The sequence below is a fragment of the Blastococcus sp. SYSU D01042 genome, from assembly GCF_054050515.1.
The window spans coordinates 53,643-109,844 of record NZ_JBJGZM010000012.1; the positions used below are offsets into that span (position 1 = coordinate 53,643).

Annotated in this window: 55 protein-coding genes and 1 pseudogene (1 of these 56 cut by a window edge); 34 read left to right on the forward strand and 22 right to left on the reverse strand. The window is 74.4% G+C overall.

What is annotated here, in order from left to right; translation table 11 throughout:
* Positions 1 to 73: the final stretch of a DUF4192 domain-containing protein gene (locus ACI79H_RS18350; RefSeq protein ID WP_456555857.1), read on the forward strand. 1,049 nt of this gene lie to the left of the window's left edge; only the last 73 of its 1,122 coding nucleotides appear in the window; its start codon lies beyond the left edge, outside the window; it ends in the stop codon at positions 71 to 73.
* Positions 74 to 101: 28 nt separating this feature from the next.
* Here the strand turns inward: ACI79H_RS18350 and ACI79H_RS18355 are convergent, their stop codons facing one another.
* A complete protein-coding gene (locus ACI79H_RS18355; protein ID WP_456555858.1) occupies positions 102 to 2,168 on the reverse strand; it encodes a S9 family peptidase in 2,067 nt (688 codons plus the stop codon).
* A gap of 72 nt (positions 2,169 to 2,240) precedes the next feature.
* Positions 2,241 to 2,966 carry a metal-dependent transcriptional regulator gene (locus ACI79H_RS18360; RefSeq protein WP_456555859.1) on the reverse strand — a complete coding sequence of 242 codons (726 nt, stop codon included), beginning with the start codon at positions 2,964 to 2,966 and terminating at the stop codon, positions 2,241 to 2,243.
* A gap of 169 nt (positions 2,967 to 3,135) precedes the next feature.
* Here ACI79H_RS18360 and ACI79H_RS18365 point away from each other — a divergent pair, with 169 nt between their 5' ends.
* Entirely contained in the window at positions 3,136 to 4,317 is a 1,182-nt protein-coding gene (locus ACI79H_RS18365; protein ID WP_456555860.1) for an acetoin utilization protein AcuC, read from the forward strand.
* Complete coding sequence (locus ACI79H_RS18370; RefSeq protein ID WP_456555861.1) at positions 4,310 to 7,006, forward strand: bifunctional acetate--CoA ligase family protein/GNAT family N-acetyltransferase; 2,697 nt, start codon at positions 4,310 to 4,312, stop codon at positions 7,004 to 7,006. Before ACI79H_RS18365 ends, ACI79H_RS18370 begins: the two co-directional genes overlap by 8 nt.
* Positions 7,007 to 7,097: 91 nt before the next feature.
* On the opposite strand, the gene sigB is transcribed toward ACI79H_RS18370, so the two are convergent.
* Complete coding sequence (gene sigB, locus ACI79H_RS18375; RefSeq protein WP_456555862.1) at positions 7,098 to 8,090, reverse strand: RNA polymerase sigma factor SigB; 993 nt, start codon at positions 8,088 to 8,090, stop codon at positions 7,098 to 7,100.
* A 242-nt stretch (positions 8,091 to 8,332) separates the two neighbouring features.
* A complete protein-coding gene (dtd, locus tag ACI79H_RS18380) occupies positions 8,333 to 8,770 on the reverse strand; it encodes a D-aminoacyl-tRNA deacylase (RefSeq protein WP_456555863.1) in 438 nt (145 codons plus the stop codon).
* 63 nt (positions 8,771 to 8,833) lie between these two features.
* Here dtd and ACI79H_RS18385 point away from each other — a divergent pair, with 63 nt between their 5' ends.
* Positions 8,834 to 9,172, forward strand: a complete 339-nt coding sequence (locus ACI79H_RS18385; protein WP_456555864.1) for an STAS domain-containing protein — start codon at positions 8,834 to 8,836, stop codon at positions 9,170 to 9,172.
* A 156-nt stretch (positions 9,173 to 9,328) separates the two neighbouring features.
* On the opposite strand, the gene ACI79H_RS18390 is transcribed toward ACI79H_RS18385, so the two are convergent.
* Entirely contained in the window at positions 9,329 to 10,516 is a 1,188-nt protein-coding gene (locus tag ACI79H_RS18390; RefSeq protein ID WP_456555865.1) for an AI-2E family transporter, read from the reverse strand.
* Between the two features lie 123 nt (positions 10,517 to 10,639).
* Between ACI79H_RS18390 and ACI79H_RS18395 the strand changes: the two genes are divergently transcribed.
* Together ACI79H_RS18395 and ACI79H_RS18400 are read left to right on the forward strand one after the other, a co-directional pair.
* Complete coding sequence (locus tag ACI79H_RS18395; protein ID WP_456555866.1) at positions 10,640 to 10,795, forward strand: hypothetical protein; 156 nt, start codon at positions 10,640 to 10,642, stop codon at positions 10,793 to 10,795.
* Positions 10,796 to 10,851: 56 nt separating this feature from the next.
* Positions 10,852 to 11,007 (forward strand): annotated as a pseudogene (locus tag ACI79H_RS18400) (undecaprenyl phosphate translocase family protein); the annotation flags it as partial.
* Positions 11,008 to 11,121: 114 nt separating this feature from the next.
* On the opposite strand, the gene ACI79H_RS18405 reads toward ACI79H_RS18400, so the two are convergent.
* Entirely contained in the window at positions 11,122 to 12,060 is a 939-nt protein-coding gene (locus ACI79H_RS18405; protein WP_456555867.1) for a LysR family transcriptional regulator, read from the reverse strand.
* Between the two features lie 73 nt (positions 12,061 to 12,133).
* On the opposite strand from ACI79H_RS18405, the gene ACI79H_RS18410 reads away from it, so the two are divergent.
* The 3 genes from ACI79H_RS18410 to ACI79H_RS18420 all read left to right on the forward strand — a co-directional run bounded on the left by ACI79H_RS18410 (position 12,134) and on the right by ACI79H_RS18420 (position 18,672).
* A complete protein-coding gene (locus tag ACI79H_RS18410) occupies positions 12,134 to 13,111 on the forward strand; it encodes a DMT family transporter (protein WP_456555868.1) in 978 nt (325 codons plus the stop codon).
* Between the two features lie 248 nt (positions 13,112 to 13,359).
* The gene (locus ACI79H_RS18415) at positions 13,360 to 16,101 is read left to right on the forward strand and encodes an AAA family ATPase (protein ID WP_456555869.1); all 2,742 of its coding nucleotides are present in this window, start codon (positions 13,360 to 13,362) and stop codon (positions 16,099 to 16,101) included.
* 222 nt (positions 16,102 to 16,323) lie between these two features.
* Complete coding sequence (locus ACI79H_RS18420; protein WP_456555870.1) at positions 16,324 to 18,672, forward strand: arylsulfatase; 2,349 nt, start codon at positions 16,324 to 16,326, stop codon at positions 18,670 to 18,672.
* Positions 18,673 to 18,706: 34 nt separating this feature from the next.
* Here ACI79H_RS18420 and ACI79H_RS18425 read toward each other — a convergent pair whose 3' ends face one another.
* A complete protein-coding gene (locus ACI79H_RS18425) occupies positions 18,707 to 18,940 on the reverse strand; it encodes a hypothetical protein (RefSeq protein ID WP_456555871.1) in 234 nt (77 codons plus the stop codon).
* Positions 18,941 to 19,342: 402 nt separating this feature from the next.
* Between ACI79H_RS18425 and ACI79H_RS18430 the strand changes: the two genes are divergently transcribed.
* The 4 genes from ACI79H_RS18430 (at position 19,343) to ACI79H_RS18445 (ending at position 21,407) form a co-directional block, all read left to right on the forward strand.
* Entirely contained in the window at positions 19,343 to 19,897 is a 555-nt protein-coding gene (locus ACI79H_RS18430; RefSeq protein WP_456555872.1) for a hypothetical protein, read from the forward strand.
* Positions 19,894 to 20,076, forward strand: a complete 183-nt coding sequence (locus tag ACI79H_RS18435) for a hypothetical protein (protein ID WP_456555873.1) — start codon at positions 19,894 to 19,896, stop codon at positions 20,074 to 20,076. Before ACI79H_RS18430 ends, ACI79H_RS18435 begins: the two co-directional genes overlap by 4 nt.
* A 235-nt stretch (positions 20,077 to 20,311) precedes the next feature.
* Complete coding sequence (locus tag ACI79H_RS18440; RefSeq protein ID WP_456555874.1) at positions 20,312 to 20,737, forward strand: hypothetical protein; 426 nt, start codon at positions 20,312 to 20,314, stop codon at positions 20,735 to 20,737.
* An 85-nt stretch (positions 20,738 to 20,822) separates the two neighbouring features.
* Positions 20,823 to 21,407, forward strand: coding sequence for an HhH-GPD-type base excision DNA repair protein (locus ACI79H_RS18445; RefSeq protein WP_456555875.1), 585 nt, complete (start codon positions 20,823 to 20,825; stop codon positions 21,405 to 21,407).
* Positions 21,408 to 21,419: 12 nt separating this feature from the next.
* On the opposite strand, the gene ACI79H_RS18450 is transcribed toward ACI79H_RS18445, so the two are convergent.
* Positions 21,420 to 21,827, reverse strand: a complete 408-nt coding sequence (locus ACI79H_RS18450; protein ID WP_456555876.1) for a four-helix bundle copper-binding protein — start codon at positions 21,825 to 21,827, stop codon at positions 21,420 to 21,422.
* Between the two features lie 197 nt (positions 21,828 to 22,024).
* Here ACI79H_RS18450 and ACI79H_RS18455 point away from each other — a divergent pair, with 197 nt between their 5' ends.
* From ACI79H_RS18455 to ACI79H_RS18465, 3 genes are read left to right on the forward strand one after another with little or no spacing between them, the layout of a single operon-like run.
* Positions 22,025 to 24,472, forward strand: coding sequence for a molybdopterin oxidoreductase family protein (locus ACI79H_RS18455; RefSeq protein WP_456555877.1), 2,448 nt, complete (start codon positions 22,025 to 22,027; stop codon positions 24,470 to 24,472).
* Positions 24,469 to 24,951: a hypothetical protein gene (locus tag ACI79H_RS18460; RefSeq protein ID WP_456555878.1), complete on the forward strand. Its 483-nt coding sequence runs from the start codon at positions 24,469 to 24,471 to the stop codon at positions 24,949 to 24,951. The genes ACI79H_RS18455 and ACI79H_RS18460 overlap by 4 nt, the downstream gene beginning before the upstream one ends.
* Positions 24,951 to 25,616, forward strand: a complete 666-nt coding sequence (locus ACI79H_RS18465) for a GPR1/FUN34/YaaH family transporter (protein ID WP_456555879.1) — start codon at positions 24,951 to 24,953, stop codon at positions 25,614 to 25,616. Before ACI79H_RS18460 ends, ACI79H_RS18465 begins: the two co-directional genes overlap by 1 nt.
* Before the next feature lie 39 nt (positions 25,617 to 25,655).
* Here the strand turns inward: ACI79H_RS18465 and ACI79H_RS18470 are convergent, their stop codons facing one another.
* A complete protein-coding gene (locus ACI79H_RS18470; protein WP_456555880.1) occupies positions 25,656 to 26,558 on the reverse strand; it encodes a universal stress protein in 903 nt (300 codons plus the stop codon).
* A gap of 198 nt (positions 26,559 to 26,756) precedes the next feature.
* Here ACI79H_RS18470 and ACI79H_RS18475 point away from each other — a divergent pair, with 198 nt between their 5' ends.
* Entirely contained in the window at positions 26,757 to 27,089 is a 333-nt protein-coding gene (locus tag ACI79H_RS18475) for a DUF3099 domain-containing protein (protein WP_456555881.1), read from the forward strand.
* A 9-nt stretch (positions 27,090 to 27,098) separates the two neighbouring features.
* Here the strand turns inward: ACI79H_RS18475 and ACI79H_RS18480 are convergent, their stop codons facing one another.
* From ACI79H_RS18480 to ACI79H_RS18495, 4 genes are read right to left on the reverse strand one after another with little or no spacing between them, the layout of a single operon-like run.
* A complete protein-coding gene (locus ACI79H_RS18480) occupies positions 27,099 to 27,920 on the reverse strand; it encodes an ABC transporter ATP-binding protein (protein WP_456555882.1) in 822 nt (273 codons plus the stop codon).
* Complete coding sequence (locus tag ACI79H_RS18485) at positions 27,917 to 28,972, reverse strand: FecCD family ABC transporter permease (protein ID WP_456555883.1); 1,056 nt, start codon at positions 28,970 to 28,972, stop codon at positions 27,917 to 27,919. Before ACI79H_RS18485 ends, ACI79H_RS18480 begins: the two co-directional genes overlap by 4 nt.
* Positions 28,969 to 30,012, reverse strand: a complete 1,044-nt coding sequence (locus ACI79H_RS18490; RefSeq protein ID WP_456555884.1) for a FecCD family ABC transporter permease — start codon at positions 30,010 to 30,012, stop codon at positions 28,969 to 28,971. The genes ACI79H_RS18485 and ACI79H_RS18490 overlap by 4 nt, the downstream gene beginning before the upstream one ends.
* Positions 30,009 to 31,007: an iron-siderophore ABC transporter substrate-binding protein gene (locus ACI79H_RS18495; RefSeq protein WP_456555885.1), complete on the reverse strand. Its 999-nt coding sequence runs from the start codon at positions 31,005 to 31,007 to the stop codon at positions 30,009 to 30,011. Before ACI79H_RS18495 ends, ACI79H_RS18490 begins: the two co-directional genes overlap by 4 nt.
* A 306-nt stretch (positions 31,008 to 31,313) precedes the next feature.
* On the opposite strand from ACI79H_RS18495, the gene ACI79H_RS18500 reads away from it, so the two are divergent.
* Entirely contained in the window at positions 31,314 to 31,544 is a 231-nt protein-coding gene (locus tag ACI79H_RS18500) for a DUF3039 domain-containing protein (RefSeq protein WP_116450314.1), read from the forward strand.
* A 4-nt stretch (positions 31,545 to 31,548) separates the two neighbouring features.
* Here ACI79H_RS18500 and ACI79H_RS18505 read toward each other — a convergent pair whose 3' ends face one another.
* The 5 genes from ACI79H_RS18505 to ppgK all read right to left on the reverse strand — a co-directional run bounded on the left by ACI79H_RS18505 (position 31,549) and on the right by ppgK (position 38,025).
* On the reverse strand, positions 31,549 to 32,622 hold the full coding sequence (locus ACI79H_RS18505) for a YihY/virulence factor BrkB family protein (RefSeq protein WP_456555886.1): 1,074 nt from the start codon (positions 32,620 to 32,622) through the stop codon (positions 31,549 to 31,551).
* A gap of 80 nt (positions 32,623 to 32,702) precedes the next feature.
* Positions 32,703 to 34,931, reverse strand: coding sequence for a VanW family protein (locus ACI79H_RS18510; protein WP_456555887.1), 2,229 nt, complete (start codon positions 34,929 to 34,931; stop codon positions 32,703 to 32,705).
* Between the two features lie 142 nt (positions 34,932 to 35,073).
* Complete coding sequence (locus ACI79H_RS18515; RefSeq protein ID WP_456555888.1) at positions 35,074 to 35,298, reverse strand: DUF7455 domain-containing protein; 225 nt, start codon at positions 35,296 to 35,298, stop codon at positions 35,074 to 35,076.
* Positions 35,299 to 35,695: 397 nt separating this feature from the next.
* Positions 35,696 to 37,039 (reverse strand): RNA polymerase sigma factor, encoded by a 1,344-nt coding sequence (locus ACI79H_RS18520; protein WP_456555889.1) that lies wholly within the window; start codon positions 37,037 to 37,039, stop codon positions 35,696 to 35,698.
* Between the two features lie 242 nt (positions 37,040 to 37,281).
* Positions 37,282 to 38,025, reverse strand: coding sequence for a polyphosphate--glucose phosphotransferase (gene ppgK / locus ACI79H_RS18525; RefSeq protein ID WP_456555890.1), 744 nt, complete (start codon positions 38,023 to 38,025; stop codon positions 37,282 to 37,284).
* Between the two features lie 102 nt (positions 38,026 to 38,127).
* Between ppgK and ACI79H_RS18530 the strand changes: the two genes are divergently transcribed.
* The gene (locus ACI79H_RS18530; protein WP_456555891.1) at positions 38,128 to 38,949 is read left to right on the forward strand and encodes an inositol monophosphatase family protein; all 822 of its coding nucleotides are present in this window, start codon (positions 38,128 to 38,130) and stop codon (positions 38,947 to 38,949) included.
* Positions 38,950 to 38,961: 12 nt separating this feature from the next.
* Here ACI79H_RS18530 and ACI79H_RS18535 read toward each other — a convergent pair whose 3' ends face one another.
* Together ACI79H_RS18535 and ACI79H_RS18540 are read right to left on the reverse strand one after the other, a co-directional pair.
* Positions 38,962 to 39,507, reverse strand: a complete 546-nt coding sequence (locus ACI79H_RS18535; protein WP_456555892.1) for a LytR C-terminal domain-containing protein — start codon at positions 39,505 to 39,507, stop codon at positions 38,962 to 38,964.
* 70 nt (positions 39,508 to 39,577) lie between these two features.
* Positions 39,578 to 40,624 carry a phosphotransferase family protein gene (locus ACI79H_RS18540; RefSeq protein WP_456555893.1) on the reverse strand — a complete coding sequence of 349 codons (1,047 nt, stop codon included), beginning with the start codon at positions 40,622 to 40,624 and terminating at the stop codon, positions 39,578 to 39,580.
* A gap of 309 nt (positions 40,625 to 40,933) precedes the next feature.
* Here ACI79H_RS18540 and ACI79H_RS18545 point away from each other — a divergent pair, with 309 nt between their 5' ends.
* The 6 genes from ACI79H_RS18545 (at position 40,934) to ACI79H_RS18570 (ending at position 44,681) form a co-directional block, all read left to right on the forward strand.
* The gene (locus tag ACI79H_RS18545; protein ID WP_091983763.1) at positions 40,934 to 41,233 is read left to right on the forward strand and encodes a DUF4193 domain-containing protein; all 300 of its coding nucleotides are present in this window, start codon (positions 40,934 to 40,936) and stop codon (positions 41,231 to 41,233) included.
* A gap of 82 nt (positions 41,234 to 41,315) precedes the next feature.
* The gene (locus ACI79H_RS18550) at positions 41,316 to 42,182 is read left to right on the forward strand and encodes a hypothetical protein (protein WP_456555894.1); all 867 of its coding nucleotides are present in this window, start codon (positions 41,316 to 41,318) and stop codon (positions 42,180 to 42,182) included.
* A 24-nt stretch (positions 42,183 to 42,206) separates the two neighbouring features.
* Entirely contained in the window at positions 42,207 to 42,689 is a 483-nt protein-coding gene (gene dut / locus ACI79H_RS18555; protein ID WP_456555895.1) for a dUTP diphosphatase, read from the forward strand.
* A 1-nt stretch (position 42,690) separates the two neighbouring features.
* Entirely contained in the window at positions 42,691 to 43,458 is a 768-nt protein-coding gene (locus ACI79H_RS18560; protein WP_456555896.1) for a DUF3710 domain-containing protein, read from the forward strand.
* Entirely contained in the window at positions 43,455 to 43,832 is a 378-nt protein-coding gene (locus ACI79H_RS18565) for an OB-fold nucleic acid binding domain-containing protein (protein ID WP_456555897.1), read from the forward strand. Before ACI79H_RS18560 ends, ACI79H_RS18565 begins: the two co-directional genes overlap by 4 nt.
* A complete protein-coding gene (locus ACI79H_RS18570) occupies positions 43,833 to 44,681 on the forward strand; it encodes a DUF3159 domain-containing protein (RefSeq protein ID WP_456555898.1) in 849 nt (282 codons plus the stop codon).
* Here the strand turns inward: ACI79H_RS18570 and ACI79H_RS18575 are convergent, their stop codons facing one another.
* Together ACI79H_RS18575 and ACI79H_RS18580 are read right to left on the reverse strand one after the other, a co-directional pair.
* Positions 44,682 to 45,365 carry a potassium channel family protein gene (locus tag ACI79H_RS18575; protein WP_456555899.1) on the reverse strand — a complete coding sequence of 228 codons (684 nt, stop codon included), beginning with the start codon at positions 45,363 to 45,365 and terminating at the stop codon, positions 44,682 to 44,684.
* Positions 45,365 to 46,033, reverse strand: a complete 669-nt coding sequence (locus ACI79H_RS18580) for a potassium channel family protein (RefSeq protein ID WP_456555900.1) — start codon at positions 46,031 to 46,033, stop codon at positions 45,365 to 45,367. The genes ACI79H_RS18575 and ACI79H_RS18580 overlap by 1 nt, the downstream gene beginning before the upstream one ends.
* 171 nt (positions 46,034 to 46,204) lie before the next feature.
* Between ACI79H_RS18580 and ACI79H_RS18585 the strand changes: the two genes are divergently transcribed.
* The 9 genes from ACI79H_RS18585 to ACI79H_RS18625 all read left to right on the forward strand — a co-directional run bounded on the left by ACI79H_RS18585 (position 46,205) and on the right by ACI79H_RS18625 (position 56,159).
* Positions 46,205 to 48,244, forward strand: coding sequence for an APC family permease (locus tag ACI79H_RS18585; RefSeq protein ID WP_456555901.1), 2,040 nt, complete (start codon positions 46,205 to 46,207; stop codon positions 48,242 to 48,244).
* Entirely contained in the window at positions 48,237 to 49,532 is a 1,296-nt protein-coding gene (locus ACI79H_RS18590; protein ID WP_456555902.1) for a class I SAM-dependent RNA methyltransferase, read from the forward strand. Before ACI79H_RS18585 ends, ACI79H_RS18590 begins: the two co-directional genes overlap by 8 nt.
* Before the next feature lie 19 nt (positions 49,533 to 49,551).
* Positions 49,552 to 49,761 (forward strand): hypothetical protein, encoded by a 210-nt coding sequence (locus tag ACI79H_RS18595; protein ID WP_456555903.1) that lies wholly within the window; start codon positions 49,552 to 49,554, stop codon positions 49,759 to 49,761.
* 54 nt (positions 49,762 to 49,815) lie between these two features.
* Positions 49,816 to 50,046 (forward strand): DUF4177 domain-containing protein, encoded by a 231-nt coding sequence (locus ACI79H_RS18600; RefSeq protein ID WP_456555904.1) that lies wholly within the window; start codon positions 49,816 to 49,818, stop codon positions 50,044 to 50,046.
* 135 nt (positions 50,047 to 50,181) lie between these two features.
* Positions 50,182 to 50,550, forward strand: coding sequence for a hypothetical protein (locus ACI79H_RS18605; protein ID WP_456555905.1), 369 nt, complete (start codon positions 50,182 to 50,184; stop codon positions 50,548 to 50,550).
* Positions 50,551 to 50,681: 131 nt separating this feature from the next.
* Complete coding sequence (gene dxs / locus ACI79H_RS18610; RefSeq protein ID WP_456555906.1) at positions 50,682 to 52,601, forward strand: 1-deoxy-D-xylulose-5-phosphate synthase; 1,920 nt, start codon at positions 50,682 to 50,684, stop codon at positions 52,599 to 52,601.
* Positions 52,602 to 52,917: 316 nt separating this feature from the next.
* The gene (locus tag ACI79H_RS18615) at positions 52,918 to 54,015 is read left to right on the forward strand and encodes a sugar ABC transporter substrate-binding protein (protein WP_456555907.1); all 1,098 of its coding nucleotides are present in this window, start codon (positions 52,918 to 52,920) and stop codon (positions 54,013 to 54,015) included.
* Between the two features lie 47 nt (positions 54,016 to 54,062).
* Positions 54,063 to 54,869 carry an ATP-binding cassette domain-containing protein gene (locus ACI79H_RS18620; protein ID WP_456555908.1) on the forward strand — a complete coding sequence of 269 codons (807 nt, stop codon included), beginning with the start codon at positions 54,063 to 54,065 and terminating at the stop codon, positions 54,867 to 54,869.
* Positions 54,870 to 54,872: 3 nt separating this feature from the next.
* Positions 54,873 to 56,159, forward strand: coding sequence for a sugar ABC transporter permease (locus ACI79H_RS18625; protein WP_456555909.1), 1,287 nt, complete (start codon positions 54,873 to 54,875; stop codon positions 56,157 to 56,159).
* Positions 56,160 to 56,202 lie beyond the last annotated feature (43 nt).

Sequence of the window (56,202 nt, forward strand, 5' to 3'; positions counted from 1 at the left end):
GGAGCTCCGCGCGCTGCTGGTCGAGGCGGGGCGGGCCGCGGGTGCGGGGCCGGCCGGTGCGCCGGCGCGCTGAGGCGCCGGCCGGCCCACGGCGGGGCCGCTCAGAGCAGGGCGGGCCGCTGCCAGGGCTCGTCGAGGACGTGCTCGGCGAGGAAGGCCAGCACCGTCTCGTACCAGACCGTCGAGTTCCCCGGCGTGAGCACCCAGTGGTTCTCGTCGGGGAAGTACAGGAACTTCGAGGGCACCCCGCGCTTCTGCAGGTCGTACCAGAGGTGCAGCGCCTCGCCGACCGGGACGCGGTAGTCGCGGTCGCCGTGGATGACCAGCACGGGGGTGCGGATGGCGTCGGCGTAGCGGTGCGGGGAGTTCTGCTCGTAGCGCCGCGGCTCCGCGAGCGGGTCGCCCCACTCCTTCTCCCAGTAGTAGGCGGCGTCGGTGGTGGAGGTGAACGAGTCGATGTGCCACAGCCCGGCGTGGGAGACGATCGCCCGGAAGCGGTCGGTCTGCGTCGCGATCCAGTTCGCCATGTACCCGCCGAACGAGCCGCCCATCGCCGCCGTGCGGGTCTGGTCGATGTCCGGGCGCTGCTCCGCGGCGTCCACCGCGGCCATGAGGTCGGTGTAGGGCGCCTCCCCCCACGAACCCCAGCCGCGGCGCACGAAGTCCTGGCCGAAGCCCTGCGAGAGCGCCGGGTTGGGCAGCAGCACGGCGTAGCCCCGGGCGGCCAGCACCCACGGGCACCAGCGCCACGACCACGAGTTCCAGCTCATCAGCGGTCCGCCGTGGATCCAGAGCACCAGCGGCGCGGGGGAGTCGGCGGACGCGCCCTCCGGCAGCACGAGCCACGACTGCACGCGCGTGCCGTCCGCGGCGGTCGCCTCCACCTCGTGCAGGGTGCCGGGCAGCTCGCCGACCGTGCCCGGGCTCGGCAGCGGCCGCGGCTCCTGGCCGGTGCCCTCCGGGTCCAGCCGCACCGGGACGGCGGGGGAGTCGTAGGCCGAGCGGAGCGCGTACAGCGCGCTGCCGTCGCGGGCGACCTGCAGGTGGCTGTAGGCGCCGTCGCCGGTGAGCCGCACCGGCGCGCTGCCGTCCACGGGCACGCGGAAGACGGCGTGCCGGCCGTCGTCGTCGGCCAGGAAGTAGACGGCCGTGCCGTCGGCGGAGAACTGCGGCGCGCTGGGCCAGCGGTCGAAGTCCGGCGTGAGGTCCCGCGCCGTGCCGGAGGCGACGTCGACGAGCAGCAGCGTGTAGTCCGGCGGCTCGGCGTAGCTGGACAGCGACTCCCGCACGCAGACCAGCGACGAGCCGTCGGGGGAGAAGGCGGCCCCGTAGACGTCGGCCAGCGGGTCGTCGACCAGCACCCGGGTGCCGCTGCCGTCGGTGGCCGTCACGACCATCCGGTTGCGGTGCCCGGCCGGACCGTCGGGGACCTCCTCGGAGCGGGCCAGGAGCCGCCCGTCGGGCGCCAGGGTGAACTCCTCGCCGGCACCGTGCGGCGGTGCCGCGTCGGGGGTCAGGTCGCGCAGCTCGGCGGGCCCGGCGGTCTCCTCGCCGGGCAGCCGGCCGGCCCAGAACAGATGAGGGGCGGCCGGCCCGAGGTCGGAGTCCCAGTGCCGCACCGGGTAGGCCTCGTGCAGCACCGCGGTCACGCCGGCGTCGGCCCGCGCCTTCCGGCGCTCCTCGTCCGCCTCGGCCTCGGCGCCGCCGGGCAGCGTCGCCGCGGCGACCACGACGTCGCCGGTGCCCGGAGCCACCGCGACGCCGGCGATCCCGCCGGGGCGGGAGAGCACGAGCCGGGCCTCGCCGCTCCCGGGCGGCAGGCTCCACAGCGCCGGCTTCGGCTCGCCCGCCTCCGCCGCGGTGGGGTCCGGGCGGGCGGAGGTGAACAGCAGCGAGCCGTCGGGGGCCCACGTCGGCGAGGACTCGCCCGGCGCGCTGCGGGTCAGCCGCCGCGCCGGGCGCTCCCCGGCGGGGTCGACCTCCCACAGGGCCGACTGCCACTTCTTCCCGGCCGGGTCCAGCGTCGCGACCGAGACCGCCAGCCGCGCGCCGTCCACGGACAGCGCGAGCGCGCCGATCCTCGGCAGCGCGGCGAAGTCGGCGAGCCGGGCGAACGGGCCGGCTGCGGCGTCGGGCGCCGGGGCGCCGGAGGGGTCGGACGAGCTCACCGGGGACCTGCTTCCACGAGGGGCGGACGTCGGGCCCACCGTAGTGAGCGCCGCGCCGGCCCGGCCCGCCGGTCAGAGCAGGGGAGCCGCCTCCAGCGGGCTGAGGTCCTCGTCCACGGCGCTGACGAACATGTGCCGGGCCACGTCCATCGGCAGCAGGTAGCCGTCCAGGCTGACCGAGCCCTCGACCAGGCGCGCCTGCATGGTGACGCCCGGGCGGACGCCGTGGTCGGCCAGCGCGCGCAGCGTCTCGGGGTGCTCCTGGAGCTGCTCGCTGATCCGCCGGACCACCACGGGCCGGCCCTCGGCGGTCGCCGTGGTGGAGAGCAGGGTCAGCGCGTCGAGCACCGCGGAGGTCTCGCCGCCCAGCGGCTCGTCCCCCCGCAGCGCCTCCAGGCCCGGGATCGGGTTGCCGAACGGCGAGACGCTCGGGTTGCCCAGGAGCGCGAGCAGCCGGCGCTCGACGGCCTCGCTCATGACGTGCTCCCAGCGGCACGCCTCCTCGTGCACGTCGGCGTAGTCCAGCCCGATGACGTCGACGAGCAGGCACTCGGCCAGCCGGTGCTTGCGCATCACCGCGGTGGCGAGCTGGCGCCCCTCGTCGGAGAGCTGCAGGTGCCGGTCGCCCTCGACCGTCAGCAGGCCGTCGCGCTCCATGCGGGCCACCGTCTGGCTCACCGTGGGTCCGCTCTGGTGGAGACGCTCCGCGATCCGCGCCCGCAGGGGGGTGATCCCCTCCTCCTCGAGCTCGAAGATGGTGCGGAGGTACATCTCCGTGGTGTCGATCAGGTCGTTCACGCCGTCTCCCTCCGGGTCGGCGGTGAGTCTACGGGCGGCACGCCACCGGGCCGGGTCGCGCGAGCCGTCCGCAGGGGGCGCGTTGCCTGGTCGCCGCCGGTAGCGTCGCCCACGTCGGCACCGGAGCCGGCGTGCGCCCGGCCGTGCGGCTCGGGCACGAGGAGGTGCGGTGAGCGACTCGGTCGCCGTCGTCTGGGACGAGGGCCTGCTCGGCTACACCATGGGTGGGGAGCACCCCATGCACCCGGTGCGGCTGGACCTGACCATGCGCCTGGCCGACAGCCTGGGCGTGCTGGACAGCGACCGGGTGCGGGTGCTCAAGCCCGAGCCGGCCGGCACCGACCTGCTGGAGCTGGTGCACGACGCGGAGTTCCTCGACGCGGTGCGCCGCGCGCCGGGGGACCCGAGCGTCGGCCACGGCCTCGGCACGTCGGACAACCCGATCTTCCCCGGCATGTACGACGCCGCCGCGCTGATCACCGGCGGCAGCGTGCTGGCCGCCCAGCAGGTGCACAGCGGCGCGGCCCAGCACGCGGTCAGCATCTCCGGGGGGCTGCACCACGCGATGCGCGACGCCGCCGCCGGCTTCTGCGTCTTCAACGACGTGGCCGTGGCGATCGCCTGGCTGCTCGGCCAGGGGTACGAGCGGATCGCCTACGTGGACCTGGACGTGCACCACGGGGACGGCGTGCAGGCCGCCTTCTACGACGACCCGCGGGTGCTCACCGTGAGCGTCCACCAGACCCCGCTGACGCTGTGGCCGGGCACCGGCTTCGCGGAGGAGACCGGCGACGAGGAGAAGGCCTCGGGCAGCGCCGTCAACCTCGCGCTGCCCAACGGCACCGACGACTCCGCCTGGCTGCGGGCCTTCAGCGCCGTGGTGCCCAGCGTGCTGCGGGCCTTCCAGCCGCAGATCATCGTGACCCAGTGCGGGTGCGACTCCCACCACGAGGACCCGATGGCCGACCTCGCGCTGACCGTCGACGGGCAGCGGGCCAGCTACCGGGCGATGCACGAGCTCGCCCACGAGCTCTGCGACGGGCGGTGGATCGCCCTGGGCGGCGGCGGCTACGGGCTGGTGCGCGCGGTGCCCCGGGCCTGGACGCACCTGCTGGCCGAGGCCGCCGGCGCGCCGCTGGACCCATCCACCGAGATCCCGCAGTCCTGGCGGGACGACGTCGCCACGCGGGGGCTGCGCGCCCGCCCGCCCACGCACATGACCGAGGGCGGCTACACCGGCTTCGCCCGCTGGGACGCCTTCACCGAGAACCGGGTGGACCGGGCCATCCTGCGCACCCGCCGGGCCAGCTTCCCGCTGTTCGGCCTCGACCCGGACGACCCCCGTGACTGAGCCGGCCACCCCGCAGGAGGAGGCGCCCCAGCCGCCGCCGGGCTGGGAGGCCGACATCGTCGCCGCCGACGGCGGGACGGTGCACCTGCGCCCGATCCGGCCGGAGGACGCCGACGGCCTGACCGGCCTCATGGACCGCAGCAGCGACCAGACCCGCTACTACCGGTTCTTCGGGCCGATGAAGCGGCTGTCGGCCAAGGAGCTGCACCGGTTCACCCACGTCGACCACGACGCCCGGGTCGCCTTCGTCGTCCTGCTGGGCGACCAGGTCATCGGGGTGGGGCGCTACGACCGCTACCCCGGCACCGACGACGCCGAGGTGGCCTTCCTCATCGAGGACGCCCACCAGCGCCGCGGGCTGGGCTCGGTGCTGCTCGAGCACCTGGCCGCCGCGGCCCGCGAGCGCGGGATCAAGCGGTTCGTCGCCGAGGTGCTCGCGCAGAACAGCTCGATGGTGCGGGTCTTCCAGGACGCCGGCTACAAGTCCCAGCGCTCCTACGAGGACGGCGTCGTCCACCTGACCTTCCCGATCGAGCAGACCGAGGACGCGCTCGCCGTCGCCTACGAGCGCGAGCAGCGCAGCGAGTCGCGGTCCATCGCCCGGCTGCTCACCCCGTCGTCGGTGGCGGTGGTGGGCGCCAGCAACGACGCGGACAAGATCGGCAACGCCCTGCTCCGGCACCTGCTCGACTACGGCTTCGCCGGGCCCGTGTACCCGGTGAACCCCTCGGCCCGGCACGTCCGCGGGGTGCCGGCGTACGCCGACATCGAGGCCATCCCCGACGACGTCGACCTCGCGGTCCTGGCCGTCCCGGCCGACGAGGTCGCCGGCGTCGTGGAGGCCTGCCGCCGCAAGCAGGTGCGCGGGCTGGTCGTCGTATCCGGCGGGTTCGGCGAGTCGGGGCCGGAGGGGCGCGAGGCCGAGCGGCTGCTGGTCGCCTCCGCCCGCGCCTCGGGCATGCGGGTCGTGGGCCCCAACTGCCTGGGCGTCGTGAACACCGCCCCCGGGGTGCGGCTGAACGCCTCGCTCGCGCCGATGGTACCCGGCCGCGGCCGGGTCGGGTTCTTCGCCCAGTCCGGGGCGCTCGGCGTGGCGCTGCTGGAGCGGGCGCGCAGCCGCGGCATCGGGCTGTCCACCTTCGTCTCCGCGGGCAACCGGGCCGACGTCAGCGGCAACGACCTGCTCCAGTACTGGGCCACCGACCCGGGCACCGAGGTGGTGCTGCTGCACCTGGAGAGCTTCGGCAACCCGCGCAAGTTCGCCCGTCTCGCGAGGACGGTCGGCCGGACCAAGCCCGTCGTCGCCGTGAAGAGCGGCCGGCACGTCGGCGTCGCCCCCGGGCTGGCCGGCACGTCGGTCGCCGTCCCCGAGCAGTCGGTCGCCGCGCTGTTCGCCTCGGCCGGGGTCATCCGGGTCGAGACGGTGGCCCAGCTCTTCGACGTCGGCACGCTCCTGGCCCACCAGCCGCTCCCGGCCGGCGACCGGGTCGCGATCGTCGGCAACTCCACCGCCATCGGGGTGCTCGTCGCCGACGCGGTGCTCGAGGAGGGCCTGCAGCTGGCGCACGACGAGCCGGTCGACATCGGCGTCAACGGCACGCCGGAGCAGTTCCGGGCCGCGCTGCAGCAGGCCGTGGACGACGAGGGCGTGGACGCGGTCGTCGCGGTGTTCCTGCCGCCGCTCATGGCCGGCTCGCACGAGTTCGGCCCGGCGCTGCGCGAGGTGGCGGTCGGCTCGGCCAAGCCGGTGGTGGCCAGCTTCCTGTCGACCGAGGGCGTGCCGCCGGAGCTCGCCGTCCTCGACGAGCACGGCATGCCGGCCCGCGGCTCGGTGCCCTCGTACAGCACCCCGGAGCGGGCGGTCATCGCCCTGGCCAAGGCCAGCGAGTACGCCCGCTGGCGGCGCCGGCCCGTGGGGGAGGTGCCCGACCTGCCCGACGTCGACGAGGAGGCCGCCCGCGCCGTGGTGCGCCGGGCCCTGGACGCGGCACCGGCCGGCCGCGAGCTCGACGACGACGAGCTGATCGCGCTCCTCGGCGCCTACGGCGTGCCGCTGCTGCGCACCCGCACGGTCAGCGACCCGGACGCCGCGGTCGCCGCCGCCGGGGAGATCGGCTACCCGGTCGTCCTCAAGTCGACGGCGCCCTGGCTGCGGCACCGCGCCGACCTCGGCGGCGTCCGGCTGGACCTGGTGGACGCCGACGACGTGCGCACCGCCTTCGCCGCCATCCCCTCGGGCGACCCGGTGATCGTGCAGGAGATGGCGGCCCCCGGCGTGGCGACGGTCGTGGAGATCGTCGACGACCCTTCGTTCGGCGCGCTGGTCAGCTTCGGTGTCGGGGGAGTGGCCACCGAGCTCCTCGGCGACCGTGCCTTCCGCACGCTGCCGCTCACCGACCTGGACGCCGCCGAGCTGGTGCGGGGGCCGCGGGCCTGGCCGCTGCTCGACGGTTGGCGCGGCTCCGAGCCGGTCGACACCGCCGCGCTGGAGGACCTGCTGCTGCGGGTGGCCCGGTTGGCCGACGACCTGCCCGAGGTGCTGCGGCTGACCCTGGAGCCGGTCATCGTCGGGCCGGCCAACCCGTGGCACGGCGGCCGCTCGCTCGTCGTCGCGGGCGGCGCCGCGCGCGTCGGTCCGCCGACGGCCCGTGTCGACCCCGGGCCGCGCCGGATGCGCAGCCCCGTCTGAACCTGCTCTTCCGCGGTAATGCTGTGTGCACTTCCGCGGAGAAGCAGGAGCGCCGGTCACCAGGGGGTGTCCCGCGCTCCTGGGTGCTTCGCTACGCCAGGTAGTCGCGGAGGGCGTCGGCGCGCTGCGGGTCGCGCAGCTTCGCCATCGTCTCCCGCTCGATCTGGCGGACCCGCTCGCGGGAGAGACCGAACTGCTTGCCGATCTGCTCCAGCGTGCGCGGCTGACCGCCGTCCAGGCCGAAGCGCAGGATCACGACGTCGCGCTCGCGGTCCTCGAGGGTCTCCAGGACGTTGCGCACGTCCCCCTTCATCATCTGGAAGGCGACGGCGTCCTCGGCGACGGCGGCGTCGGCGTCCTCGATGAAGTCACCGAGCCGCGACTCCTCGTCGGCACCGACGGTCTGGTCCAGGCTGACCAGGTCCCGGCTGTGCTCGAGCAGCTCGACCACGCGCTCCTCGGTCATGTCCAGCTCGAGCCCGATCTCCTCGGGGGTGGGCTCGCGCTCCAGCTCCTGGTGCATGCGGCGCCGGGTGCGGACCACCTTGTTCACCTGCTCGGCGAGGTGGACGGGCAGCCGGATCGTGCGCCCGGAGTCGGCCATGGCGCGGGTGATCGCCTGACGGATCCACCAGGTGGCGTAGGTCGAGAACTTGAACCCCTTGGTGTAGTCGAACTTCTCCACCGCGCGGATCAGCCCGACGTTCCCCTCCTGGATCAGGTCGAGGAAGGTCATCCCGTGGCCGGTGTAGCGCTTGGCCACCGAGACGACGAGCCGGAGGTTGGCCTCCAGCAGGTGCGCCTTGGCGGCCTTGCCGTCGACGGCGAGGATCTTGTAGTCCCGCTTCTTGGCCGCCGACAGGGTCGGCTTCTCGGCCAGGAGGCGCTCGGCGTAGAGGCCGGCCTCGATCCGCTTGGCGAGCTCGACCTCCTGCTCGGCGGTCAGCAGCGCGGTCTTGCCGATGGTGTTGAGGTACACGCGCACGAGGTCGGTCGAGACCAGACCCGTCGTGTCGGGCTCCCGGCGCGGCGTCCGCGAGCGCACCTCGAGGGTGTCGTTGGGGGAAGACTGCAGCAGCGTCACGGTGCTTCTTCGTCCTTGCCTTCGGTTCGGATGCATCCCGCCGGTCATCGGTGGCGCGGCGGCCCTGGCATCCGGGCGTCATGGGGTTCCGGGGTCTCCGGACCTGCCCCGTTGCTCTTCTGTCCGGTGTGGTACGTCGTGCACAACGGTCCGGACCGGGGTGCGTGTTCCACAGATCCCGGGTTCACAGGCAACCGACAGGGAGTGGTGTCGCTCACCCGTCCTACCCAGCCGACGGAGGGTCAGACCTCCAGGAGCAAGGTCATCGGGCCGTCGTTGACGGAGGAAACCTGCATCGGCGCCCCGAACTTCCCGGTGGCCACCGTGCACCCGCGTCGTCGCAGCTCGGAGACCACCTCGTCGACCAGCGGCTCGGCGAGCTCGCCGGGCGCGGCCTCCGACCAGGACGGGCGCCGGCCCCTGCGCGTGTCGCCGTAGAGGGTGAACTGGCTGACGACGAGCACCGGCAGGCCGAGGTCGGCGGCGGACACCGCACCGCCGTCGCCGGGGAAGACGCGCAGCTCGTGGATCTTCCGCGCCAGCAGCCGGGCCCGGTCGGCGTCGTCGGCATGACCGACCCCGACCAGTGACAGCAGGCCCGGGCCGATCTCGCCCACCACCGTCCCGTCCACGGCTACAGCGGCTGTAGCGACCCTGCTCACGACGGCGCGCACGGGCACATCCTCCCCAGGAGGCTGGCGGTCCTCGCGCCGGGAGCGGGATGATCGGGCGAGGAGGCGCACATGTCCGCGGATCCGGGGCGGAGGCCGCCCGCCGGGTCGATCACGATCGAGCCCGACGGCGATGATCGGCGGGTGCTGCGCCTGCACGGCGACGTGGACACCGCCGTCGCGACGCGGTTCACCGAGGCGCGGGGTCGCGAGCGGGTGGTCGTGGACGCCATCGACGCCGGTGGGGTGACCTTCATCAGCTCGTCCGGGCTCGCGCTCATGGTGCTCAGCATCGAGGCGTCCAGGAGCGCCGGCCGGCACCCGGTGCTGCGCTCGGCCTCCTCCCAGGTCGACCGGGCCCTGCGGCAGGCGGGTGTCGAGAGCGTCTTCCCGCGTCCGGACCAGGGGTAGACCCCGGCGCTCAGGGCTCCCGCGCCGACCCGGGAGGTGGGTCAGCCCCTCAGCTCGCGGGCCATCTGCCCCAGCGGGCGGTGCGCGTGGGCAGGGCCTCGACCGCGCCGACGCCCACCTCTCCGGTCCGGGGGCAGCGGGCGACGATCGAGAAGGTCATGGGTCCTCCCTGGCTCCGGCACCAGCAGCGCACGCGTCGTCGTCCCGCGGTGCACCGCGCGTCTCCGCGCGCCAGGCCTGGACCGCGGCCGCGACCACCCCGGCCACCGGCACCGCGATGAAGAGGCCGAGCAGTCCGAACGCCGAGGCGGCGCCGGTCGTGAGCAGCAGCACCACCAGCGGGTGGAAGTTGATGGCGCGCGACAGCAGCAGCGGCGCCAGCACGTTGCCCTCGATCTGCTGCACGACGACGACGACGAGCAGCGCCCACAGCGCCGAGCTCACCCCTCCCGTGACGCCGGCGACGGCGACCGCGACGGCGCCGGCGATGGTGGCGCCCACCAGCGGCACGTACCCGAGCAGGAAGGTCAGCGCCCCGATGGGGAGCGCGAGCGGGACGCCGAGGACCCACAGGCCGAAGCCGATGAGCACCCCGTCGACGAGACCCGTGGCGGTGGACGCGTAGAACCACGCACCGGCCGTGCGCATGCCCGCCCGGAAGGCCGCGGTCGTGGGCGCACGCCGCTCGTCGGGCAGCGCCCGCACGAACTGCTGCCACAGCCGGTCGCCGCTGGTGAGGGCGAACAGCGTGAAGAAGAGGCCGATCACCAGGACCGTCACCACGTTCCCGATCGCGCTCAACGCCTGCCCGGCGGCTCCGCCGAGGCCGCTGACGGCGCCGCCCACGGTCGACTCCAGCTGCTCGATCACCTGCTCGAGGCCCGCGTTGTCGAGGTCGTCGGCGCGGACCTGCGCCCAGTCCGCAACCGCGTCCACCGCATCGGTCCCGGCGTCGACGAGCCCCGGCCAGGCGCCGATGAGCTGCAGGACGAGGAAGACGAGGACGCTGACGAAGAACGCCAGGTAGGCGCACACGCACACGACGGCGGCCAGGACGGCGGGGAGCCCCCGCTCGCGCAGACGGCGGGCGATCGGCCACAGCATCGCCACCTGCGCCACGCCGAGCATCACCGCCGCGGCCACGAACCGGACCTGCAGCACCAGCCAGATCGCGCCCACGGCGGCCAGCCCGATGACCAGCAGCCGGCCGGCGATGGTCGCCTCGCGCTGGAGCGGACCACCGCCGACGTGCCCGGTCGGGCGGGGCCGGGCGACGCCCGGATCCGCCGGGACGGGTGCCGGTCCGGCCGCGTCCGCTGCGGAGGACGTCGCCCCTTCGGTCACGTGTGCCTTCTTCCCGGGTCCACCGCCGTCGGCACATGACGGTCCCATGACGGTTCCGCCGACCCGGTGGCACCCGGTGGGGGGCGGGTAGGGAGAGCTCGACGACCCACCGAGGAGGTACCCGTGATCGGCTTCATCGCCCTGCTGCTCGTCATCTGGCTCGCGCTCGCCGTCGTCGGCGCCGTGGTCGAAGGGTTGTTCTGGCTGCTCGTCGTCGGCGCGGTCTTGTTCGTCGCCACCGCCGCGTGGGGCTGGTTCCAGCGGAACACCCGGGTCTGAGGCCTCGAGGGCCGTCGCGCCGGGTCAGCGGTGGCACCGTCGCCCTCGCGCTCGGCGTGCCGGCTGCGGCCGTCGCCAGCTGCTCGCTGGTGCTGCCCGGGGTCTCCGGGTCCTCCCTCCCGCTCCCCGTCGGTCTGTACCAGCCCACCCTGGCTGCCGTGGACGACCGCGTCCTGGCCTACCTGGGTGCTCTCGCCCTCGGGGCGGCGCTCGGGCTCATGGTGGGGTTGCTGCGGGCGCTGTGGCCGTGGCAGGACGAGGACCGCGGGGTGCTCGCACCGGCGAGGGCGCGCGGCCGCTCGTTCCGCCGCCGCACGAGGTGCGTGTCAGGACCTGCGGGTCGGCAGCTCGCCGCCCAGACTGCGGCCGAGCTCCTCGACGGCGGTGACGACCGTGCGGAGCGCCGGACCGGGGCTGCCCTCGCGGGTCGCGACCATCAGCCGCCGCCGGACGGTCCCCTCCGCGACGTCCCGCACCGCGAGGGCCGGGTCCGCCGCGGGCAGCGTCAGGGCGGGCATCAGAGCGACCGCCCTGGCCACGCGGACGAGCTCGAGCTGGACGTCGGCGTCGTTGGAGCGGTGCCGCAGGTCCGGGTCGTACCCGCCGAGCGAGCGGCAGATGCCGACGAGGGCGGCGTGGTGACCGGTGCCCGTGGCGGAGCAGGTCCAGACCTCCGACCGCAGCGCCGCCAGCGGGACCGCGCCGCCCTCACCCGCGCAGGGATGCCCGGCCGGCAGCACCAGCCGCAGGGGTTCCTCCAGCAGCGGCGAGAACCGCAGCCCTGGGGGGCGCGGCCGGGGGTGGCCGTCGTACTCGTCGCTCACGACGAGGTCCAGCCGCCCCAGCCGCAGCTCCGGCAGCGCCTGCTCCAGCTCCAGCTCCGAGACCTCCACGCGGAGCGCCGGGGCGTCGGCCAGGAGCCGCGCGACGGCCGGCACCAGCACCCGGCGGGTGGCCGACTGCAGCCCGCCGACGCGCACGGTCCCGCGCACCTCGCCGCTCAGCGCGGCGAGGTCCGCCCGGGCCGCCTCGGCGGCCGCCAGCAGGACGGCGGCGTGCTCGGCCAGCACCTGCCCGGCATCGGTCAGCCGCACGCCGCGGCCCGCTTTCTCGATCAGCCGGGCACCGGTCTCCCGCTCGAGGACGGCGACCTGCTGGGAGACCGCCGACGGGCTGTACCCCAGCGCGTCGGCGACCGCGCCGAGCGTGCCCCGGGTGCGGAGCTCGCGGAGCAGCCGCAGCCGGCGCAGGTCGAGGTCGTCCATGAAGCAGAGCTAACCATTCCGATCCACGAATCGTCACTGGACGCGGACGGAGATCCACCGGACGCTGGCTGTCGTGGGAACCGCTCTGTGCCTGGCCTCGGCCGCGTGCTTCGGGGCCATGGCGGTCTTCGGCAAGTTCGCCTACGAGGAGGGCGTCAGCCCCGCGTCGCTCGTCCTGTTCCGCTTCGCCCTCGCGGCGGTGCTGATGCTGGCGCTGCTGTGGTTGAGGCCCTCGCTGCGCTCGCCGGAGCCGTCGTCGGCCGCCGTCCCGGCGTCGCGGCGGTTGCCCCGGCGCGTGCTGCTCACGGCCCTGGGTCTCGGCGCGATCGGCTACGCCACCCAGGCCTCGCTCTTCTTCGCCGCGCTGGAGCGCACCGACGCGTCGCTCGTGGCGTTGGTCTTCTACACCTACCCGGCGCTGGTCACGCTGGCCGCCGCGCTGCTCGGCCGCGAGCGGCTGACCCCGGCCCGCGTGGCGGCGCTCGGCGTCGCCTCGTGCGGGACGCTGCTGGTCCTCCTCGGCACGGGCGGGGTGCCGGTCGACGGGGTCGGTGTCGGCCTGGCGTTCGGCTGCGCGGTCACCTACACCGCCTACATCCTGGTCGCCGACGGCGTGGTCCACCGGGTGCCGCCGGTGGTGCTGTCGGCGCTGGTGATGGCCGGTGCCACGGTCGCCCTGGCCGCACGGGCCGTCGTGTCCGGCGGGGTGGACCTCGGGTTCGGCGCGGCCGGATGGCTCTGGATCGCCTGCATCGCCGTCGTCTCCACGGTGGTGGCGGTGCTGACGTTCTTCGCCGGCCTGCGGCGGGTCGGCCCCTCGACGGCGGCCATCCTGTCCACCGCCGAGCCGGTCGTCACCGCCGCGCTGGCGGCGGTGGCCCTCGGCGAGGTCCTGGCCCCCGTCCAGGTCGTCGGCGGGCTGCTCGTGCTGGCCTCCGTCGCCGTCCTGCAGCTCCGGCCCCGCCGGCGGGGGCGGGCTGCTGACCGGCCCGGGCGACCCGAGGACGGCGCGGACCGTGCGCGGGCGGAGGCGGTGCTGCCGACGGGGTGAGCGCACGGGGGCCCAGGGCGAGGTGCTCCGGCGACGAGCGTCCGCAGACCGGTGGGTGCCCCGAAGACCGTCGCGACCATGGCCAGGTGCGGCCCGACGGTCATGACCAGCCGCCGGAGGCGCGAGGCGTCGTCCGACGGGGGGCGAGGGGGGAACGGGATGGGCATGGGGGGACCGTGCCTGCCGGGTGGCGGCCCTCGCGTCGGGGAAACCCCCCATCCACCGGCGCACGGGTAGATTCGAGGGCCGTGCTCGTGGGTCGCGAGACGGAGCTGAGGGCGATCGCCGCTGCGGTGGAGTCCGCCCGCTCCGGTCGCTGCGCCACGGTCGTCCTCGAAGGTGACCCCGGCGTCGGCAAGACGACGCTGCTCGACGCCGCGGTCGACTCGGCCACCGGGTTCTGCGTCGTCCGCACGGTCGGCATCGAGGCCGACCTCCGGGTCGGTCACGCGGCGCTGCTGGACCTCCTCGGTCCGCTGCGCACCGGCCTGTCCCAGCTGCCCGGGGCCCAGGCCGCGGCGCTGCAGGCGGCGCTCGGGTGGTCGGCGGGTGCGCGGCCCGGCGATCGCCACCTCGTCGCCGCGGCGACGTTGTCCCTGCTCGCGGCGGCGGCCGAGAGGCGCCCGGTGCTGGTCGTCGTCGACGACCTCCAGTGGGTCGACGCCGAGTCCGCGGGCGCGGTCGCGTTCTCGGCCCGGCGACTGGGCGGTGACCGGGTGGCGTTCGTCCTGGCCCGCCGACCGGCCGCCGGGCCGGAGGACGGGCCCGACGACCTCGCGGGCCTGCCGCGCCACCAGGTCGCCGGACTGGAGCCCGCTGCAGCGCTGGCGTTGCTGGAGGGGCGGATCGCTGCACCGGTCGCGCGGCGGCTCGTGGCCGCCACGGCCGGCAACCCGTTGGCGCTCGAGGAACTGGCCCGGTGCCTCACCCCCGAGCAGCGGCGCGGGTCGGTCCCGTTGCCGGATGCCCTTCCCGTCGGGACCCGCATCGCGGAGGGCTTCGCCCGGATCCCGGCCGAGGCCCCCGCAGGCGTCCGCCGAGCACTGCTGCTGGCGGCCACCGCGGCGGAGCAGGCGGCCGGCCCCGTGGTCGCGGCCCTGCGCGCGGAGGGCGTCGACGCGGAGCGCGCGCTCGCGCAGGCGGAGGACCTCGCCGTCCTCGTCGTCGACCAGGGCCGTCTCGCCTTCCCGCACCCGCTCGTCCGCTCGGCTCTGCTGGCCGCCGCGTCACCGGCGGAGCGCAGATCCGCCCACGCCGCTCTGGCCGCGGTGCTGGTGGACCACCCCCAGCGCCGAGCGAGGCACCTGGCCCAGGCCACGTTGGGCCACGACGACGCACTCGCCGCTGACATCGAGGGCCTCGCCGCGGACGAGCGGTCCCGGCGGGGGTACGCCGGGGCCTCCCAGCTGCAGGAGAGGGCGGCGCTGTTGCGGAGCTCCGCGGTGACGGCCACCCGGTCGCGTGCGACGGCCGTGCACGACGCGCTCCTCGCGGGGGACGTGACCCGGGTGCGCCGGCTGGCGGGCGAGGTCCTGGCCGGGCCGGCGGAACCCGCGGCGCGGGGGCAGGTGCTGTGGTGCCTCGGCGAGCTCGAGCAGTACGCGGGCTCCGTCCCGGCCGCCGAGGGGCTCCTGCGCGAGGCGGCGGACACCGCCGAGGGGCACGACCGGCTCCGTGCCCTCGGCTCGCTGGCCTTCGTCGGCTACCGCCTGGGGGCCCGGGAGACGGTGACCCGGGCCGCGGCGGAGATCCGGTCGCTGGCCGATCCGGAGGACCCGGAGCACGCCGTGCTCGCCGACTTCACCGAGGGCTCCGCGCTCGGGTTCGCCGGCCGGTGGGCCGAGGCGCGAGCGCCATCGCTGCGTGCGCTCGAGCGCCTGGAGGGGGACCCCCGGCTCCGGCACGATCCACGCTTCCTCGTGATGGCCCTCCTCGCACCGTTCTGGGCAGGGGAGCCGCGCCGCGTGTGGACCTACGCGGACCGCTGGATCGATGCCGCACGGTCGGCCGGGGCCCTCGGTGTGCTGCCGCCGGTGCTGAGCCTCGTCGCGAGCGGCACGGCGTTCCTGGGTGACCACCGCCGGGCGTACGCCACCGCCGGGGAGGCCGTCGAGATGGGCGCCGAGCTGGGGTACGCGGCCGACGTGGCCACCGCCTACGAGCTGCTGGCGTGGGAGGAGGCGGCCCGCGGCCGCCACGCCGAAGCGGACAGCGCGCTGGTCGCCTCGCGGCGGCTCGCGGAACGGGCCGAGGTGGCCGACGGCGCCGTCTTCGTGCATCTCGTGGACGCCTTCGCGGCGTTCTGCCGGGGAGATCTGCACCGCGTGGTGGACGTCCTGGAGCGCCGGATCGCCGTCGACGGCGGCCGGTTGCCCCGTGGCGACTACGAGCTCGGGGTGGCGCCCGACCTGGTCGAGGCGTACCTGGGGCTCGGGCGGCGCGCGGACGCCGGCGCGCTGGCCGCACGCCACGCCGCGCTGCACGCCGAGGCCGTCGATCCCGGGGTCCGCGCCCACGTGGCCCGGCTGGCCGGGCTGCTCGCGGAGGACCGTGCGGTCGCGGAGAGAGCCTTCGCACGGGCGCACGAGGCCCACGCCGAGGGCGACGACTCCTTCGCAGCCGCCCGCACGCGGCTGCTGCACGGGACCACGCTGCGCCACGCCGGTCAGCGGGTCGCGGCCCGCGCCCAGCTGCGCGAGGCGCTGGCGGCCTTCGACGCCATGGGCCTGGAGGCGTGGTCGTCCCGCGCCCGCGCCGAGCTCGCAGCCACCGGGCTGCGGGTGCGACGGCCTCCGGGCACCGGTGGGGAACTGACGTCGCAGGAGACGCGGGTGGCCCTGCTGGTGGCGCAAGGCCTGTCCAACCGGGACATCGCGGCAGCGCTGTTCCTGAGCCCCAGGACGGTGGAGCACCACGTCACGACAGCGCTGCGCAAGCGCGGGTTGCGCTCTCGCGCAGCCCTCGCGGCGGCCTTCGCCACGCGGTCCTGACCTGCGGGAGTGCTCACGGACCGACGCGGACACCCCGGGACGGACCGACTGCCACGAGGACGACCGACGGCGCGCAGATCCCGCCCCTGGGGCGCGCCGACGCCGAGCCCGGAGATCGGAGCCCGCCGGCGGTCTCATCCGGCGGGGGTGACGTGCCGGCCGCGGGGCGCAGGTTGTCTGGCCTCCCCGTCGCCTGCCCCTCCGAGAGCTGTGGGAGCCCCGATGCCGCTGACCGAGTACGAGCCCGGGACGACCTTCCCGGGCACCATCAGCCGTACCACGGACGGGTCGACACCTGCGTGGCCGCAGCCGGTGCGCGCGGTCCCGGGCGCCCCGAACGTCCTGATCATCGTCCTCGACGACACCGGGTACGGGCAGCTCGGCTGCTACGGCAGCCCGATCGCCACCCCGAACCTCGACGAGCTGGCGGCCAACGGGCTGCTCTACACCGACATGCACACCACGGCGCTCTGCTCGCCGTCGCGGTCGTGCATCGTGACCGGCCGCAACCACCACGCGAACGCGATGGCGGCGATCAACGAGATCGCCACCGGCTTCCCCGGGTACAACGGCAACATCCCGTTCGAGAACGGCTTCCTGTCGGAGATGCTGCTGCAGCACGGCTACAGCACCTACCTGGTCGGCAAGTACCACCTGCTGCCGTCGGAGCAGGAGTCCGCGGCAGGACCGTTCGACCGCTGGCCGCTGGGCCGGGGGTTCGAGCGGTTCTACGGCTTCCTCGGCGGGGACACCAGCCAGTGGCACCCCGAGCTCGTCCACGACAACCACCAGGTCGACCCGCCACGCACGCCGGAGGAGGGCTACCACCTCACCGAGGACCTCGCGGACCGGGCCATCGACTTCATCGCGGACGCCAAGCAGGTGGCTCCGCACAAACCCTTCTACCTGCACCTGTGCCCGGGGGCCACGCACGCCCCGCACCACGTGCCCCGCGAGTGGGCCGACCGGTACGCCGGTGCGTTCGACGACGGCTGGGACGCCTACCGCGAGCGGGTCTTCGAGCGGCAGAAGCAGCTGGGGATCATGCCCGCCGACGCCGAGCTCTCCCGCCGCGACCCCGATGTCCCGGACTGGGCGGAGCTGTCACCGGAGACCCGGCGGTTGTACAGCCGCATGATGGAGGTGTTCGCGGGGTTCCTGTCCCACACCGATCACCACATCGGACGGGTGCTGGACTTCCTCCGGGAGACCGGGGAGCTGGACAACACGCTGGTCATGCTGGTCTCGGACAACGGGGCCAGCGCCGAAGGCGGGCCCACGGGCACGCCGAACGAGCTGCAGTTCTTCAACAACGCTCCGGAGCCTCTGGACGACGTCCTCGCCAAGCTCCACGAGCTCGGCAGCGAGACCACCTTCAACCACTACGCGTGGGGGTGGACGTGGGCCGGGAACACGCCGTTCCGCCGCTGGAAGCGCGAGACCTACCGGGGCGGGGTGAGCGATCCCTTCGTCGTCCACTGGCCCGCGGGCATCGCGGCGCGGGGCGAGCTCCGCACGCAGTTCGCGCACATCATCGACATCGTGCCCACCGTGCTCGAGGTGCTGGGCATCGAGCCGCCGAGGACCATCCGCGGCGTGACGCAGGCGCCCCTGCACGGGACGAGCTTCGCCTACACGTTCGACGCCCCGGACGCGCCGACGAGGCACCGCACGCAGTACTACGAGATGCTGGGGCACCGGGCGATCGACTCCGATGGCTGGCGTGCCGTCTGCCCGTGGCCCGGCCCCTCGTTCAGCGAGGCCGGCAAACCGTTCGGCGTGCCGATCTCCCAGGCCGACCTGGCCGACCTGGACGCCCACCACTGGGAGCTCTACCACGTCGCCGAGGACGTCACGGAGAACCGCGACGTCGCCGACCGGCACCCGGACAAGCTCATCGAGCTGATCGCCCAGTGGTACGTCGAGGCGGGCAAGTACGACGTCCTGCCCATCGACGGCAGCGGCACGGCCCGCATGATGACCGAGCGTCCCCAGGTGGCCGAATCCCGGGACACCTACGTCTTCCGGCCTCGCACGTCGGCCGTTCCGTATTTCGCCGGACCCCGGGTGCTCAACCGCCCGCACAGCATCACTGCCGACGTGGAACTCACCGGCGACGCCAACGGCGTGCTGCTGGCCCAGGGGAGCGGCGTCGGCGGGTGGAGCTTCTACCTCATCGACGGCCGGCCGCACTACGCGCACAACTACCTCGCGCGCCGGATCCACCGGGTGAGCGCCGCCGAAGCGGTGCCGGCGGGGCGGCACAGCCTCCGGTTCGAGTTCGAGCCGACCGGCCGGCCGGACTTCGCCCAGGGGCGTGGCGCTCCGGGACGGGCACAGCTCTACGTGGACGGGGACCTCGTGGCCCAGCAGGAGTTCGAGGTCACGATCCCCATCATCATCAACCCGGGTGCCCTCAGCTGCGGTGCCGATCCGGGCTCACCGGTGACCCCGGACTACCGCGCTCCGTTCCGCTTCACCGGGAAGCTGCACACGGTGACCGTCGACCTCTCCGGTGAGCTGATCACCGACAGCGACAGCGAGATGCGCCTGGCGATGGCGCGCCAGTAGCCGCCGGTCCGCCCGCCGAGGTGGCCGCCCCGACTCAGGACGACGGGTGGAGCAGCCAGTCGAGCTCGGCGTCGAACCAGAAGCGCTCCTCCTCCGCGGCGGCCATGGCTGCGGCCAGGCGGCGGGCGACCACGTGCGCCGGACGTCGGCGCCACTGCGGGTCGGTCCGGAGGGCCACCACGACCGCCGAGAGGCACTCGTCCGGCCCGGCGAGGCGGCGTGCGCCCCCGTGGTCCACCCACGGTCCGCCGGCTGCGGACAGCGCCATCGCCGTCACCCTCTCGACGGTGAGGGCGCGCCACGGGTACCGGGACAACGACCTCCGGATGGCCTCGGCGACCGGGGGAGGCCGGACCGCCGGCCGGGGGTGCGACGAGGCCGGCTCCTGCGGAACTGCCATGGACGACCTCCGGTGCAGGCCGCGTGCGGGCCTGGGCTCGGCTCCGCCTCCGCACCCTGCCCGACCGGCACCCTGCGCAAACCGGGGTGGCGCAGGGCGCCGCGGGGCGACGAGCTGGGACGGACCCCGCACGGGAATCGGTCGGTGAGCACCTCGGCAGCGCGGGCCCGCAGGCTTCCGGGACGGGCCGTGGTCATCCAGCGAGGACGACGAGCGGGTCCCGTCAGGGCGCGATCCTGGCTCTCGCACATCCCGGATCGGAGGTCAGCTGTGGGACCGGACTCGGACGATCGTGCTCCTGCGCAGCTCCTCGCGGCGGACGCCGCGGGCGACCACGAGCCGGCGAGCACGGGGCGCGACGCCCCGCCCGGCGGCGGCGGTGCCGCGCGGGGCCTCTCGTCGTCGGCGCTGGAGCTCGTCGCGGTCCTCGTGCTCTCGATCACGACCATCCTCACCGCCTGGTCCGCCTTCGAGTCCAGCAAGTGGGGAGGGGCCATGTCGATCGCCTTCAGCCAGGCCTCCTCCGCCCGGATCGAGGCGGCCCGTCTCGACGAAGCCGGGAACGTGCGCATCTCGAACCACATCGGGCTGTGGACCGAGTGGGCCGCCGCGACGGCGGCAGGGGACGCGGAGCTGGCCGAGTTCTTCGTCGAGCGATTCCCCGAGCCGCTGGCGAGCGCGCACGGCGCCTGGCTCGCCGCGGTGGCCTCGGCGAGGGGGCCCCGGAGTCGCCCTTCGAGATGTCGTCGTACGCGCTGCCGGAGAAGGCCGGCGCCGCGGCCGCTGACGAGCGTGCGGACGACCGGTTCGGTGCCGCCCTGGTGAACAACCAGCGCAGCGACGACTACACGATCCTCACCGTGCTGTTCGCAGCCGTGCTCTTCTTCACGGCGCTGTCCGGCCGCATGCGCCGGAGCCGGTCACAGCTGGCGCTGCTGGGGACCGGCACCCTGCTCGGTCTGGTGGGCGTCATCTTCCTGGCTGCCTTCCCCAAGCTCGTGTGAGCGTGCAGGCGGGCGGCTCGCGGCCCGCCGCGCGCGGGCGGACCCGCGCGGACCGGCACGCCATCGCACGTGCCGAGGCCGACCATCGCCCACCGCGACGGGCATGGATCGGCGCGTGGGGGTACCCGGGGTGCCAGCGGCCGTCGGCCGCAGCGCACCGCGCGTGGAGGCCGAGGAGGACGTCGTGTCGACAGGCGGACGAGAGGACAGCGTGAGCAGGACGGTCGTCCGGGGCATGCGGAGCACGGTCGGGAGGGAGAGCACCACCTTCGGCTTCTCGATCCTGGTCACCGTCACCTTCGGGGTCTGCCAGGTGACGCTGGGCTCACCGGACCTGCCCCGCATCTTCGCGTACGCGGTCGGCGCGGTCCTCTCCTTCACCCTGCTCGAGGGGATCCTCTCCGCGGGGTTCCGGCGCCCCATGCCCCAGCACCCCACCCAGACGCTGGCCCTGGGCACCAGCATGAACCTCCTGTCCGTGCTGGTGGGGATGGGCGCCGCGGCGTGGCTGTGCACCACGGCCTCGCACCTCGTCGTCTGGGGTCTGGCGCCGTTCGTCGCCGGCGTGGGCTACCTGGTGACCGAGAGCCTCGAGGACGCGCTCGCGGAGCGGATCCTCGTCGCTTCCGGGGACCCCGCGGCCCGGGAGGTCTCGGGCTAGGCCGCGGGGAGCGGCGGCCCGGGAGTCGCCGCCCACGGCGGCGCACTCCCGACTCCGCCCATCCGCGGTGCGGCAGGATCAGCGCGTGCCGACCGTTCGCATCGCCCAGGACCACGCCGCCGACGAACTGCTCGGCCGCGACCCGCTCGCTCTGCTGATCGGGATGCTGCTGGACCAGCAGTTCCCGATGGAGCGCGCCTTCGCAGCACCGCGGCTGCTCGCCGACCGCCTGGGCGTGGAGGTCCTGGATGCCGCGCAGCTGGCGGCGATGGACCCCGAGGCACTCACCGCGGTGTTCCAGGGTCCGCCGGCCCTGCACCGCTACCCGGGCTCGATGGCCGGCCGGGCGCAGGAGCTGTGCCGCCTCCTCGTCGAGCGCTACGGCGGCCGCGCGGAGAACCTCTGGGCCGACGCCCCGGACGGGCGCACGCTGCTCCGCCGGCTCCGGGAGCTGCCCGGCTTCGGCGCGCAGAAGGCGTCCATCTTCCTCGCCCTGCTCGGCAAGCGGTACGGGGTCACCCCGGCCGGGTGGCGGGAGGCCGCCGGCGCCTACGGCGAGGAGGGCTCGCACCGCTCAGCCGCCGACATCACCGGACCGGAGTCGCTGGCGGAGGTGCGCCGGTTCAAGCAGGAGCAGAAGGCCGCGAAGAAGGCTGGGACCGCCGGCTGACGTGCGGATCGGTCAGCCCAGCGAGCCGATGAGCTCCCGGCAGGCCCGCTCGCAGCGACGGCACGCCTCCGCGCAGACCCGGCAGTGCTCGTGCATGGAGGAGTGCTCCCCGCACTCGTCGCCGCAGGCCTTGCAGGCCGTGGCGCAGGCCTCCAGCACCGCTCGCGTCAGGGTGGCGTCGTAGCCGGTGTGGCGGGACAGCACCCGGCCGGTGGCCTCGCAGACGTCCGCGCAGTCGAGGTTGGTGCGGATGCACGTCGTCAGCTCGGCGACCATGTCCTCGGACAGGCAGGCGTCGGCGCAGGCCGTGCAGGCCTGGGCGCACTCGAGGCACGCCTCGATGCACTCCCGCAGCTCGTCTCGATCCACGCCTCCCAGGTCCTTCGGGTAGGTCTCGAGCATCTGGCTGGCAACGGACATGTCTGCTCCTCCTCGGGGGCGTCGGCGGAGGGCGTCGCTCGACGCCGGAGGCACCCGCCGACCACCCCCGCCTACCCCCGACCGGCGTGCGCACCCCCGACGGCCCGGAACGGGCACCTGGCGCGACTAGGGAAGGGGCGGGCAGGGGTAGTGCCCGGGCGGCTCTACCGGGCCGTTCGTGGAGCGGAGGAGCACTGATGGGGCGCACCGACCGGATCGCCGAACCGTGGGGAACTCGCACGCCGTACGGGCCGGGGGAGACCTGGCCGACGCGGGTGGACTCCTACCTGGCCGACGGGCTGACCGAGGACGACGTCGACCGCTGGGTCCAGACGGCGTCGATCCTGCACTCCAACGGCGACGCCTACGACATGGCGGTCAAGGACGGGCAGATCGTAGGCGTCCGCGGCCGGGCCGTCGACCGGGTCAACCACGGCCGGCTGGGCCCCAAGGACCTCTTCGGCTGGCAGGCCAACAACTCCCCGGACCGGCTGACCAGGCCGCTGATCCGCAAGGACGGCGAGCTGGTGGAGACCGACTGGGACACCGCGATGGACACCGTCGCGGGCCGGGCCAAGGAGCTGCTCGACGAGCGCGGCCCGAGCTCGATCGCCTTCTACACGACCGGGCAGCTGTTCCTGGAGGAGTACTACACCCTGGGCCTGATCGCGCACGGCGGGATCGGTACCAACCACGTCGACGGGAACACCCGGCTGTGCACGGCCACCGCGGCGGCGGCGCTGAAGGAGACGTTCGCCTCCGACGGGCAGCCCGGGAGCTACACCGACGTCGACCATGCCGACGTGATCGTGCTCTACGGGCACAACATGGCCGAGACGCAGACGGTGCTGTGGACGCGGATCCTGGACCGGCTGGCCGGCCCCAACCCGCCGCAGATCGTCTGCGTCGACCCACGGGAGACCCCGGTGGCCCGGGCGGCGACGGTGCACCTCGCCCCGCGGCCGGGCACCAACGTGATGCTGATGAACGCCGTGCTGCACGAGATCATCGGCAACGGCTGGATCGACCACGCGTACGTCGAGGCGCACACGGTCGGCTTCGACGAGCTGGCGGAGCGGGTGGCGGACTACCCACCCGATGTCGCCGCCGAGGTGTGCGACGTCCCTGTCGAGCAGATCCGGGAGGCCGCGCGGATCATCGGCACCGCCGAGCGGCTGCTCTCCACGGTGCTGCAGGGCTTCTACCAGTCGCACCAGGCCACCGCCGCCGCCGTGCAGGTCAACAACGTCAACGTCGTGCGCGGCATGCTCGGCAAGCCCGGCTGCGGGATCCTGCAGATGAACGGCCAGCCCACTGCGCAGAACACCCGCGAGGCCGGCGCCGACGGCGACCTGCCGGCCTTCCGCAACTGGTCCAACGACAGCCACGTCCAGGACCTGGCGAAGGTCTGGAACGTCGATCCGATGGACATCCCGCACTACTCGCCGCCGACGCACATCATGCAGCAGCTGCGCTACATCGAGGAGGGGTCGATCCGGTTCTTCTACGTCACCGCGACCAACCCCGCGGTGTCGCTGCCGGAGCTCGCGCGCATCCGTTCGCTGCTGTCCCAGGACCGGCTGTTCCTGGTCGTGCAGGACCTCTTCCTGACCGAGACCGCGCAGCTGGCCGACGTGGTCCTCCCCGCGGCGACGTGGGGCGAGAAGACGGGCACGTTCACCAACGTCGACCGCACCGTGCACCTGTCGGAGAAGGCGGTGGACCCACCGGGGGAGGCCCGGCCGGACCTGGACATCCTCATCGACTTCGCCTACCGGCTGGACCTCCGCGACAAGGACGGCGCCCCGCTGGTGAAGTGGTCCGACCCCGAGGGCGCGTTCGAGGGGTGGAAGGAGTGCTCGAGGGGCCGGCCGTGCGACTACAGCGGCCTGACCTACGACAAGCTGCGCGGCGGCAGCGGCATCCAGTGGCCGGTCACCGAGGACGCACCGGACGGCACCGAGCGGATCTACGTCGACGGGCAGTTCTGGGCGCAGCCGCACTACTGCGAGAGCTACGGGCGCGACCTCGTCACCGGCGCACCGCTGGACGAGACCGAGTACCGGGCGCTCAACCCGGCCGGCCGCGCGGTCCTCAAGGCCGCCGAGTACCTGCCCCCGCACGAGCTGCCCGACGTCGACTTCCCGTTCCAGCTCATCACCGGGCGGACGCTGTACCACTTCCACACCCGCACGAAGACCGCGAGGGCACCCCAGCTGCAGGCCGCCGCGCCCGAGGTGTGGGTCGAGATGTCGGCCTCGGACGCCGCCGACCGGGCATGGGCCGAGGGTGACCGGCTCGCGGTGACGACCCCGCGGGGCCGCGTGGAGGCGAAGCTCCGGATCAGCGGGATCCGGCCGGGGGTCCTGTTCCTGCCGTTCCACTACGGCTACTGGGACGAGCCGGGCGGGCACGAGCCGGACGGGCACGGCCGCGCGGCCAACGAGCTGACCCTCACCGACTGGGACGCCTGCTCGAAGCAGCCCATCTTCAAGACCGCCGCCGCGGCCGTCACCCGGCTGGCCGCCGGTGACGGCCCGTCGGCCGCGCCGACGACCACCGCCTCGCGACCGGTGACCGGCGACGTGCCGCCGACCCGCGGTGGCGACGCCGCGCTGGCGCAGGAGCGGGGAGGTGCCCGGTGAAACTGGGACTGGCGATCGAGGAGCTGCACCGGTCGGAGAACCACCTCGCGCGGGTGCTCCTGGCCGTCTCCGACCGGCACAAGGCCGACCACGAGGTCTTCCACGTGGCGCGCGACATCGCCGGCTGGTCGCAGCGGCACGTGCGGGAGCTGGCGCGCATCGGCACCGGCTTCGGTGTCGACCTGGATCCGGAGCCCGAGGGCGAGCCCGGCATCCTCGAGAAGATCCAGCAGGCGACCTCGGACCTGCTCGGCCGACGGCCCGAGCCCGGTCTGCTGCTGCTCGCCGACCTCCGCCACGTTCACCGGGAGGCCGCCGGGGTCTCCCTGGACTGGGAACTGCTGGCCCAGGCCGCGCAAGGTGCCCGGAAGCGGGAGCTGCTCGGCCTGGCCGAGCGCTGCCATCCCGACACGCTGCGGCAGATGCGCTGGGCCAACGCCAAGCTCAAGGAGTCCGCGACCCAGGCGCTGGTGAGCTGATGGCCGAATCCGTGGGCTCTCGCGTCGTCCTCCGGCCCATCGCCACCCCGCTGCCGCTGGGTTTCCTGGCGCTCGCCGTCTCGACCGTGCTGTTCAGCGCCGTCCAGCTGGAGTGGATAGCGCCCTCCGAGGGCAGGATCGCCGCCCTCACAGCCCTGGCCGCGACCGTGCCCCTGCAGCTGCTGTCGTCGGTGATCGGCTTCCTCGCCCGCGACCCGGTGGCCGCCACCGGCATGGGGGTGCTGTCCGGGACGTGGGCCGTCGTCGGCTTCACCACGCTGACCTCTCCGCCCGGTGCGGTCAGCGACGGTCTCGGCGTCTTCCTGCTGACCGCCGGCGCGGCCATGGCCATCCCGGCGGTCGCGGCACTCGGCAGCAAGGTCGTGCCCGCGGTCGTCATGGCCCTGGCCGGGACCCGCTTCCTCGTCACCGGGATCCACGAGCTCACCGGCTCTGCCGGCTGGAAGGCCGCCGCCGGCTGGGTCGGGCTGACGCTGGCCGTCGTCGCCTTCTACGCGGCGCTCGCCCTGGAGCTGGAGGGCGCCCGGCAGCGCACGGTGCTCCCGCTGGGCCGGCACGGCCCGGGGCGGGCGGCAGTGGACGGCGACGGGCCGCTGCAGCCGTCGGACCTGCGCGCCGAGGCCGGCGTCCGCCCGCAGCTGTGACCTCGGGGCCCCGGGCCTGACCCGGTGGCCCCGGGCTGATCAGCCCTCCGCGCGGATCGGCACCACCGCGACCGGGCAGGCGGCCCGGTGCAGGACGGCGTGCGTCGTCGACCCCAGCCGGGCGAGCAGCCCGCGGTGCCGGTGCCCCACGACGAGCAGGTCGGCGCCCGCCGCCGCCCGCAGGAGCGCACCGGCAGGGCGCTCCCGGACCAGCGCCTCCTCGATCCGGAGCCCCGGCGCGGCGGTGCGCCAGGGCGCGACCGCCTCGGCGAGCAGGCGCTGCTCGTCCGCGGCGACACCGCTCCAGTCGACCAGCGGCCCGAACCCGCCGACGCCGGCACCGAGCGTGAGCTCCTGCCAGGCGTGCACCGCCGTGAGGACGGCGCCGCGGGCCGCCGCCTCGGCGACGGCGAAGGCCAGGACCGGCTCGTCGGTCGGCCCGCCCTCGACCCCGACGACCACGGAGGCCGGGTCGCCGTCCTCGTGCTCGGGGGGCTCGTCGGGGGAGGCGATGACGGGGCACTGCGCGTGCTGGACCAGGGCGCCCGCGGTCGAGCCGAGCAGGAGGCCGGGCAGCCCGCCCGCGCCGCGCCGGCCGGTCACGAGCAGCGCGGCGCCGGCCGAGAGCGCGAGCAGCCCATCGACCGGGTAGTCGTCGACGACCGCGGCGGTGACCTCGACCGGGCCGGCGGCCTGCCGGGCGGCGCCCGCGGCGGCGTCCACCAGGGCGGTGGCGCTCTCCCGGAACCGTTCGCGCACCTCCCAGGCGGCCATCGGCACGGAGTCCTGCACGCCCTGCCGCGGCGTCACGTGCACGACCAGCAGCCCGACGCCCCGCCGGCGCGCGCACCCGGCGGCGTACACGGCCGCACGCATCGACGGGTCCGAGCCGTCGACGCCGACGACGACGCGGCCCTCCGCGGCCACCTGCGCTCCCGTCACCGGTCACCTCCCGTCCCCGGCCGTCGCTCGGCCTGCACCCCAGTCCTACCGGACGACGCGTCCCGGGACGACCGGGCCCTCCGTCCCTCCCGCACGCGTCTGCACGACCCCCGCCTGCGGTGGCACCATGGGGCGCGGATCCGGGCAGTCCCGGGGCGATCGCCCCGGTTGCGCCGGGCAGCGGAGGGATGGACGCCCGTGGTCAGCAGCCAGCAGTTCCCGCGGCCGCGCCGGCCGGAGCCGGTGCTGATCACCGAGGCGCAGGTCAGCCAGGTCGACCAGCACGCCGCGCGGAAGAAGCGCTACCTGATCACCATGATCATCCGCGCGGTCAGCATCGTGCTGGCGGCGATCTTCTACCAGACCCTGTGGCTCATGCTGATCTTCGCCGTGCTCGGCACGGTGCTGCCGTGGATCGCCGTGGTCATGGCCAACGACCGGCCGCCCAAGAGCAAGCAGCAGGTCAACCGCTACTCCGCGGGCCCCGACCGGCAGCTGGAGGCCCGCCCGCACCGGGTCATCGAGGGCTGACCGGGCGGGTCAGGCCTCCGCGCCGACCGGCGCCACCACGTGGTGCCGCCCGATCGGGAGCATGAGCGGCTTGCCGGAGACCGGGTCGAGGACGACCCGGCTGTCCAGGCCGAAGACCGTGCGCACGCAGTCCTCGGTGAGCACCGCGGCGGGGTCGCCTGAGGCGTGCACCCGTCCCGCCTCGAGCGCGACGAGGTGGTCGGCGTAGCGGGCGGCCATGTTGAGGTCGTGCAGGACCATGACGATCGTCGTCCCGCGGACCCGGTTGAGGTCGGTGAGCAGGTCGAGCACCTCGATCTGGTGGCTCACGTCGAGGAACGTCGTCGGCTCGTCGAGCAGCAGCAGATCGGTCTGCTGGGCCAGGGCCATGGCGATCCAGACCCGCTGCCGCTGGCCGCCGGAGAGCTCGTCGACCGCGCGCTCGGCCAGCGCCGTCGTCTGCGTGGCCTCCAGCGCGGCGGCCACGGCGGCGTCGTCCTCCCGGCTCCACCGGCTGAACATGCCCTGGTGCGGGTGGCGCCCCCGGCCGACGAGGTCGGAGACGGTGATGCCCTCGGGCGCGATGGGCGACTGCGGCAGCAGCCCGAGCGTGCGGGCCAGCTCCTTGGCCGGCATCCGGTGCACCGCCTTGCCGTCGAGCAGCACCCGGCCGGCGCGGGGGGACAGCAACCGGGACATCGACCGCAGCAGCGTGGACTTGCCGGAGGCGTTGGCGCCCACGACGGCGGTGATCCGGCCGGCCGGGACCGCCAGGTCGAGGCCCTCGATCACCGTGCGGTCCCCGTAGGCGAGCGTGAGCTGCTCGGCGACGAGCGAGTGCGTGGTGGTCACAGCGAGCCTCCGGCCCGGTTGGTGCGGACGATCAGGTAGATCAGGTACGGCGCACCGAGGACGCCGGTGATGACGCCGACCGGGAAGCGCGTGTCCAGCGCGAACTGGCCGACCAGGTCGGCCACCAGCACCAGCAGCGCGCCGACCAGGGCGGCGGGCACGAGCAGCGAGCCGTTCGGACCCACGATGCGCGCCGCGATCGGTCCGGCGAGGAACGACACGAACGCGATCGGCCCGCAGGCGGCGGTGGCGAAGGCGACCAGTCCGACCGCGGTGACGATCGCGATCAGCCGGGTGCGCTCCACCCGCACGCCGAGCGCGGCCGCGGTGTCGTCGCCGAGCTGCAGCGCGGAGAGGTTCTTCGCCTGGCCCAGCAGCACGGGGGAGAGCACCAGCAGCGCGACCAGCGCCGGCACCACCGCCGTCCACGTGGCGCCGTTGAGGCTGCCGGTCAGCCAGCGCAGGGCCTCCTGGTAGTCCCACTGCCCGGCCCGCGACAGCACGTAGGAGACGACGCTGTTGAGCATCGCGCCCACGCCGATGCCGACCAGGATGAGCCGGGTCCCGGCGACCCCGTCCGTGAAGGCGAGCAGGTAGATGAGCAGCGCGACGCCCAGGGCCGCGGCGACGGCCACGGTGGACACCGCGGTGCCGCTCAGCGACAGGATCACGATGCCGAAGACGGCCGCCGCGCTGGCCCCCGAGCTGATCCCGATGACGTCGGGGCTGGCCAGCGGGTTGCGCAGCATCGTCTGGAACGTCACGCCGGCCAGGCCGAAGCTCAGGCCGGCGACGACGGCCAGGACGCCGCGGGGGAGCCGGAGGCGGCCGACGGTGAACGAGGCGCCGGGCACGCGCTCGCCGGCGATCACCCGCAGCACGTCGCCGGGCGGGTAAAACGTCCGCCCGATCATGAGCGTGGCGGCGAAGGCGGCGACGACGAGCACCGCCAGCACGAGGACCACCAGCCGGCGGCGCGAGGAGCGGCGGACCCGCTGGCGGGCCACCGCGTCGACGGCGGTGGCGTCCGGCGGGGCGACGAGGGCGGTCACAGCTCCCGCACCTTCTGCCGGCGGACGACGGCGATGAAGAAGGGGGCGCCGATGAGCGCGGTGAGGATCCCGACGTCGAGCTCGCCGGGCCGGGCGATGATGCGGCCGAGCACGTCGGAGGCGGTGACGAGGCAGGCGCCGGTGAGCGCGGTGAACGGCAGCAGCCAGCGGTGGTCCACGCCGACGAGCAGCCGGCACAGGTGCGGGACGACCAGCCCGACGAACCAGATGGGGCCGGCGACGGCGGTGGCCGCGCCGCACAGCAGCACCGCGCCGACGGCGGCCGTGCCGCGGGCGAGCGCGACGCGCTCACCGAGCCCGGCGGCCAGCTCGTCGCCGAGGGCGAGGGAGTTCAGGCTGCGGGCCGACAGCAGGCTGATGACCAGCCCGACGGCGAGGAAGGGCAGCACCGGTGTGATGGTCGCGCCGGTCGCGCCGCCCACACCGCCGACCTGCCAGGACTGCACGTTGGCGGCGATGTCGCCGCGGGGCAGCGCGACGGCGGTGATGAAGGAGGTCAGCGCCGCCGAGGTGGCCGCGCCCGCGAGCGCGAGCTTCAGCGGCGTCGCCCCGCCGCGGCCCAGCGAGCCGACGGCGTAGACGAAGACCGCGGCCAGGGCGGCGCCGGCGATCGCGGTGGCGATGATGCTGGTCGCGGCGAACAGGCCGAACCACGCCAGCCCGACGACGACGGCCAGCGAGGCGCCCATGTTGATGCCGAGGACCCCGGGGTCGGCCAGCGGGTTGCGGGTGACGCCCTGCATGACCGCGCCGGACAGGCCCAGCGCGGCACCGACGAGCACCGCCAGGAGCGTGCGCGGGATCCGCTTGGTGACCGCGGCCTCCTCGATGGTCCCCGACGAGCCGCCGAGGGCCGCGACGACGTCGGACCACCCGACGCCGCGGGAACCGATCGCCACGGAGGCGGCCATCAGCACGGCCAGGACGGCCAGGACCACCAGGAGCCACAGGAGCCGGACCGGCACCGGACGCCGCACGGGGGCGGCGTCCGGTGCCGGACGGAGGTCGACCGAGGTCACTTCGCCTTGTCAGCTGCCTCGGCGAGCATGGTCACGTAGTCCTCGAGCACCCAGGAGATCGCCAGCGGCGTGGGGTTCGCGGCCGTGCCGAGGGGGGTGTCGGGCAGCAGCACGATCGAGCCGTTCTGCACCGCGGGCATCTGCGAGAGCAGCGGGTCGGCGTTGAGCGAGTCGACCAGCTCCTGGTCGCCGTAGGTCACGATGATCTCGACGTCGTCCAGCGTGTCGATCTGCTCGGAGCTGATCGTGCCGGAGAACTTCTCCGGGTCGGTCGAGACGTCCGCGACGCTCTGCGGGGTGGAGAGCCCCAGGTCCTCGAAGAAGGCGCTGCGGGTGTCGTAGGGCGTGTAGAAGCTGACCTGGCTGAGGTCGGTGGCGTCCACGTGGGTGAGGAACATCGTGGACCGGCCCTCGAGCTGCGGGTGGGCACCGACGGTGTCGGCGATCTCCTGCTCGAGGTCGGCGACCAGCTGCTCCCCCTCCTCGGCCATGCCCATGCCCGTCGAGTTGATCTCGATCATGTCGCGCCACGAGGTCGCCCACGGGCCCTCGGGGTAGGCGACGACCGGGGCGATCTCGCTGAGGGTGTCGTAGTCCTCCTGGGTCAGCCCGGAGTAGCCGGCGAGGATGACGTCGGGCTCGGTGTCCGCGACCGCCTCGAAGTCGATGCCGTCGGTCTCGTCGAACAGCACCGGGGTCTCGGCGTCGAGCTCCTCGAGGCGCTCGCTGACCCAGGGGAGCAGGCCGTCGCCGTCGTCGTCACCGAAGTTGGCGGCGGCCATGCCGACGGGCACGACGCCGAGGGCCAGCGGCACCTCGTGGTTGGCCCAGGCCACGGTGGCCACGCGCTCGGGCTCGGACTCGATGGTGGTGGTGCCGAGCGCGTGCTCGATGGTGATCGGCTCGAAGTCGCCGGAGCCGCCGTCGGCGCTGTCGGAGGAGTCGCCGCAGGCGGCGAGCCCACCGGTCAGGAGAGCGGCAGCGGTGAGTGCCACCAGTCGTGGTGCGCGGTGCATGGTGTCCTTCCAGCGTTCGTGCCGTGCTGCGGCGCAGCGCGGTGCGTCCGGCCGTCGGAGGCGGGGGTCGCGGCGCGCGTGGGCTCGGAGCCGGCGCGCTGGGACCAGGTCGCCGGGTCGTGCCGACAGAGCCAGGGGTTCAGTAGGTGAGGCTGGCCTAACCTAGAGGACGGTGGAGCGAGCTGTCGATCACGGTTCGGTCACGGTCGGCGCCTGTCATCATGGAGCTCGCGCGAGGGCCCGTTCCGCCGGGCCGTCGCGGGTCCCGACCACGAAGGAGTGCCCGTGAGCAGCAGCGACATCCTCGAGCGGCCGGACGTCCGCGACGCCGACACCGGCAACGCGAACGAGGTCTTCCACTACGTGCGGAAGAACAAGATCGCCGAGAGCGCGGTCATGGGCACCATGGTCGAGGCGCTGTGCGGCGAGGTGTTCCCGGTGACGAAGAGCCCGAAGCCGGGCAGCCCGGTGTGCCCCGCGTGCAAGGAGATCTACGAGCAGCTCAAGAAGGACTGAGCGATCAGTCCAACCCGAGACGCTTGGCCTCCGCGGCGAGCTTGGCCTCCCGACGGGCGCGGCGGCGGGGGTCGTGGCGGCGCAGCGGGGCCGGCCAGCGGGACTGGATGGTCGCGTTGAGCTCGGCCCCCAGCAGCACCGCCATGCCGAAGAAGAAGCAGAACAGCAGGATGCCGATCGGTGCGGCGAGCGCCCCGTACGGCAGCGCCGCGGTGAGGACGTCGGCGACGTAGGTGCGCAGCACCAGCGCCGCGACCATGAAGAACCCCAGCGCCAGCACCGCCCCGGGCAGGTGCCGGCTCCACGGCAGCCGGTTGGGCAGCACCACGTGGTAGAAGCTCGTCAGCGCCAGCAGCAGCCCCACGATGACCACCGGCCAGTAGATGCCGTCGATGAGCACGGTCGCGACCGGCCGCCAGTTCGCGGGCAGCAGCTGCACCAGCACGCCGCGGCCCAGCACCAGCAGCGGCAGGGTGAGGACGGCGATGACCATCCCCACGACGAACAGGAACAGCGCCTTGAGCCGGGTGCGGACCGGCCCGCGGACGTCGCGCTGGTCGTAGGCGATGACGATCGTGTTCATGAACGTCGCCGTCGCCGAGGAGCCGGCCCACAGGGACACCAGGAAGCCCACGCTGACGACGTCGAGCCGGCCGGAGCTGAGGATGTCGTTCAGCGTCGGCGCGACCAGCGAGTCGACGACGTCGGGGGTGAGCACCTCGGCCGAGGCCCGGAGCAGGTCGTCCTCGATCTGGCGCACGGCGTCCGCGCCGATCAGGTCGCCGAGGTAGCCCAGCGAGCCGAGCAGGCCGATGAGCAGCGGCGGCACGGACAGGATCTGCCAGAAGGCGGCCTCGCCGGACAGGCCCAGGATGCGGTCCTGCCACGCCTTGGCCAGGGTCCGGCCGAGCACCTGCAGGGGCACCCGGACGAAGCCCGGCCACGCGTCCAGCCGCCCCCGCGAGGGGGTGTCCGCGCGCGTCGCGCCGGCGTCGGCCGGCGTCCCGTCCGCCGCGTCGGGCTCCTCGGCGGCCCCGTCGGCCTGCGCCGACGGTCCGCTGGGCAGCACGGCGCTCATCCGTCCAGTGTGCACGTCACCGGTCCGCACGGGTCCGGTCGCGGGTGGGCCGCCGGGTGGCGGGTCGCCGGGCGAGCCCGTCAGCGCACCCGCCGGGGACCGGGACGGCGGCCGCCGGGGGCCGGTGCGCCGCCCGGCACGGTGCCCGCGGGGCCGGCCGGCGGCACGGGCGCCCCGGGATCGGCCGGCGGCACGCAGTTGATGACCGCCTCGGCGTTGTAGCGGGTCTCGAAGTTCTCCCGCTTGAGCTCCGCGCCCGTGGCCGGGTCCTTGAAGATCCGGGTCACGGTGATGTCGAAGCCGGGGACGCCGGACTGGCGGGTGCAGTTGCCGTCGTCGACCTTGTCGATGACCGCCGGCTGGCGCGGGTTGCGCCGCTCGCTGCTCACCGACTCGATGTCGTAGCGCTTGGTGCCGTAGAAGGTGACCGTCAGCGTGGACGGCGTCCACCGGGTGTCGACGTAGACGCCGGTGTCGCTGTCGTTGCGCCACTGCAGGTCGATCGCGCCCTCGTAGACGGTCGCCTCGCGGCCGGCCGGGTAGCGGCTGATGTAGAAGCTGTGCGGCTTGTGGAAGACGTCCTCGAGCCCGGCGAAGAACACCGCGTTGAACATCGTGGTGGCGAACTGGCTGATGCCGCCGCCCACCGCGGTGGACAGCTCGCCGCCGCTGATGACCGCGGCGGGCACGTAGCCCTGCGCGGTGCCGCGCGGGCCGGTGAAGGTGTTCAGGCTGAACGTCTCGCCGGGCAGCACGACGGCGCCGTCGACCTCGGCGGCCACCACCCGGATGTTCTCGCCGCTGGCCGGGTTGCCGATGTTGGTGGTGAAGGTGCTGATCTCCTCGCGGATGCCCAGCGCCTCGGCCTCCTGGGTGGTGAACTCCGCCGGCACCGGACCCGGCTCCGCGGTCACCGACCGCGGCGCGGGGTCGTCCAGCACGGGGAGGAGCTGCTCGGCGAGGTGCGCGGGGTCGATGCCGGTCCCGTCGACCGACGGCACGACCCGCACCGATCCGCCGGCCACCTCGAAGGTGGCGTCCCGGGCGGGGGTGCCGAACACGGCGAGCTCGTCGCCGAGGGCGGCCTGCAGGGCGGCGGGGTCGATCCCGACCTCGAGCTCCCCGGCCTCGGTGGGGGTGAAGGTCAGCGCCGCGGCGAGGGCGGTCACCGGGACCTCGGCCGTCTCGCCGCCCCCGGTCACCGCGACCGGCGCGGCGAGCGCGGGCTCCACGGTGGTGGTGAGGACCTCCTGGGCGGTGGCGGCGTCCACGGCGACCGGCTCGACCTCGACCGGCAGCTCCAGCGGCGTCGCGGGGTCCGCGACGTCGGTGAGGGCGTCCGTGATCGTCTCCTCGGCGCCGGCGCGGTCCAGCACCCGCCCGTCGGCGGGCTCCACCACGCGCGCGGTGGTGCCCTCGACGGCGATGGTGGCGTCGGCGGGCGTGCGGTCGACCTGCTCGGCGAAGGTCGCGAGCTGGGCGTCCAGCGAGCCGAGCTCGTCGACCACGGCGGCCTCGTCGACCTCCACGACGGGGTCGACCGTCCGGTCGGAGAACCACGAGCTGATCCGGGTGACGGGGTTCAGCGGCTGGTCGTCGGCGGCGTCCACCGTCGCCTCGACGTCGAGGGCGAAGCCGGCGCGCGTGGGGGAGAAGACCCCCTCCACGTCGTCGGCGACGACGCGGCGGTCGGCGGAGATGCGGGCGCCGAGCTCCTCGGTGAGCTCCTCGCCGGCGGCGGCGGGGGAGAGCCCCCCGATCTCCACCCCGGCGACGACGGTCGAGCGCGGGACGTTGCCGGAGGACAGGGCCAGGTCGGCGCCGTACGCGACGGCGAGCAGGGCGACCACGCCGGCGGGGACGAGGACGGCGGTGCGCCGCCACCACGGCGAGCCCGGGGTGCCGTCGTCCCCGGTCGGGGGCGGTCCGTCGTCGTCCGCACCGCCGCCGTCCGCGGACGCCCAGGCCGGCAGGACGCCGGTGGCGTCGTCGGGCTCGTCGTCGGCTCCGCCGGCCTCCGGGGTGGCGGCCACCGGTGCGACGGCGGACGGGGGGACGTCGACCGGGGTGGTCGCGTGCTCGCCGTCCGCCTGCGGCGCCTCGGCCTCGGCCTCCGGAGCGCCGCTCAGCCAGTCGCGCGGCACGGGGCGGGTGTCGTCGACCTCCCGGCCGTCGGTGGCGACGTCGTCCTGCCGGTCGGGCGTGTCGCCGTCGGTCGCCGGGCGCGACGCGTCCACCGGGGGCCGGCTGTCGGGTCCGTCGGCGCGCATGCGCACGGTCTCGTCGTGCGCGGGGGGCTGCTGGGCCATGGGGGTGTCCTCCGGTCGCCGCGTACCGGGGGTGCCCGGGAACGACGGAGCCGCCGGTCCTCCGTCCGCTCGGGGCGGTGCGGAGGAGCCGGCGGCGTCGTCGGGTGAGGCTGTCATCGCGGGCGCGACGATAGCGCTTCTCTCACGCTGTTACCTGCTGCTCGCCCTCGGTGTCGATGATGTCGACGGCGATGTCTCGGAGCTTGCTGTCGTACTCACGCGCGTGGTGCCCGCAGAAGACGAGGTCGCTGCCACTGGCAAGGACGACACGCACCTTGGCCAGAGCACCACAGCGGTCGCAGTGGAACGGAACGACGAGGTCATCGGTGGGCGGGGTCGTCGTCAGCGTCTGGGTCATCTGGCTCATCACTCGCTCTCTACCGCACGGACCCGCATCTGCGGATCGGCCTCCTGCACAGCGCCAGGATGGCCCCTCGTGTTCCCGCTCCGCTGTGGGCGAACCCGGACTCGCCGATCGAGACGAGTCCGTGATGTGCCGTCGGGTGGGGCGGGTCCAGCAGGGGACGTCACTGGGGTGGAACGGGTCGTGCTCGTGCTGGTCTCGCGTGCCGTGCCGGTCGGGTGACCGGTGCGGCCGTGGGTCCGCTGCTGTTCTGACGTCCCCCACGCTACGCGGTCTACCCGGCCGATGTCGGCGCCAACCCGCGTGGGAGACGTGGTCCGCCCCTTCGGGTGGGTCGCCGCGACGGTGGGGCTCGGTGCGACCGGGAACGGCTCCTGGCCGCGGTGACCTCCGGAGGACGTCAGTCGAGATAGTCCCGGAGGACCTGGGAGCGGCTGGGGTGGCGCAGCTTGCTCATCGTCTTCGACTCGATCTGCCGGATCCGCTCGCGGGTGACCCCGTAGACCTGGCCGATCTCGTCCAGCGTGCGCGGCTGGCCGTCGGTGAGGCCGAAGCGCAGCCGGACCACGCCGGCCTCCCGCTCCGAGAGGGTCTGCAGCACGCTGGTCAGCTGGTCCTGCATGAGCGTGAAGCTCACCGCGTCGACCGCCACGACGGCCTCGGAGTCCTCGATGAAGTCACCGAGCTGGCTGTCGCCCTCGTCGCCGATGGTCTGGTCGAGGCTGATCGGCTCCCGGGCGTACTGCTGGATCTCCAGCACCTTCTCCGGGGTGATGTCCATCTCCTTGGCCAGCTCCTCCGGGGTGGGCTCGCGGCCCAGGTCCTGGAGCAGCTCGCGCTGGATGCGGCCGAGCTTGTTGATGACCTCGACCATGTGCACCGGGATGCGGATGGTGCGGGCCTGGTCGGCCATGGCGCGGGTGATGGCCTGCCGGATCCACCAGGTGGCGTAGGTCGAGAACTTGTAGCCCTTGGTGTAGTCGAACTTCTCGACCGCGCGGATCAGGCCGAGGTTGCCCTCCTGGATGAGGTCCAGGAACGCCATGCCGCGGCCGGTGTAGCGCTTGGCGAGGGAGACCACCAGGCGGAGGTTGGCCTCGAGCAGGTGGTTCTTGGCGCGCTCGCCGTCGCGGACGATCCAGTTGAGGTCGCGGCGCATCTGCGGGGAGAGCTTGATGCCCTCGTCCTCGACCTGGCGCAGCCGCTCGGAGCCGTAGAGCCCGGCCTCGATGCGCTTGGCGAGGTCGACCTCCTCCTCGGCGTTGAGCAGGGCGACCTTGCCGATCTGCTTGAGGTAGGCGCGGACGGAGTCGGCCGAGGCGGTGAGCTCGGCGTCCTTGCGCGCCTGCCGCAGCGCCTCGGACTCCTCCTCCTCGTCCCACTCGAAATCGGTGCCGCCCTCGGCCGCCTCGTCCTCGGCGGGGGCCACCTCGACGCCGTCCTTGCCCGTCATGACCGTCTCGTCGAGCTTGAGGCCCTCGGACCCGGCGTCGACGACGGCCACGGTGGTCCCGTCGGCCGCGACGGCGGTGAGGACCGCGCCCTCGCCGGCGGTGGTGGACGGCGTGATGGCCGGCTTCGCGCTCTTGGCGGCGGACTTCTTGGCCGGGGACTTCTTCGCCGCGGCCGCGCTCTCCGGAACCGCGGCGGTGGCCCTCGGGGCGCGCGTGCCGGCGGCGACGGTGCGGGACCGCCGGGGGGTGCTCGCGTCGGCTGCTTCCGGTCCTGGCTGGTCGGCGGGCACTCAGGTTCCTTCCCGTGCTGGGACGTGCGCCCGGGGGCCGTCTACCCCCGGGTGAGCGGCTCCGGCTCCCGCTCTCCGGCACCGGCGGGGATCCGGGCGTACCCGTGCGGTGTTTGACCGCTGCGCGGGCAGGGGATCCCTCCCGGCTGGAGGGCGGCGGGCTGGGGCACAGCCATTGTAACGACGGACACGATCGTGACCACCGCCCAGCGCTCGCGCTTGCCGCACCGGCTACCGGGGCCTCAGCGGTCCTCCCGCTCCGCGGCCGCCAGCGCCGCACCCACGATGCCGGCGTCGTTCTGCAGCTGCGCCGGGACCACCGGGGTGCGGGTGGTCAGCAGCGGCACCCACTTGGCCGCCTTCTTGCTGACGCCGCCGCCCACGATGATCAGGTCCGGCCAGAGCCCGGCCTCCAGGACGTCGAGGTAGCGGTCGACCCGCGCCGCCCACTCGGGGTAGCTGAGCTCCTCCCGCTCGCGGGCCGAGGCGGCGGCGCGGTGCTCGCCGTCCTCGCCGTCGACCTGGATGTGGCCGAACTCGGTGTTGGGCACCAGGTGCCCGTCGACGAACAGCGCGCTGCCGATGCCGGTGCCGAAGGTCAGCATCAGGACGACGCCCGCCCGGTCCCGGCCGGCGCCGTAGCGCATCTCGGCGATGCCGGCGGCGTCGGCGTCGTTCAGGGTCTCGACGGTGCCGGGGATGAGCGCCTCGAGGCCGGCGTCGACGTCGGTGCCGATCCAGCTGCGGTCGACGTTCGCCGCGGTGTGCGCGACGCCCTGCTTCATCACGCCGGGGAAGGTGACGCCGAGCCGCGCGGTCCAGCCGAAGTGCTCGACGATGCGGCGCACGACGTCGTACACCGGCTCGGGCTGCGCCGGCTGCGGGGTCTCGATCCGCAGCCGCTCGCCGACGAGCTCGCCCTTCTCCAGGTCCACCAGGCATCCCTTGATGCCGCTGCCGCCGATGTCCACCCCGAAGCCCTGCATCCGCGAAGGTTATCGACAGGCCGCCGTGCTCCGCGCCGCTCGTGTGGTCCCGACCACCCCTGAGAGGGGGCCGGGGGCGCCGGGCTGCGGCAGGATCGGCGCATGACCCCCGTCGGTGCGCCTCCTGATCCCGCCGCGCTGCTGGCGCTGGCCGTGGACACCGCGCGGGAGGCCGCCGACCTGGTCCGCCGCGGCCGGGCGACCGCGGCCGACGACGTCGCGGTCAAGTCCAGCTCGGTGGACGTCGTGACCGCCGTGGACACCGCGAGCGAGCACCTCATCGTCGGGCGGTTGCTCGGCGCCCGGGCCGACGACGGCGTGCTGGGGGAGGAGGGCGCCGAGCGGGCCGGGACCAGCGGCGTGCGCTGGGTGGTCGACCCCATCGACGGGACGGTCAACTTTCTCTACGACCTGCCGGCCTACGCCGTGTCCATCGCCGCCGTGGTGGACGGGGTCGTCCGCGCCGGCGTCGTCCTCAACGTCGCGACCGGCGAGCTGTTCACCGCGCTCGCGGGCGGCGGGGCGCACCTGTCGACGCCGGCGGCGGCGCAGCCGGTGCGGCTGACCGGCAGCCCCGCGACGTCGCTGGAGCAGAGCCTGGTCGCGACCGGCTTCGGCTACCGGGTCGAGCAGCGGCGGGCGCAGGGCGCGGTGGTGGCGGAGCTGTTGCCGCGGGTCCGGGACATCCGGCGGCACGGCAGCGCGGCGCTGGAGCTGTGCGCGGCCGCCGCGGGCCGCGTCGACGCCTACTACGAGGCCGACCTGAAGCCGTGGGACCACGCGGCGGGAGCGCTGGTCGCGGCCGAGGCGGGCATGGTGCTGGCGGGGCTGCCGGGCCGCCCCTTCGGCGAGCCGCTGGTCGTGGCGGCGGCGCCGGGCATCGCCGCGGAGCTGGTGGACCTGCTGGGCGAGCTGCACCGGTAGCCGGCCGCCCCCTCAGCAGTCGTCGGCTGCCCCCTCGGCGGGAGCGAGCGCGGCGGTGACGACGTCGTCGGTGGCCAGGCTCTCGCCGATCACGAACTCCGGCCCCAGGACGAGGTCGACCTGCTGGGTGGCCCGGGTGTCCTGGTAGATGCCGGCACCGGGCAGGTAGAGGGCCACGAACGCCGCCGTGCCCCGGCCGCTGGGCCCGTGCCGCACCTCGCCCACGCCGGTGACCTCGCGGCCGCTGCCGTCGTTGGCGACCTCGGCGATGGTGAAACCGCGGGCGGCCAGGTCGTCGGCGACCGACTGGGCCAGCCCGCCCTGGTCGGAGGCGTTGTAGACGCGGACCGACACCGTCGCGGGGTCCAGCGCCGGGGGTGCGGCCTCGGCCTCGGCGCAGGCGGCCTCCTGCTCGGCCCGGAGGTCGGCGTCCTGGCGGAAGACGTTCCACCAGACGCCGAGCGCCACGAGGGCCAGCACCAGCAGGAACACCAGCGGCGCCAGGGGCCTGCGGCCGCTCCGGGCGCGCACCGCCGGGCGTTCGGTGCGCAGCGTCACTTCCACTCTCCTCGCGAGGACCGGGGGGAGCCGGAGGCCGGTCGGCTGAGCTTAGAGCCGGAGGGGCCGGCTAGATGACACCGTCCTCGAGCGCGGCGCGTCCCAGCTCGACCACCGGATCGATCCGCTCGGCGTACCCGCTGGTGTTCTTGCCCGCCATGGCGCCGGCGGCCGAGCGGGCCACGATGCCGGCGATGATCGCGGCGAACTTGAAGAAGGCGAAGCCGACGTACCAGTTGAGGTCGCCCAGGTCCACGCCGGTGCGCTCGGCGTACCGCTGCGCGGCCTCGAGGCGGGTCGGGAAGCCGGGGAGCGTGGTCAGCGCGCTCTGGGTCGAGGCGCGGTCCTCACCGGCCTGCGGCCAGTAGACGAACATCATCCCGATGTCGGTCAGCGGGTCGCCGAGGGTCGACATCTCCCAGTCCAGGACCGCCTTGATCCGGCCGGGCGCCGCCGGGTCGAGCAGGCAGTTGTCCAGGCGGTAGTCGCCGTGCACGATGCCGGAGCGCTGCGTCGCCGGCACGGTCTCGGCCAGCCGGGCGGCCAGCGCGTCCAGCGCCGGGCGGTCCCGGTCGCGGGTGGCGTCCCACTGCTTGGTCCAGCGGCGCACCTGGCGGGCGGCGAAGCCCTCGGGGCGGCCGAAGTCGGACAGCCCCACGGCCTCGAAGTCGACCGAGTGCAGGTCGGCCAGGACGTCGATGAGCCCCTCACCGACGGCGCGCCGCTGCTCGGGCTCGTCGGCGTACCCGGGCGGGAAGGCGTTGACGGCGTGGATGCCGACGACCCGCTCCATGACGTAGAAGGGGGCGCCCAGCACCGACTCGTCGGTGCACATGTGCAGCGTCCGCGGCACGGGGACCGCGGTCCCGGCCAGCGCGGAGATGACCCGGTGCTCGCGGGCCATGTCGTGGGCGGTGGCCAGCACCGCGCCCGTCGGCGGCCGGCGCAGGATGACCGCGTCGTCCGGCGATCCGCCCTCCGGCGTCACCACGTAGGTCAGGTTCGACATGCCGGCGGCGATGAGCTCGATCCTCACCTCCTGCCACTTCTGGTCCCCCAGCGCACGCGCCAGGTAGGGGCCCACGACGGTCGGATCAGCACCCACGGGAGTCGCCACGGCGGCAGGGTAACCTCTGGCGCTCCGCCGCCCGGCCGCCCGTCCACGGCCCGTCGAGTCGCTCGCGAGCCTCCGGGCACAAATCGAGCCCCTTCGGCGTTGGGCGGCTGGCCGGACCCGACGGTCGTCCGCCCGGACGACGGTGGGGGAGCGGCACGGATCGGCAGCGCCCCGCTCGCGGGACCTGCCCCCGGACAACCACACCGGTCGCCCACCGGCGGCCGGCCGGGACGACGGCGCCCACCCGGCACCGCGTCAGAAACGAGCGGGCGCCCGGCGCCCGCGAGCAACGAGAGATAGGGGCACCCCATGGCCACCGACTACGACGCCCCGCGCCGCAACGAGGCCGACGAGCTCGGCGAGGACTCGCTGGAGGAGCTCAAGGCCCGGCGCGCCGAGGCCCAGTCCTCGTCGGTCGACGTCGACGAGACCGACTTCAACGAGAACCTCGAGCTCCCCGGCGCCGACCTCTCGAACGAGGAGCTGACGGTCCGCGTGCTGCCCAAGCAGGAGGACGAGTTCACCTGCTCGCGCTGCTTCCTGGTGCAGCACCGCAGCCGGCTGGCGGCGACCAAGGGCGACGACCTGTACTGCCGCGACTGCGCCTGAGCCCGCGGCAGCTCCGGACTCTCTGCACCGAAAGTTGGGGACTTCCTGCACCGGGAGTCCGCACACGGGGAAGGGGTGAGCGATGACCGATTCCTCGGCGCGCACCGCCGCGCCCCGTGACGTCCCGCCGCCCCGCCCGGTGACGCCGGAACCGGCCCCGGTCGAGGAGACCGGGCTGTCCCGCGCCGCCCGTGCCGTCGCCGAGGCGGTCTCCGGCCTCGTGGGGGGCGCGGCTCCGGACCCCGGCACGACGGGCGCGACCGCGGGTCAGGCCGCCCGGGGCGGGCTGCGCGAGGTGCTCGGCGCCGTCGCCACCGCGGTGGGGTCCGCCCTAGGTGGTCGCGGCACCCCGGCCGCCGGGACCGGCGCGCCCCCGGGGGAGGAGGGGCGCTCTCCCGGCGCCGTCGTGGGCGACCTGCTGTCGGCGGCCGCGCCCCGCCTGCCCATCCGGGACGCCGCCCGCCTGCGGGCGCCCTACCCGGGCGCGTCGGACGCCGAGATCGCCGACGCCCTCGTCGCCCGGGCCGCCCGGCTCACCTCGGGCGTCGGCGCGGCGACCGGCGGCCTGTCCGCGGCGCACCGCCTGGTCCCGGCGTCGCTGCTCGCCGTCCCGCTCGGGCTGGGCGCCGAGACCGTGCTCACCGCCGCGGTCGAGGTGGTGCTGATCGGCGAGCTGCACGAGCTGCACGGCCGGCCCGCCCCGGGCGACGCCCGCGCCCGCGGTGCCGCCTACCTCTCGATCTGGTCGGCCCACCAGTCCGGCAACGGCGCGACCGGGCTGACCTCCGTGCTGGGCGCGGCCGGGATGCGCGCCCTCGGCCGGCGGATGGGCGGCAAGGGCTCCCCGACCGGGCCCCTGCTGCTGGGTGCGGCGCTGGCGAGCCGCGGGAACCGCAGGGCCACCGAGACCCTGGCCGCGCGCGTGCTCCGCGACCTCCGCGGCCGATGAGCCCGTCCTCCTAGTATCGCGGACGTGCCCGACCTCCCTCCGTCCGACGTGGACGTGCCGGTCTCCCTGGTGTCCCCGGCGGGCAGCGTGCCGCGGTACGCCCTGCCCGGTGACGCCGGCGCCGACCTGACCGTCGCGGAGGACGTCGAGCTGGCCCCGCTGCAGCGCGCGCTGGTCGGCACCGGCGTCGCGGTCGCCATCCCGGAGGGGTACGCCGGCTTCGTGCACCCGCGGTCGGGGCTGGCCCACCGGCTGGGGCTGAGCCTGGTCAACGCGCCCGGGACGATCGACGCCGGCTACCGCGGCGAGATCAAGGTGAACCTGGTCAACCTGGACCCGACCACCCCGTTGACCCTCCGGCGCGGCGACCGGGTCGCCCAGCTGGTGGTGCAGCCGGTGGTGCGCGCGCGGTTCGTGCCGGTCGACGAGCTGCCGGGGAGCGCGCGGGGTGCGGGTGGGCACGGCTCGACGGGGGTCGCGACGACGGTGGACGAGGAGCAGGGCTGACATGGCGTTCGGACGACGACGCAACCGGATCGACCGCAGCCTGCGCGAGCGCGGCGTGCCGCCGGAGCCGCAGGTGCGCGAGCGCGAGGTCACGGAGACCACCGGCCCCTGGGACGTCGCCGACGCCCCGGAGGACGGCATCGCCCGGCTCGACCTGGGGGCGCTGCGGCTGCCCGCCCGGCCCGGCATGGAGCTGCGGGTCGACCTCAACCAGCAGCAGCAGGTGGTCGGCGCGACGCTGCGCTCGGGGGACTCCCTCCTGCAGGTCGGCGTCTTCGCCGCGCCGCGCGCCGCCGGCATCTGGGACGACGTCCGCCAGGACATCGCCACCTCCGCCTCCGGGCAGGGGGCGTCGCTGCGCGAGGTCGAGGGCCCCTTCGGCATCGAGCTCGCCGGCACCGTCGTCGCCGCGCCGCCGGCCCAGCCCGGGCAGCCCGCCCCCGAGCCGACCCGTCGCCCGGCCCGCTTCCTCGGCGTGGACGGCCCGCGCTGGTTCCTCCGCGGCACGATCACCGGCTCCGCCGCGGCCGGCCCCGAGGCCGCCGCGGCCCTGGAGGACGCCTTCCGGGCGATCGTCGTCGTCCGCGGCAGCGCGCCCATGCCGGTCCGGGAGGCGCTGCCGCTGACCCTGCCGGCCGAGGCCGCCGCGCGGATCGCCGCTCAGCAGGAGGCGGCCGGACGCGCCGCCGGTACCCCGCCGCGGACGCCCCCCGCCGGGGGGAGCACCGGCGGCGCCCCGGCGCCCGGCGGCACTACGCTTGGTCCGTGACCGAGACCCGTCCGGCCGGCTGGCTGTCGCGGACCCTGCACCGGCTGACCGCCGACGACCAGGCGATCGACGCCCAGGAGCTGCGCGCGGAGTCCGCCAGCGCCGGGTGCGAGCCGCTCAGCGCCTGCCGCAAGGGCGCCGTCGTCACCGTCGCCGGCCGGCTGAAGTCGGTCGTCTACACGCCACGGGAGACCGTGCCCACCCTCGAGGCCGAGCTGTTCGACGGGTCGGGGTCGGTCACCCTGGTCTGGCTGGGCCGGCGCCGGATCCCGGGCATCGAGCCCGGGCGCACCGTCACCGCGCGCGGCCGCTTCGCCGCCGTCGACGGCAAGCGGGTCATCTACAACCCCTGGTACGAGCTGGGCTCCTGCTGAGTGAGCGGATCGGGCAGCTCGGGCAGCACGCGACCGTCACCTGACGACGGCGGCCCGTCGATCGTCTGGGACCGGCACCTGGTGCTCGAGCAGCTCGGTGGCTGGCGCGGCATGGTCGACGCCACGGTGCCGACGATCGCCTTCATCGTGGCCAACGGGATCGGCGGGCTGCGCACGGGCATCTGGGCCGCGCTGGTCGCCGCGCTGCTGATCTTCGGGCTGCGGCTGGCCCGCCGGCAGAGCGTGCAGCAGGCGGTCAGCGGGCTGTTCGCCGTCGGTGTCGCGGTCGCCATCGCCGCCTTCACCGGGCAGGCGCGCGACTTCTACGTCCCCGGAATCCTGCGCAACGCCGCGCTCGCGCTGGTGCTGCTGGGTTCGGTCGTGCTGCGCCGCCCGCTCGTGGGCGTGGTCGCGGAGTTCCTGGCGCCCAGCCACCTCGGCACCATGGCCGCACCCGGCTCGGCGTTCCCCGGGATGCGCCGCCGGGTGGACGCCGCCCGCGCCGCCGTGCCGCCGGCCGGCCGCGATCCGGAGACCGGGCGCCGGGAGCCCGACCCCGAGCCGGAGCGGCCCTGGCGGGAGGACCCGCGGCTGGTGCGGGCCTACGCCTGGCTCACCGTGATGTGGGCCGCGGTGTTCCTGCTGCGGGCCGCCGTCCAGAGCTACCTGTACGTGCGCAGCGAGGACGGCGACGCCACCGACCTGGGCATCGTGACCCTGCTGCTCGGCGTCCCGGTGACCGCCGTCGAGGTCGTGATCACGCTGTGGGTCGTCGCCCGGCTGCACCGGCACCGGTCGCCCCAGCACCCCGGCGGCGCTGACGGCGCCGAGGAGCGCCCCGCCGCCTGATCAGGCCTGCGGCAGCCCGTCGGCGGTGGTCGGTGCCAGGACGGTCTTGAGCTGGTCCTCGACCTCGGCGTGGGCGACGAACAACAGCTCGTCCCCGGCCTCCAGCGGCTCGTCGGGGGAGGGCGTGATCACCCGCTCGCCGCGCAGGATCGCGGTGAGCACCGTCTCGCGCGGCAGCGGCACCTCGCGCAGCGCCCGGCCGACCCACGGGGTGTCCTCGGCGAGGGTGATCTCCACCAGGTTGGCCGCGCCCTTGCGGAAGCTCATCAGCCGGACGACGTCGCCGACGGTGACGGCCTCCTCGACCAGCGCGGCGAGCACGCGGGGGGTGGAGACGGCCACGTCGACGCCCCACGCCTCGGTGTAGAGCCACTCGTTGCGCGGGTCCTTGACCCGGGCGACGACGCGGTTGACGGCGAACTCGGTCTTGGCCAGCAGCGAGACGACCAGGTTGGCCTTGTCGTCACCGGTGGCCGCCACGACGACGTCGCAGCTGGCCAACTGCGCCTCCTCGAGCGAGGAGACCTCGCAGGCGTCGGCCTGCACCCACTCCGCCCCGGGCACCGAGCGCGTGCGCACCTTGCGGCCGTCCTTCTCGATGAGCATCACGGTGTGCCCGTTGCCGAGCAGCTCGCCGGCGATCGACCGGCCCACGGCGCCGGCGCCCACGATGGCCACCCGCATCAGTGCTCGCCTCCCTGGGGGCCGCGCTCGACGACGTCGTGCACGCGGCCGGTGATCTCGTCGGTGACGGCGACGACGAGCTGGTCGCCGTCCTGCAGGATCGTCGCGGCCGTCGGCAGCTGGGACTCGCCGAAGCGGACCAGCCACGCGGCGCGGGCACCGGTGGCGGCCTCGAGCTCGGACAGCCGGCGGCCGATCCAGCCCTCGGTGACGCTGAGGCGCATGAGGGAGACCTTGCCGGTCGGCTCGCGCCACAGCTCGCTCACCTTGACCGAGAGCAGTTCGCGGATCAGCCGGTTGACCGTCCAGGGCACGGTGGCGACGGTGGGGATGCCCATCCGCTCGTAGACCTCGGCGCGCTTGGGGTCGTAGATGCGAGCCACGACGTGCTGGACGCCGAAGGTCTCGCGGGCCACCCGGGCGCTGATGATGTTGGAGTTGTCGCCGCTGCTGACGGCGGCGAAGGCGCCCGCGGAGTCGATGCCCGCGTCGAGCAGCGTCTGCCGGTCGAAGCCGAGGCCGGTGACCTGCCGGCCGCCGAACTCCGGTCCCAGCCGGCGGAAGGCCGCGGGGTCCTGGTCGATCACCGCGACGCTGTGCCCGACCTCCTCGAGCCGGCGGGCGACGGCCGAGCCGACCCGACCGCAGCCCATGACGACCACGTGCACCTGCGGCTCCTCCGGAGTTCCCGTCGCGGGCGGCCGTCCGCCCGCGCACCGGCGCGAAGCTACACCTGGATCGCCCCGCTGTTCCGCGGACGGCCGGCCGTCTCACCCACGTGAGCAGATGTACAGCCCGGCGGCGTCCGGAGGCCCTCGGCCGTCCGTACCATCGCCGCCGTGCCCACGCTGTCCGACCTCGGACAACTCCCCAAACGGATCGTCCTGGGGCGTGCCGTCCGCAGCGACCGCCTCGGCGAGTCGCTGCTGCCCAAGCGGTACGCCCTGCCCATCTTCGCCAGCGACCCGCTGTCCTCGGTGGCCTACGCCACCCAGGAGATCCTGATCGTCCTGACGCTGGCCGGGACGGCGTTCCTGTACCTGGCGCCGTGGCTGGCGGTGGCCGTCGTCCTGCTGCTGGGCACCGTCGTGCTGTCCTACCGCCAGGTGGTGCGCGCCTACCCGTCGGGCGGCGGTGACTACGAGGTGGCGTTCAAGAACCACGGCCGGTTCGCGGGGCTGACGGTGGCCAGCGCGCTGCTGGTCGACTACGTGCTCACCGTCGCGGTGTCGGTGGCGGCCGGCACCGACAACATCATCTCCGCGTTCCCGTCGCTCAACGAGCACCGGGTCGCGCTGGCCATCGGGCTCGTGGCGCTGCTGGCCGCGGCCAACCTGCGGGGGCTGCGGGAGTCCGGGCGCACCTTCGCCGTCCCGACGTACCTGTTCATCGGCGGCATCCTGATCATGATCGGGACGGCGCTGGTCCGGGACTTCTTCACCGCGTCGCCGGTGCTGGCCGAGAGCGCCGACTGGACGGTCATCCCCGAGGAGGGCTACGGGGAGCTCACCGGCCTGGCGCTGCTCTTCTTCGTGCTCCGGGCCTTCGCCTCCGGGTGCACGGCGCTCACGGGCGTGGAGGCGATCGCCAACGGGGTGCCCGCCTTCCGTCCGCCCAAGAGCCGCAACGCGGCCACGACGCTGGCGCTCATGGGCGGCATCGCGGCGACGATGTTCGCCGGCGTCACCGCCGTCGCCCTGCTGGCCGACGTGAAGTACGCGGAGAACACCTGCGACCTGGTCGGCTTCGACGGCAACTGCGAGACCGACCCCCAGCGCACGGTCATCGCGCAGATCGCCGCGGCCACCTTCGGCGGCGACAGCTCGCCGGGCTTCTTCTACATCCAGGCCGTGACCGCGCTGGTGCTGATCCTGGCGGCGAACACCGCCTTCAACGGCTTCCCGCTGCTGGGCTCGGTGCTCGCGCAGGACCGCTTCATGCCGCGCCAGCTGCACACCCGCGGCGACAAGCTGGTCTACAGCAACGGCATCCTGCTGCTGGCCGGGTTCGCCGCGCTGCTGATCGCGGCCTTCGACGCCGACGTCAACCGGCTCATCCAGATGTACATCGTGGGCGTCTTCACCAGCTTCAGCATCGGCCAGTGGGGGATGGTGCGGCACTGGAACCGCGAGCTGCTGTCGGTGACCGACGTCCAGGAGCGGCGGCGGATCCGCCGGTCGCAGGCGATCAACGCGGTGGGCGGCAGCCTCACCTCGATCGTCCTGGTCATCATCGTGCTCACCAAGTTCACCCGCGGCGCGTGGCTGGTCCTGCTGGTCATGCCGGTTCTCTTCCTGCTCATGCGGGCGATCAACCGGCACTACTCCCACGTCTCCGAGCAGCTGGTGCCCGACACCGACTCGCGGATGCTGCCCAGCAAGGTGCACGCCGTCGTCCTGGTGTCGAAGGTGCACAAGCCGACCCTGCGGGCCCTCGCGTTCGCCCGGGCGACCCGACCCGACCAGCTCACCGCGCTGACGGTCAACGTGGACGACGACGAGGCCCGCGCCCTCCAGTCGGACTGGGAGCGCTACGACATCCCGGTGCCGCTGACCGTCCTGGAGTCGCCGTACCGGGAGATCACGCGGCCGGTCGTCGACTTCGTCAAGGGCATCCGCCGGGGCAGCCCGCGGGAGCTGGTCGTGGTGTTCGTGCCGCAGTACGTCGTCGGGCACTGGTGGGAGAACCTGCTGCACAACCAGAGCGCGCTGCGGCTGCGCGCCCGGCTGCAGTTCCAGCCCGGCGTCATGATCACGACGGTGCCCTGGCAGCTGGAGAGCTCGGTCGGCCGGGACCGTGACGACCGCGGGAGCGGCCCGGCGCCGGGCGACCTGCGGCGCGGGCTCACCGACGACCCCGACGCCGTCCCCTATGGCTGACGAGGGACGTCGCCGGTCCCGGCGGCTGCGGGAGCGCGGCCTGGGCTGGGTGGACCGCGAGTTCGAGGTCGAGGTCGGCCCGGTCGCTCACGGCGGGCACTGCGTGGCGCGGCACGAGGGGCGGGTCGTCTTCGTCCGGCACACCCTCCCCGGGGAGCGGGTCGTGGTCCGGGTGACCGAGGACCGGCACCCCGGGTTCTGCCGCGCCGACGCCGTCGAGGTGCTCGAGGCCGCGCCGGCGCGCGTCGAGCGGCCCTGCCCGCACAGCGGTCCCGGGAAGTGCGGCGGCTGCGACTGGCAGCACGTCGACCCGGCCGAGCAGCGCCGGCTCAAGGCGGCGGTCGTGCGCGAGCAGCTGACCCGGCTGGCCGGGCTGGGCGACGTCGACGTGACCGTGGAGGAGCTGCCCGGCGGCCCGCTGCGCTGGCGGTCACGGGCCCGGTTCGCCGTCGACCGCACCGGCGCGGCCGGGCTGCGCCGGCACCGCTCGCACGACGTCGTCGTCCTGGACGACTGCCCGATCACCGTGGAGCCGGCCGCCCGCGCGGTGCTGGGGACGACGTGGCCGGGTGCCGGAGCCGTCGACGTGTCGATCGACTCGACCGGCGCGGTGACCACCAGCCGGCTCGACCGGACCGGGCGGGCGACGTCGACCCGGGTCCTGCGCGCCGGGAGCGAGCTGGCCGAGGAGCCGGCCACGCGGGCCGAGCGGAGGGCGGGCGGGCGCGACTGGGAGGTCGAGGGCACCGGCTTCTGGCAGGTGCACCCCGCGGCCGCGGACGCGCTGGTGGGTGCGGTGGCCGGGTTCGCCGCCGTCCGGCCGGGGGAGACCGTGCTCGACCTGTACGCGGGCGCCGGGCTGTTCGGCGGCGCGCTGGCGCCGGTGGTGGGGGAGAGCGGGCGGGTGGTCTGCGTCGAGGCCGACCCCGGCGCCTGCGCCGCCGCGGACGCCAACCTCGCCGCCCTGCCGCACGCCGAGGTCTGGCAGGGCGAGGTCGACGCCGAGGGGTTGCGCGAGCTGCTCGAGGAGCTGGGCACGCCGCCCGACGTCGTCGTCCTCGACCCGCCGCGGGCCGGCGCCGGTCAGGCGGTGAGCCGGCTGCTCGCCGGCACCGGCGCCCGCGCCGTCGTCTACGTGGCCTGCGACCCGGCCGCGCTGGCCCGCGACGTCGCCGCCTTCGGCGGGGCCGGCTACCGGCTGGCCGGCATCCGAGGGTTCGACGCCTTCCCGATGACCGCGCACGTGGAGTGCGTGGCGCTGCTCGTGCCGGCCGACGCCTCCGCGTGAGCCGGGGGAGACTGCGGGCATGACGGACGCGGGCACCATCTGCGACGCCGACACCTGCCTCCGGCGGGCCACCCAGGTGGGGACGGTCGACCTGCCGATCCGGCCCCTGGAGCTGCGCCTGTGCGACGCGCACGTCGCCGCCCTGCGCGCCGGGAAGCTGCGGGGCCTGAGCCAGGAGAACCGGACGCGCGGCGGACCCGCGCGCCCCCAGGTCTCGTTCGACGAGTAGCCCCGCCGCAGTGGCCACGTCGGCGGGTGGCGGGCGGTTGGCTACCGTTCAGGAGTGCCCACGTGGGAATACGCCTCGGTCATCACAGCCAACGATGCGGAGTCGCAGCGGGCCGGTGTGAGCGTCAAGCTCCCCGGCGGTTCGTCGGAACGCCAGCAGGGCGACACCAGCACCGTGCTCAACCAGCTCGGCGCCGAGGGGTGGGAGCTGGTCAGCTACCACTCCAGCGGCGCCGGGACCTGGGGCTTCGAGCAGTTCTGGCTCAAGCGCCAGGTCGGTTCCTGACGGCGGCGCAGGTCAGCTGATCACCGTCGCACCGGCGGTCGCGGTGCGCGACGTCCCCGGAGCTGTCCGCCGCCGACGCGCTGTCGGCGGCGAGCCGGGTCGAACGGGTGTTCGACCCTGCGGCACACTGGTGCGGTGGACGCGACGGTGCCGCCGGGCTGGCCGGAGGAGGTCCGCCCTCCGGGTGCCCCCGACTGGGAGCGCACCGCCGTCGCGTGGCTGTACGACCTCGTGCCGCCCGACTACCGGGCGCACGAGGTGCTGCGCCGCTACCCGGTGCTGCTGGCCCGGTTCGCCGCCGACCACGTCGCCGCCGGGCTGGAGGCGGCGCGGGCGGGCTGGCGCACGGTCCGGGTCGAGCTCGCCGACCACCTGCCGGTCGAGGCCATCGAGGCGGCCATGCGCGCCTACGAGCGCGAGGGCGCCCGGCTGGCCGCCGCCGCCCGCGGGGTCGAGGTCGTCGCCGGCGCGCTGCGCGGCGAGCGCTGGGTCCCGCGGCTCTAGGACGATCGTTCGAGCTGCGTCCGCGGTCGCCGCTGGACCGGAAGAGATCCACGACCGCACGTACAGTTGACCGGCGGCTGCACGCGCTGCCGCGCACCCTGCCGCCGACGGAGAGAGAAGGACACCGCACCGTGTCGCTCCTGCGAACGCTCTCCGGTCCGGAGGACCTCCGCGCTGTCCCGCCCGAGAAGCTCCCCCTCCTCGCCGCGGAGATCCGCGACGCGCTGGTCACCAGCGTCGCGAAGACCGGGGGGCACCTGGGCCCCAACCTCGGCTGCGTCGAGCTGACCATCGCGCTGCACCGGGTGTTCGACAGCCCGCGCGAGCCGATCGTGTTCGACACCGGCCACCAGTCCTACGTGCACAAGATGCTCACCGGCCGGGTCGAGGAGTTCGAGCGGCTGCGCCAGCGCGGTGGCCTGTCCGGCTACCCGAGCCGCGGGGAGAGCGAGCACGACTGGGTGGAGAACAGCCACGCCTCGACGTCGCTGTCCTACGCCGACGGCCTGGCCAAGGCCTTCGCCATCCGCGGTGACTCGCGTCCCGTCGTCGCCGTCATCGGCGACGGCGCCCTCACCGGCGGCATGGCCTGGGAGGCGCTGAACAACATCGCCGCCGCGCAGGACCGCCCCGTGGTCATCGTCGTCAACGACAACGGCCGCTCCTACTCGCCGACCATCGGTGGCGTCGCCGACGCCCTGGCCACCCTGCGGCTGCGCCCCGGCTACGAGAACGCCCTGCTGCAGGTGCGCCAGGCGCTGCACCGCGCACCTGTGGTCGGCTCGGCGCTCTACGACGCGCTGCACGCGATCAAGAAGGGCCTCAAGGACGTCCTGTCCCCGCAGGGCATGTTCGAGGACCTCGGCATGAAGTACGTCGGCCCGGTGGACGGGCACGACGTCGAGGTCATGGAGTCCGCGCTGCGCCGGGCGCGGTCGTTCGGCGGGCCGGTCATCGTGCACGCGGTCACCACCAAGGGCTTCGGCTACCCGCCGGCCGAGACCGACCAGATCGACGCCTGGCACGCGACCGGCATCTTCGACCCCGACAGCGGCGCCAGCGTCCGCAAGACCGGCCGCCCGTGGACCGACGCCTTCTCCGACGAGCTGGTGCGGGTCGGGTCCGAGCGGCCCGACGTCGTCGCCATCACCGCGGCGATGCTGCACCCGACCGGGCTGGCCGCGTTCGGCGAGCGGTTCCCTGAGCGCACCTTCGACGTCGGCATCGCCGAGCAGCACGCGCTGACCTCGGCGGCCGGCCTGGCCATGGCCGGACTGCACCCCGTCGTCGCCGTCTACTCGACGTTCCTCAACCGGGCGTTCGACCAGCTGCTCATGGACGTCGCCCTGCACCGCCAGCCGGTGACCGTGGTGCTCGACCGGGCCGGCGTCACCGGTGAGGACGGCGCCTCGCACAACGGCATGTGGGACATGTCGATCCTGTCGGTCGTCCCCGGCGTGCACCTGGCCGCGCCGCGCGACGAGGCGACGCTCCGGGAGGCGCTGCGCGAGGCGGTCGACATCAGCGACGGCCCGTCGGTCATCCGCTTCCCCAAGGGCGTGCTGCCGCCCGACATCCCCGCCCTCGAGCGCCGCGGCCCGGTCGACGTGCTGCGCCGCGGGGAGGACGACGACGTGCTGCTCGTCGCCGTCGGCTCGATGGTGCCGCTGTGCCTGGCCGCCGCCGAGCGCGCGGCCGACCACGGCATCGGCGTCACCGTCGTGGACCCGCGATGGGTGCTGCCGGTGTCCGAGGAGCTCATCGCGCTCGTGTCCGGTCACCGGCTCGTGGTCACCGTCGAGGACGGCGGCCGCGCCGGGGGTGTGGGCACCACGCTCACCCAGGCGCTGCAGGACCGCGAGATCGACGTGCCGGTGCGCGCCCTCGGCCTGCCCCAGCAGTTCTTCGAGCACGGCAGCCGCGGGCAGGTGCTGGCCGACGTCGGCCTCACCGAGCAGGACGTCGCCCGTCGCATCGCCGAGTGGAGCGCCACGCTGGGCGAGCGCCGGGAGTCCGCGGTGGCCGAACGGGTGGACGGCGCCCAGCAGTGAGCCTGGTGATCGCCGAGATCCGGTAGGAGGTCACGGCGTCGGGTCTGCGGCACGGGGTCGGCGCGCTCGCACGACGCTCGAGGGCGAGGCCGACGAGGTGTGGGCGACCCTGCCCGCCGCGCACGAGGCGATGCCCGCCGCCGGCGCCACCGGTGGGCTCTCGCACACCGAGGTCGCCTCGGTGAGCCGCTGGACGGCAGCCAGGTTTCGGTCGTGCAACACGATGTCCACTGTGCTTGCGGTCACAGTCGGAGGGTCGCAAGATGTGCGCCGCGGGAATTTGGATGCAACCCCAACTAAAGGCGGGTCCCCTCTCATGGCGCGACGAAGCACCCTGACGACGGCCATCGCGGCCACCCTCGTGTTCGGCCTGGCTGCGTGCGGCAGCGACGACGGCGGCGACAGCGGCGGCGGTGGCGGCGGTGGCGAGGCCGAAGGCAAGGTCGGCGTCATCCTCCCCGACACCGAGTCCTCGGTCCGCTGGGAGAGCTTCGACCGCCCGTACCTCGAGGCGGCCTTCGAGGAGGCCGGTGTCGAGTACGACATCCAGAACGCCGAGGGCGACGCCCAGCGGCAGGCCACCATCGCCGAGCAGATGATCACCGAGGGCGCCACCGTCCTGGCGATCGTGAACCTGGACTCGGCCTCGGGCGCGGAGATCCAGGAGTCGGCGGAGGCCGAGGGCGTCCAGACGATCGACTACGACCGGCTCACCCTGGGCGGATCGGCGGCCTACTACGTCTCCTTCGACAACGAGGAGGTCGGGCGCCTGCAGGGCCAGGGTCTGCAGCAGTGCCTCGAGGCGAACGGCGTGACCCAGGGCAACATCGCCTTCCTCAACGGCTCGCCGGACGACAACAACGCCACGCTCTTCTCGGGCGGCGCCCACGAGGTGCTCGACCCGCTGACGCAGTACACGCAGGTGGCGGAGCAGGCCGTGCCCGACTGGGACAACCAGGAGGCCGCGACCATCTTCGAGCAGATGTACACCCAGAACGGCGGCAACATCCAGGGCGTCCTGGCCGCCAACGACGGCCTGGCCAACTCCGTGATCCAGATCCTGGGTCGCAACAACGCCGCCGGCGCCAACAACGTGACCGGTCAGGACGCCACGGTCGAGGGCCTGCAGAACATCCTCGCCGGCGACCAGTGCATGACGGTCTACAAGCCGATCCGCGAGGAGGCCAACGCGCTGGCGGAGCTGGCCGTGGCGCTGATCAACGGCGACGAGGCCGAGACCAACGGCACGGTCGAGGACCCCGAGGGCGGCCGCGAGGTCGACTCGGTCCTGCTGACCCCGATCTCGATCTTCCGCGAGAACGTCAAGGAGGTCGTCGACGACGACTTCGTGACGGCCGACGAGCTGTGCACCGGCGAGTTCGCCGATGCCTGCGAGGAGCTCGGCATCGAGTAACCGGGTCCACGGCCGCATCCCTGACGAGCGTGACCGAGAGGCCCGGCGTGTCCGAACCGACCGGCCGTCCCGAGGACGGCACCCCCACCCTGGAGCTCCGCGGCGTCGACAAGAGCTTCGGCGCCATCCAGGTCCTGCACGGCGTCAGCATGAAGGTCTACCCCGGCCAGGTCACCGCGCTGGTGGGTGACAACGGCGCGGGCAAGAGCACGCTCATCAAGTCCATCGCCGGCATCCACGCGATCGACGCCGGGGAGGTCCTCTTCGAGGGCCGGCCGGTCTCGATCTCCGGGCCGCGCGACGCCGCCGCGCTCGGCATCGAGATCGTCTACCAGGACCTCGCCCTGGCCGACAACCTCGACGTCGTCCAGAACATGTTCCTCGGCCGCGAGCGCAAGAACGGCATCGTGCTCGACGAGGTCTCGATGGAGCAGGCGGCCCGGGACACGCTCAGCAAGCTGTCGGTCCGGACGCTGCGGTCGGTGCGCCAGCTCGTCTCCAGCCTGTCCGGCGGCCAGCGGCAGACCGTCGCGATCGCCAAGGCGGTGCTCTGGGAGTCCAAGCTCGTCGTCCTCGACGAGCCGACGGCGGCGCTCGGCGTCGCGCAGACACGGCAGGTGCTCGACCTCGTCCGCCGGCTCGCCGACACCGGCCACGCGGTCGTCTTCATCTCCCACAACATGGTCGACGTCTTCGAGGTGGCCGACCGGGTCGCCGCCCTCTACCTCGGTCGCATGGCGGCGGACATCCCCATCTCCCAGGTCAACCGCAGCCAGGTCGTCGAGCTCATCACGGCGGGGCGGTCCGGCGACATCGGGATCGCCCCGGCCGACGTCGCGGCCGTGGAGGTCTGAGCCATGTCGAGCACGATCTCCGAGCCCACCAGCGCGCAGGAGCCCGGCGGCGCACCCTCCGGCTTCGAGGACGACCGGTCGGCCGACTCGCTCGGCGGGAGCGTCAAGGCCTACGTCGACCGGGTGCGGGGCGGTGACCTCGGGGCGCTGCCCGCCGTCCTCGGCATCGTCGTCCTCGGTCTGCTGTTCTTCGCGCTGCGGCCCGAGACCTTCCTGACCCCGCGCAACATGGCCAACCTGGCCGACCAGGCCGCGCCGATCATCATCCTGGCGATGGGGCTGGTCTTCGTCCTGCTGCTCGGCGAGATCGACCTGTCGGCCGGCGTCGTCAGCGGTGTGTCCGCGGCCGTGATGGCGAAGCTGCTGGCCGACGCCGGCGCGCCCTGGTACGTCGCCGTGGCCGGGGCGCTCGTCACCGGCGTGGTGATCGGGCTGTTCACCGGGAGCCTCGTGGGCTTGATCGGGATCCCGTCGTTCGTCGTCACGCTGGCGCTGTTCCTCGGCTGGCAGGGCGTCACGCTGCGGCTCATCGGCCAGGGGGGCACCGTCCCGGTGCGCGACGACGTCATCACCGCGCTCAGCGACAAGAACCTGCCGGTCGTCCTGGGCTGGGTCCTGGCCGTCGTGGTGATCGCCGTGTACGCCCTCCTGCAGCTGCGACGGTGGAGCACCCAGCGGCGGAAGGGCCTGGCGCACCAGCCGCTCGCCGTCGTGCTGATCCGCGTGGGCGTGATCGCCCTCGTCGTCGTCCTCGTGACGGCGGTGATGAGCGTCGACCGCGCCCCGGCCCCCGGCGTCGTCCTCGCCGGCATCCCCTACGCGATCCCGTTGGTCGTCGTCCTCCTGCTCGCGCTCACCTTCCTGCTGAGCCGGACCGGCTTCGGCCGGCACGTGTACGCGGTCGGTGGCAACGCCGAGGCGGCCCGCCGGGCCGGGATCAGCGTCACGAGGATCAAGGTCGCCGTCTTCGTCATCGGCTCGACGCTCGCGGCCGTCAGCGGCATCGTGGCGGCAGCCCGGCTGGGCTCGGTGGCCCCGGGCTCCGGCGGCGGCAACACGCTGCTGTACGCGGTCGGCGCCGCGGTCATCGGTGGCACGAGCCTCTTCGGTGGCCGGGGGCGCGTGCGGGACGCGGTCCTCGGCGGCCTGGTGGTGGCCATCATCGCCAACGGGCTGGGTCTGCTCGGCACCGAGGCGTACCTGAACTTCATCATCACCGGCGGGGTGCTGCTGCTGGCGGCGAGTGTCGACGCGCTCGCGCGACGGCGGGCGGCGGCGACGGGTCACTGACCCGGCCGGGACGCGCTGGGATCAGGTGACCTGATCCCAGCGC

Coding starts and splice junctions, on each gene's coding strand:
- ACI79H_RS18625 (WP_456555909.1), top strand. CDS start 54,873: ATGTCGAGCACGATCTCCGAGCCCACCAGCGCGCAGGAGCCCGGCGGC.
- ppgK (WP_456555890.1), bottom strand. CDS start 38,025: ATGCAGGGCTTCGGGGTGGACATCGGCGGCAGCGGCATCAAGGGATGC.
- ACI79H_RS18425 (WP_456555871.1), bottom strand. CDS start 18,940: ATGGCGCTGTCCGCAGCCGGCGGACCGTGGGTGGACCACGGGGGCGCA.
- ACI79H_RS18505 (WP_456555886.1), bottom strand. CDS start 32,622: ATGAGCGCCGTGCTGCCCAGCGGACCGTCGGCGCAGGCCGACGGGGCC.
- ACI79H_RS18420 (WP_456555870.1), top strand. CDS start 16,324: ATGCCGCTGACCGAGTACGAGCCCGGGACGACCTTCCCGGGCACCATC.
- ACI79H_RS18595 (WP_456555903.1), top strand. CDS start 49,552: ATGACGGACGCGGGCACCATCTGCGACGCCGACACCTGCCTCCGGCGG.
- ACI79H_RS18590 (WP_456555902.1), top strand. CDS start 48,237: ATGGCTGACGAGGGACGTCGCCGGTCCCGGCGGCTGCGGGAGCGCGGC.
- ACI79H_RS18575 (WP_456555899.1), bottom strand. CDS start 45,365: ATGCGGGTGGCCATCGTGGGCGCCGGCGCCGTGGGCCGGTCGATCGCC.
- ACI79H_RS18515 (WP_456555888.1), bottom strand. CDS start 35,298: ATGAGCCAGATGACCCAGACGCTGACGACGACCCCGCCCACCGATGAC.
- ACI79H_RS18550 (WP_456555894.1), top strand. CDS start 41,316: ATGACCGATTCCTCGGCGCGCACCGCCGCGCCCCGTGACGTCCCGCCG.
- ACI79H_RS18440 (WP_456555874.1), top strand. CDS start 20,312: ATGCGGAGCACGGTCGGGAGGGAGAGCACCACCTTCGGCTTCTCGATC.
- ACI79H_RS18405 (WP_456555867.1), bottom strand. CDS start 12,060: ATGGACGACCTCGACCTGCGCCGGCTGCGGCTGCTCCGCGAGCTCCGC.
- ACI79H_RS18450 (WP_456555876.1), bottom strand. CDS start 21,827: ATGTCCGTTGCCAGCCAGATGCTCGAGACCTACCCGAAGGACCTGGGA.
- ACI79H_RS18545 (WP_091983763.1), top strand. CDS start 40,934: ATGGCCACCGACTACGACGCCCCGCGCCGCAACGAGGCCGACGAGCTC.
- ACI79H_RS18385 (WP_456555864.1), top strand. CDS start 8,834: ATGTCCGCGGATCCGGGGCGGAGGCCGCCCGCCGGGTCGATCACGATC.
- ACI79H_RS18455 (WP_456555877.1), top strand. CDS start 22,025: ATGGGGCGCACCGACCGGATCGCCGAACCGTGGGGAACTCGCACGCCG.
- ACI79H_RS18530 (WP_456555891.1), top strand. CDS start 38,128: ATGACCCCCGTCGGTGCGCCTCCTGATCCCGCCGCGCTGCTGGCGCTG.
- ACI79H_RS18615 (WP_456555907.1), top strand. CDS start 52,918: ATGGCGCGACGAAGCACCCTGACGACGGCCATCGCGGCCACCCTCGTG.
- ACI79H_RS18510 (WP_456555887.1), bottom strand. CDS start 34,931: ATGGCCCAGCAGCCCCCCGCGCACGACGAGACCGTGCGCATGCGCGCC.
- ACI79H_RS18465 (WP_456555879.1), top strand. CDS start 24,951: ATGGCCGAATCCGTGGGCTCTCGCGTCGTCCTCCGGCCCATCGCCACC.
- ACI79H_RS18560 (WP_456555896.1), top strand. CDS start 42,691: ATGGCGTTCGGACGACGACGCAACCGGATCGACCGCAGCCTGCGCGAG.